53 protein-coding genes, 7 tRNA genes and 1 pseudogene (1 of these 61 running past the window's edge) are annotated in these 57,326 nt (G+C 64.6%); 36 read left to right on the top strand and 25 right to left on the bottom strand.

Annotation, left to right across the window (positions count from 1 at the left end; translation table 11 throughout):
• From cysD to BLQ73_RS15065, 8 genes are all read right to left on the bottom strand, one after another.
• Positions 1-290, bottom strand: partial view of a sulfate adenylyltransferase subunit CysD gene (cysD, locus tag BLQ73_RS15100; protein ID WP_093171077.1) — the 5' end (the start) only. Its footprint begins 625 nt before the window's first position; only the first 290 of its 915 coding nucleotides appear in the window; the start codon lies at positions 288-290; the stop codon falls past the left edge of the window.
• Between the two features lie 122 nt (positions 291-412).
• Positions 413-1,177 carry a 3'(2'),5'-bisphosphate nucleotidase CysQ gene (locus BLQ73_RS15095; protein ID WP_093171076.1) on the bottom strand — a complete coding sequence of 255 codons (765 nt, stop codon included), beginning with the start codon at positions 1,175-1,177 and terminating at the stop codon, positions 413-415.
• Positions 1,177-2,604: a sugar transferase gene (locus BLQ73_RS15090; RefSeq protein WP_093171075.1), complete on the bottom strand. Its 1,428-nt coding sequence runs from the start codon at positions 2,602-2,604 to the stop codon at positions 1,177-1,179. The genes BLQ73_RS15095 and BLQ73_RS15090 overlap by 1 nt, the downstream gene beginning before the upstream one ends.
• A 116-nt stretch (positions 2,605-2,720) precedes the next feature.
• The gene (gene pth / locus BLQ73_RS15085) at positions 2,721-3,317 is read right to left on the bottom strand and encodes an aminoacyl-tRNA hydrolase (RefSeq protein WP_093171074.1); all 597 of its coding nucleotides are present in this window, start codon (positions 3,315-3,317) and stop codon (positions 2,721-2,723) included.
• A 116-nt stretch (positions 3,318-3,433) separates the two neighbouring features.
• Positions 3,434-4,033 (bottom strand): 50S ribosomal protein L25/general stress protein Ctc, encoded by a 600-nt coding sequence (locus BLQ73_RS15080; RefSeq protein ID WP_093171073.1) that lies wholly within the window; start codon positions 4,031-4,033, stop codon positions 3,434-3,436.
• 98 nt (positions 4,034-4,131) lie between these two features.
• Positions 4,132-5,109, bottom strand: a complete 978-nt coding sequence (locus BLQ73_RS15075; RefSeq protein ID WP_093171072.1) for a ribose-phosphate diphosphokinase — start codon at positions 5,107-5,109, stop codon at positions 4,132-4,134.
• A gap of 11 nt (positions 5,110-5,120) precedes the next feature.
• Entirely contained in the window at positions 5,121-6,590 is a 1,470-nt protein-coding gene (gene glmU, locus BLQ73_RS15070) for a bifunctional UDP-N-acetylglucosamine diphosphorylase/glucosamine-1-phosphate N-acetyltransferase GlmU (protein ID WP_093171071.1), read from the bottom strand.
• 221 nt (positions 6,591-6,811) lie between these two features.
• Positions 6,812-6,883: transfer RNA gene (locus BLQ73_RS15065), tRNA-Gln, on the bottom strand.
• A 247-nt stretch (positions 6,884-7,130) separates the two neighbouring features.
• Here BLQ73_RS15065 and BLQ73_RS15060 point away from each other — a divergent pair.
• The 4 genes from BLQ73_RS15060 to BLQ73_RS15045 all read left to right on the top strand — a co-directional run bounded on the left by BLQ73_RS15060 (position 7,131) and on the right by BLQ73_RS15045 (position 12,334).
• Positions 7,131-8,075, top strand: a complete 945-nt coding sequence (locus BLQ73_RS15060; protein WP_093171070.1) for an acyl-CoA desaturase — start codon at positions 7,131-7,133, stop codon at positions 8,073-8,075.
• Between the two features lie 61 nt (positions 8,076-8,136).
• Positions 8,137-9,201: a TetR/AcrR family transcriptional regulator gene (locus BLQ73_RS15055; RefSeq protein ID WP_420820015.1), complete on the top strand. Its 1,065-nt coding sequence runs from the start codon at positions 8,137-8,139 to the stop codon at positions 9,199-9,201.
• Positions 9,202-9,339: 138 nt separating this feature from the next.
• A complete protein-coding gene (locus BLQ73_RS15050) occupies positions 9,340-11,430 on the top strand; it encodes an RNA degradosome polyphosphate kinase (RefSeq protein WP_093171068.1) in 2,091 nt (696 codons plus the stop codon).
• Entirely contained in the window at positions 11,420-12,334 is a 915-nt protein-coding gene (locus BLQ73_RS15045; protein WP_245691083.1) for an NUDIX hydrolase, read from the top strand. The genes BLQ73_RS15050 and BLQ73_RS15045 overlap by 11 nt, the downstream gene beginning before the upstream one ends.
• A 97-nt stretch (positions 12,335-12,431) precedes the next feature.
• Here the strand turns inward: BLQ73_RS15045 and BLQ73_RS15040 are convergent, their stop codons facing one another.
• Genes BLQ73_RS15040 through BLQ73_RS35020 form a run of 3 tightly spaced genes read right to left on the bottom strand, consistent with a single transcriptional unit; the run spans position 12,432 to position 14,496 of the window.
• The gene (locus BLQ73_RS15040; protein ID WP_093171067.1) at positions 12,432-13,952 is read right to left on the bottom strand and encodes a CYTH and CHAD domain-containing protein; all 1,521 of its coding nucleotides are present in this window, start codon (positions 13,950-13,952) and stop codon (positions 12,432-12,434) included.
• Positions 13,853-14,293 carry a class I SAM-dependent methyltransferase gene (locus tag BLQ73_RS35025; protein ID WP_420820014.1) on the bottom strand — a complete coding sequence of 147 codons (441 nt, stop codon included), beginning with the start codon at positions 14,291-14,293 and terminating at the stop codon, positions 13,853-13,855. Before BLQ73_RS35025 ends, BLQ73_RS15040 begins: the two co-directional genes overlap by 100 nt.
• Positions 14,290-14,496, bottom strand: coding sequence for a methyltransferase domain-containing protein (locus BLQ73_RS35020; protein WP_420820016.1), 207 nt, complete (start codon positions 14,494-14,496; stop codon positions 14,290-14,292). Before BLQ73_RS35020 ends, BLQ73_RS35025 begins: the two co-directional genes overlap by 4 nt.
• A 56-nt stretch (positions 14,497-14,552) precedes the next feature.
• On the opposite strand from BLQ73_RS35020, the gene BLQ73_RS15035 reads away from it, so the two are divergent.
• Together BLQ73_RS15035 and BLQ73_RS15030 are read left to right on the top strand one after the other, a co-directional pair.
• A complete protein-coding gene (locus tag BLQ73_RS15035) occupies positions 14,553-15,089 on the top strand; it encodes a MarR family winged helix-turn-helix transcriptional regulator (RefSeq protein WP_093171066.1) in 537 nt (178 codons plus the stop codon).
• Positions 15,090-15,429: 340 nt separating this feature from the next.
• Positions 15,430-15,909 (top strand): iron chaperone, encoded by a 480-nt coding sequence (locus tag BLQ73_RS15030; RefSeq protein WP_093171065.1) that lies wholly within the window; start codon positions 15,430-15,432, stop codon positions 15,907-15,909.
• A 377-nt stretch (positions 15,910-16,286) separates the two neighbouring features.
• Here BLQ73_RS15030 and BLQ73_RS15025 read toward each other — a convergent pair whose 3' ends face one another.
• Positions 16,287-18,095: an ABC-F family ATP-binding cassette domain-containing protein gene (locus BLQ73_RS15025; RefSeq protein ID WP_093171064.1), complete on the bottom strand. Its 1,809-nt coding sequence runs from the start codon at positions 18,093-18,095 to the stop codon at positions 16,287-16,289.
• Between the two features lie 196 nt (positions 18,096-18,291).
• Between BLQ73_RS15025 and BLQ73_RS34845 the strand changes: the two genes are divergently transcribed.
• A complete protein-coding gene (locus BLQ73_RS34845; RefSeq protein ID WP_338056630.1) occupies positions 18,292-18,798 on the top strand; it encodes a DUF3817 domain-containing protein in 507 nt (168 codons plus the stop codon).
• A gap of 98 nt (positions 18,799-18,896) precedes the next feature.
• On the opposite strand, the gene BLQ73_RS15015 is transcribed toward BLQ73_RS34845, so the two are convergent.
• The 9 genes from BLQ73_RS15015 to BLQ73_RS14975 form a co-directional block, all read right to left on the bottom strand.
• Entirely contained in the window at positions 18,897-19,799 is a 903-nt protein-coding gene (locus tag BLQ73_RS15015; protein WP_093171062.1) for a 4-(cytidine 5'-diphospho)-2-C-methyl-D-erythritol kinase, read from the bottom strand.
• 441 nt (positions 19,800-20,240) lie between these two features.
• On the bottom strand, positions 20,241-20,699 hold the full coding sequence (locus BLQ73_RS32430; protein WP_176955464.1) for a C40 family peptidase: 459 nt from the start codon (positions 20,697-20,699) through the stop codon (positions 20,241-20,243).
• A 1,625-nt stretch (positions 20,700-22,324) separates the two neighbouring features.
• Positions 22,325-22,633, bottom strand: a complete 309-nt coding sequence (locus BLQ73_RS15005; protein WP_218125864.1) for an NUDIX hydrolase — start codon at positions 22,631-22,633, stop codon at positions 22,325-22,327.
• A gap of 151 nt (positions 22,634-22,784) precedes the next feature.
• Positions 22,785-22,970, bottom strand: a complete 186-nt coding sequence (locus tag BLQ73_RS15000) for an HAD hydrolase-like protein (RefSeq protein ID WP_093171059.1) — start codon at positions 22,968-22,970, stop codon at positions 22,785-22,787.
• Between the two features lie 34 nt (positions 22,971-23,004).
• A complete protein-coding gene (locus tag BLQ73_RS14995; protein WP_218125863.1) occupies positions 23,005-23,415 on the bottom strand; it encodes a DUF7144 family membrane protein in 411 nt (136 codons plus the stop codon).
• A 149-nt stretch (positions 23,416-23,564) separates the two neighbouring features.
• Positions 23,565-24,410: a 16S rRNA (adenine(1518)-N(6)/adenine(1519)-N(6))-dimethyltransferase RsmA gene (gene rsmA / locus BLQ73_RS14990; protein ID WP_218125868.1), complete on the bottom strand. Its 846-nt coding sequence runs from the start codon at positions 24,408-24,410 to the stop codon at positions 23,565-23,567.
• A gap of 151 nt (positions 24,411-24,561) precedes the next feature.
• A complete protein-coding gene (locus tag BLQ73_RS14985) occupies positions 24,562-25,422 on the bottom strand; it encodes a TatD family hydrolase (RefSeq protein WP_093171056.1) in 861 nt (286 codons plus the stop codon).
• Positions 25,423-25,544: 122 nt separating this feature from the next.
• Positions 25,545-27,326 carry a methionine--tRNA ligase gene (metG, locus tag BLQ73_RS14980; protein ID WP_093171055.1) on the bottom strand — a complete coding sequence of 594 codons (1,782 nt, stop codon included), beginning with the start codon at positions 27,324-27,326 and terminating at the stop codon, positions 25,545-25,547.
• 27 nt (positions 27,327-27,353) lie between these two features.
• Entirely contained in the window at positions 27,354-28,616 is a 1,263-nt protein-coding gene (locus tag BLQ73_RS14975) for a glycosyltransferase (RefSeq protein WP_176955463.1), read from the bottom strand.
• A gap of 102 nt (positions 28,617-28,718) precedes the next feature.
• Here BLQ73_RS14975 and BLQ73_RS14970 point away from each other — a divergent pair, with 102 nt between their 5' ends.
• A complete protein-coding gene (locus BLQ73_RS14970; protein ID WP_176955462.1) occupies positions 28,719-30,269 on the top strand; it encodes a hypothetical protein in 1,551 nt (516 codons plus the stop codon).
• A 1-nt stretch (position 30,270) separates the two neighbouring features.
• Here BLQ73_RS14970 and rsmI read toward each other — a convergent pair whose 3' ends face one another.
• The gene (gene rsmI / locus BLQ73_RS14965) at positions 30,271-31,149 is read right to left on the bottom strand and encodes a 16S rRNA (cytidine(1402)-2'-O)-methyltransferase (RefSeq protein ID WP_093171054.1); all 879 of its coding nucleotides are present in this window, start codon (positions 31,147-31,149) and stop codon (positions 30,271-30,273) included.
• A gap of 223 nt (positions 31,150-31,372) precedes the next feature.
• On the opposite strand from rsmI, the gene BLQ73_RS14960 reads away from it, so the two are divergent.
• On the top strand, positions 31,373-32,890 hold the full coding sequence (locus BLQ73_RS14960) for a dolichyl-phosphate-mannose--protein mannosyltransferase (protein ID WP_093171133.1): 1,518 nt from the start codon (positions 31,373-31,375) through the stop codon (positions 32,888-32,890).
• A gap of 114 nt (positions 32,891-33,004) precedes the next feature.
• Positions 33,005-34,264: a hypothetical protein gene (locus BLQ73_RS14955; protein WP_093171053.1), complete on the top strand. Its 1,260-nt coding sequence runs from the start codon at positions 33,005-33,007 to the stop codon at positions 34,262-34,264.
• Between the two features lie 470 nt (positions 34,265-34,734).
• Here BLQ73_RS14955 and BLQ73_RS32425 read toward each other — a convergent pair whose 3' ends face one another.
• Entirely contained in the window at positions 34,735-34,887 is a 153-nt protein-coding gene (locus BLQ73_RS32425; protein WP_176955461.1) for a hypothetical protein, read from the bottom strand.
• Between BLQ73_RS32425 and BLQ73_RS14950 the strand changes: the two genes are divergently transcribed.
• The 18 genes and pseudogenes from BLQ73_RS14950 (at position 34,886) to BLQ73_RS14880 (ending at position 45,412) form a co-directional block, all read left to right on the top strand.
• Positions 34,886-35,362 (top strand): NAD(P)H-binding protein, encoded by a 477-nt coding sequence (locus tag BLQ73_RS14950; protein WP_093171052.1) that lies wholly within the window; start codon positions 34,886-34,888, stop codon positions 35,360-35,362. The two genes, BLQ73_RS32425 and BLQ73_RS14950, sit on opposite strands and share 2 nt — an antisense overlap.
• 112 nt (positions 35,363-35,474) lie before the next feature.
• Entirely contained in the window at positions 35,475-37,085 is a 1,611-nt protein-coding gene (locus BLQ73_RS14945; protein ID WP_176955460.1) for a recombinase family protein, read from the top strand.
• 859 nt (positions 37,086-37,944) lie between these two features.
• Positions 37,945-38,271 (top strand): HNH endonuclease, encoded by a 327-nt coding sequence (locus BLQ73_RS35015; RefSeq protein WP_420820013.1) that lies wholly within the window; start codon positions 37,945-37,947, stop codon positions 38,269-38,271.
• Positions 38,261-38,707, top strand: a complete 447-nt coding sequence (locus tag BLQ73_RS14935) for a phage terminase small subunit (protein WP_093171050.1) — start codon at positions 38,261-38,263, stop codon at positions 38,705-38,707. The genes BLQ73_RS35015 and BLQ73_RS14935 overlap by 11 nt, the downstream gene beginning before the upstream one ends.
• Positions 38,704-38,937: a hypothetical protein gene (locus tag BLQ73_RS14930; protein ID WP_093171049.1), complete on the top strand. Its 234-nt coding sequence runs from the start codon at positions 38,704-38,706 to the stop codon at positions 38,935-38,937. The genes BLQ73_RS14935 and BLQ73_RS14930 overlap by 4 nt, the downstream gene beginning before the upstream one ends.
• Before the next feature lie 28 nt (positions 38,938-38,965).
• Positions 38,966-39,145 (top strand): annotated as a pseudogene (locus BLQ73_RS35010) (Acb2/Tad1 domain-containing protein); the annotation flags it as partial.
• Positions 39,131-39,201 (top strand) — tRNA-Met (locus BLQ73_RS14920). The pseudogene BLQ73_RS35010 and the gene BLQ73_RS14920, both read left to right, overlap by 15 nt.
• Before the next feature lie 358 nt (positions 39,202-39,559).
• Positions 39,560-39,630, top strand: a tRNA-Pro gene (locus tag BLQ73_RS14915).
• 139 nt (positions 39,631-39,769) lie between these two features.
• Complete coding sequence (locus tag BLQ73_RS31360) at positions 39,770-40,102, top strand: hypothetical protein (RefSeq protein WP_143020281.1); 333 nt, start codon at positions 39,770-39,772, stop codon at positions 40,100-40,102.
• Between the two features lie 69 nt (positions 40,103-40,171).
• Positions 40,172-40,243: transfer RNA gene (locus BLQ73_RS14910), tRNA-Val, on the top strand.
• 1 nt (position 40,244) lies between these two features.
• Positions 40,245-40,318 (top strand) — tRNA-Arg (locus BLQ73_RS14905).
• Between the two features lie 5 nt (positions 40,319-40,323).
• Positions 40,324-40,396: transfer RNA gene (locus BLQ73_RS14900), tRNA-Asn, on the top strand.
• A gap of 70 nt (positions 40,397-40,466) precedes the next feature.
• Positions 40,467-40,751 (top strand): WDGH domain-containing protein, encoded by a 285-nt coding sequence (locus BLQ73_RS31355; protein WP_143020280.1) that lies wholly within the window; start codon positions 40,467-40,469, stop codon positions 40,749-40,751.
• A 36-nt stretch (positions 40,752-40,787) separates the two neighbouring features.
• Positions 40,788-40,858, top strand: a tRNA-Gln gene (locus tag BLQ73_RS32415).
• A 104-nt stretch (positions 40,859-40,962) separates the two neighbouring features.
• Positions 40,963-42,465, top strand: coding sequence for a terminase large subunit (locus BLQ73_RS14895; protein WP_218125862.1), 1,503 nt, complete (start codon positions 40,963-40,965; stop codon positions 42,463-42,465).
• Between the two features lie 54 nt (positions 42,466-42,519).
• Positions 42,520-43,896, top strand: a complete 1,377-nt coding sequence (locus BLQ73_RS14890; RefSeq protein WP_218125861.1) for a phage portal protein — start codon at positions 42,520-42,522, stop codon at positions 43,894-43,896.
• A 47-nt stretch (positions 43,897-43,943) separates the two neighbouring features.
• Positions 43,944-44,525 (top strand): hypothetical protein, encoded by a 582-nt coding sequence (locus tag BLQ73_RS14885; protein WP_093171047.1) that lies wholly within the window; start codon positions 43,944-43,946, stop codon positions 44,523-44,525.
• 92 nt (positions 44,526-44,617) lie between these two features.
• Positions 44,618-45,412 (top strand): phage major capsid protein, encoded by a 795-nt coding sequence (locus BLQ73_RS14880; RefSeq protein WP_093171046.1) that lies wholly within the window; start codon positions 44,618-44,620, stop codon positions 45,410-45,412.
• A 1,071-nt stretch (positions 45,413-46,483) separates the two neighbouring features.
• On the opposite strand, the gene BLQ73_RS34625 is transcribed toward BLQ73_RS14880, so the two are convergent.
• Complete coding sequence (locus tag BLQ73_RS34625) at positions 46,484-46,615, bottom strand: hypothetical protein (protein ID WP_275936290.1); 132 nt, start codon at positions 46,613-46,615, stop codon at positions 46,484-46,486.
• A 204-nt stretch (positions 46,616-46,819) separates the two neighbouring features.
• Here BLQ73_RS34625 and BLQ73_RS14875 point away from each other — a divergent pair, with 204 nt between their 5' ends.
• From BLQ73_RS14875 to BLQ73_RS14840, 8 genes are all read left to right on the top strand, one after another.
• Complete coding sequence (locus tag BLQ73_RS14875; protein WP_476712863.1) at positions 46,820-47,404, top strand: phage tail tube protein; 585 nt, start codon at positions 46,820-46,822, stop codon at positions 47,402-47,404.
• Between the two features lie 22 nt (positions 47,405-47,426).
• Positions 47,427-47,708, top strand: coding sequence for a hypothetical protein (locus BLQ73_RS31350; RefSeq protein WP_143020278.1), 282 nt, complete (start codon positions 47,427-47,429; stop codon positions 47,706-47,708).
• Between the two features lie 14 nt (positions 47,709-47,722).
• Positions 47,723-48,121, top strand: coding sequence for a hypothetical protein (locus tag BLQ73_RS14870; RefSeq protein WP_093171044.1), 399 nt, complete (start codon positions 47,723-47,725; stop codon positions 48,119-48,121).
• A gap of 6 nt (positions 48,122-48,127) precedes the next feature.
• Positions 48,128-51,886: a coiled-coil domain-containing protein gene (locus BLQ73_RS14865; protein WP_143020277.1), complete on the top strand. Its 3,759-nt coding sequence runs from the start codon at positions 48,128-48,130 to the stop codon at positions 51,884-51,886.
• Positions 51,887-52,212: 326 nt separating this feature from the next.
• Positions 52,213-52,821 (top strand): phage distal tail protein, encoded by a 609-nt coding sequence (locus BLQ73_RS14860; protein WP_338056629.1) that lies wholly within the window; start codon positions 52,213-52,215, stop codon positions 52,819-52,821.
• Positions 52,814-54,013, top strand: coding sequence for a siphovirus ReqiPepy6 Gp37-like family protein (locus BLQ73_RS14855; RefSeq protein ID WP_093171041.1), 1,200 nt, complete (start codon positions 52,814-52,816; stop codon positions 54,011-54,013). Before BLQ73_RS14860 ends, BLQ73_RS14855 begins: the two co-directional genes overlap by 8 nt.
• Positions 53,997-55,181 (top strand): hypothetical protein, encoded by a 1,185-nt coding sequence (locus BLQ73_RS14850; protein ID WP_143020276.1) that lies wholly within the window; start codon positions 53,997-53,999, stop codon positions 55,179-55,181. Before BLQ73_RS14855 ends, BLQ73_RS14850 begins: the two co-directional genes overlap by 17 nt.
• A gap of 1,227 nt (positions 55,182-56,408) precedes the next feature.
• Positions 56,409-57,092: a peptidoglycan-binding domain-containing protein gene (locus tag BLQ73_RS14840; protein ID WP_143020275.1), complete on the top strand. Its 684-nt coding sequence runs from the start codon at positions 56,409-56,411 to the stop codon at positions 57,090-57,092.
• Positions 57,093-57,094: 2 nt separating this feature from the next.
• On the opposite strand, the gene BLQ73_RS33440 is transcribed toward BLQ73_RS14840, so the two are convergent.
• Positions 57,095-57,326 (bottom strand): transposase (locus tag BLQ73_RS33440; RefSeq protein ID WP_218125860.1); only part of this gene is annotated, 232 nt, incomplete at its 5' end.

The raw sequence follows: 57,326 nt of genomic DNA, 5'->3' as shown, positions 1-57,326 counted from the left end.
GAGTCCTGGACGGAGGCGACGACCAGGCGCGCTCCGAGCTCGGCCGCGCGCCGGTCGCGGAAGTCGATGACCTCAGAGAAGTTGTGCCCGGTGTCCACGTGCATGAGAGGGAAGGGGATGGGCGCGGGCCAGAACGCCTTCTCCGCGATGCGGAGCATCACGATCGAGTCCTTACCCCCGGAGAACAGCAACACGGGGCGCTCGAACTCGGCGGCGACCTCACGCATGATGTGGATCGCCTCGGCCTCGAGAACGTCAAGTTGCGACGTGGTGTAGTCGCACTGGAGCATGGGCTTCTCCTGGGGTGTTCGGACGCTACTGCTCGGTCGACGGGTCCCGGGCGCCGAGGTCGTGCGGCGACCCCGTGGGGCGTTGCCGCCCGGTCAGACCCGCGTTTCGATAGGAGCGATCGCTATCGACGCTGGTCGCGGATTCCGGCGAGCAACGTTGGCGCCAGCTCCGGTAGGGAAACCAGGATATCCGGCAATGAGGGGTCCACCTTGTTGTAGGTGAGCGGCGACCCGTCGATGCGGCTCGCATAGGCCCCCGCGGCCTGGGCGACGGCGACGGGCGCGGCGCTGTCCCACTCGTACTGCCCGCCCGCGTGGACATACGCCTCGACCTCGCCGGTGAGCACCGCGGAGATCTTCGCCCCCGCCGAGCCGATCGGCACGAGGTCGGCCCCGACCAGGTAGGCGAGCCGCTGCACGAACTCCGGCGGCCGGGTGCGGCTGACCGCGATGCGGATGCGCTTGTCCGGGGCCTGGCGCAGGGGCGGCGGCGCCGCGGTGGTCAGCGTGCGGCCCTGCGCGGGCAGCGCCACGGCCCCGGCCACCAGGGAGCCGCGTTCCCACAGTGCCACGTGGACGGCCCAGTCGGCCCGGCCGTCCTCGGCGAACTCGCGCGTGCCGTCCAGCGGGTCGATGATCCAGACGCGCTCGGCCGTCTGCCTGCGCGGGTCGAGGCGCTCCTCGCGGGTGGCCTCCTCCGACAGGATGACGTCGCTCGGCCGTAGCCGGGCCAGCGACTCGGTGAGGAAGACGTGGGATCTGCGATCCCCTTCGCTACGAAGCACCGCGGGCTCGCTGAAACCCAGCTCTTTACGGATTTCCAGCAGTTTCTCGCCCGCCTGCGTCGCGAGATCTCCAGCCACAACGTGATCGTCGCGAATGGTCATCAATAAGCTCCTGCTCCCCGGGCGACGGCTGACCATGTCTTCCACAGGATCTGAAGATCCATCATGAGAGACCAATTCTCCACGTAACGCAGGTCCAACCGTACCGATTCCTCCCAAGACAGGTCAGACCGGCCGCTCACCTGCCACAGCCCCGTCATGCCCGGCCGTACGAGCAGGCGCCTGCGCACATCGTCACCGTAGCGCGCGACCTCCTCGGGTAGCGGAGGGCGTGGCCCCACAAGCGACATGTGACCGAGCAGCACATTGATCAACTGGGGCAATTCGTCGAGCGAATACCTGCGGAGGTAGGCCCCCAGGGGCGTCACCCGCGGATCGTCGCGGATCTTGAACAGCACCCCGCCCTCGTCGCTCATCAGGTCGACCCGCCGCTGCTCGGCGTCCTCCCACATCGTCCGGAACTTGTAGATCGTGAACAGCCGGCCGTCCCGGCCCACCCGGGTCTGCTGGAAGAGCACCGGGCCCGCCCCCGAAGCGCGTACGGCGACCGCCAGCCCGGCGAACAGCGGCGCGAGAAGCACGAGCAGCGCCCCGGCCACCAGGCGGTCGAAGATGTTCTTCGCGCACTGCCTGCCCCCGGCCAGCTCCGGATGCTCCACGTGCAGCAGCGGCAGCCCCGCGGCGGGGCGGATCGTGGTGCGGGGCCCCGCGACCTCCATCAGCGCCGGGGCCACGACCAGCTCGGTACGGGTCTTCTCCAGGCGCCACGCGAGCCGCCTGAGCGCCACGCCGTCGAGCTCGGGGCAGGCGAGCACGGCGACGGTGTCGGCGTGCAGGTGGGCGACGGCCAGGGGCACGTCGCTGAAGTCCCCCGCGACGGGTACGCCCTCGACCTCGTCGTGCCCGTGCTCGGGCAGGCACACGGCCACGATGTCCATGCCGTGGTAGCGCTCCCGCCGAAAGCGCTTGATCAGTTCAGCGGTGGCGGAGCGGTGGCCGATGGCGACGACCCTGCGCATGCACGCGCCGCGTGCGCGCTTGCGGTGGAGCGAACGGCGCAGCCAATAGCGCGTCAGGAGCGTCAGCAGTGTGGCGAGCGGCATCGCGAGGATCACATAGCCCCTGGCGATGTCGGTCTTGGTGACGTAGGCGGCGATCGCGGTGGCCGCGGTCAGCGTGACCCCGCACTGCAAGACCCTGCGGAACTCCTCGGAACCGGTCCCGATCAGCCTCGGCTCGTAGACCCTGTTCAACGCGATCGCGGACACCCACACGACGGGCAGCAACACACTGGACACCAGATAGGGGACGGCGTACGGCGTGACCGGCCCGAACCTCACGAACAAGGCCGAAAACCCGGCAATCAGGCCACAGAGAGCGTCAATCGACAGACTTTGCACCCGATAGCGACGCACCCAATCAGGCGAAATGGAACGTTCCACCCACGGCTGTACAGAGACGACCGTCATCCCCTCGCGACCGCTCAACACAACCCTCCGCGTAACCACCCGTAAACAGACAGTCATGGAATGGTAGCGACGTTAGCCTCACGGAGGGGGCCATTCCGCCCTTCCGGACAGTGGGCCTAGCGGGGAGGGCGCGCCACGGAGAGATCCACCGCGTGGAAGGAGTTCTGCGTCGCCTCAAGGCCGTTGCGGATCAGCGACTCGACGACGTCGGCCGCCCGGTCGACGAGGAACGGCAGGTCCTTGCGCTCGGCCGTGGCGAAGTCGCGCAGCACGAACGTCGCCGCGTCCATGCGCCCCGGCGGACGACCGATGCCGAACCGCACCCGCAGGTAGTCCTTGGTGGACAGGGCCGAGGTGATGGACTTGAGGCCGTTGTGGCCGTTGTCGCCGCCGCCCAGCTTGGCGCGCAGCGCGCCGTACGGCACATCCAGCTCGTCGTGGACCACGATCACGCGCGCGGGCGGCACCTTGTAGAAGTCGGCGAGCGCCTTGACCGGGCCGCCCGAGAGGTTCATGAAGGTGAGGGGCTTGGCCAGGACGGCGGGCGCGTCGGCGGCGCGCCCCTCCAGCACCTCGGCGCGGGCCTTGTGCACCTTGAACCGGCCGCCCGCCCGAGCGGCCAGTTCGTCGAGCACCATGAACCCGGCGTTGTGCCGATTGTCGGCATAGGTGGATCCCGGATTGCCCAGGCCGACGATCAACCAGCGGTCCATGGCTCCCTGCTCTCAAAAGGCACAGATGGCTCTTGCCGTACGCCCACGGGGGCACAACACCCAAAAGGGGCGACGGGCGGGCCGAAGCCTCACCTGCCGCCCCGCTGGGGAACAGACTATTCCGCGGACTCCGCCGGAGCCGCCTCGCCCTGCTCGGCGGCCTCGGCCTCCGGCTCGGCGGTCGGCTTGGCGAGGACGTGGAGCACGAGCGTGTCGGGCTCGGCCACCAGGGTGACGCCGCCCGGCAGCTTGAGGTCGCCAGCGGTGATCGCCGTGCCGATCTCAAGGCCCTCGACGTCGACCTCGATGCCCTGCGGGATGCGCGTGGCCTCGGCCTCGACGGCCACGGAGACGAGCTGCTGGTCCAGCAGGCCGTCGGCGATGACGTCACCGGAGACGGTGACGGGGATCTCGACCGTGACCTTCTCCCCGCGCTTCACGAGCAGGAGGTCGACGTGCTCGATGAAGCCCTTGAGCGGGTCGCGCTGCACGCCCTTGGGAAGGGCGAGCTCGTCGACGCCGTCGCCCTGGACGCGGATGAGCACGTTGGGCGTGCGCAGCGCGAGCAGCAGTTCGTGGCCGGGAAGCGTCAGGTGCCGCGGGTCGGTGCCGTGGCCGTAGAGCACGGCGGGCACCTTGTCGGTGCGGCGGATCTTGCGAGCGGCGCCCTTGCCGAACTCGGTGCGGAGCTCGGCGGCGATGCGAACCTCGGCCATGGGACATCTCCTAGGGATGCTTGACGGTGATAGCGCTCTCCCTCACCCGCCCTAGCGGAAGGCGTTATGAGCGCCGGCAACCCTCAGAGCCTACCGGACTAGGAGTCTCCCTCGAACAGGCTCGTCACCGACCCGTCGCTGAACACCTCGGTGATGGCCCGGGCGATCAGCGGCGCGATCGAGAGCACCGTGAGCTTGTCGAACTGCTTCTCCTCGGGGATCGGCAGGGTGTTGGTGACGATCACTTCGGAGATCTTGGAGTTCTTCAGCCGGTCGACGGCGGGGTCGGAGAACACGGCGTGGGTGGCCGCCACGATCACGTTGGTGGCACCGTGCTCGTAGAGGGCGTCGGCGGCCTTGCAGATGGAACCACCCGTGTCGATCATGTCGTCGATCAGCACACAGGTGCGTCCCCGCACCTTGCCGACGACCTCATGCACCTTGACCTGGTTGGCCACGTCAAGGTCCCGCCGCTTGTGTATGAAGGCGACCGGGGTGCCGAGGGTGTCGGCCCAGCGCTCGGCGAGCCGTACGCGGCCGGTGTCGGGTGACACCACGATGGCGTTGGAGGCGTCGATCTTGTCTTTGAGGTAGTTGATGAGCACCGGCATGGCGAACAGGTGGTCGACGGGGCCGTCGAAGAACCCCTGGATCTGCGAGGTGTGCAGGTCGATCGACATCAGCCTGTCGGCGCCCGCCTGCTTGAACAGGTCGGCGATGAGCCGGGCGGTGATGGGCTCGCGCCCCTTGCCCTTCTTGTCCTGTCGCGCGTAGCCGAAGAACGGCATCACGACGGTGATGCGGTCGGCGGAGGCGCGCTTGAGCGCGTCCACCATGATCAAGTGCTCCATGATCCACTTGTTGATCGGAGCGGTGTGGCTCTGGATCACGAAGGCGTCGCACCCGCGGACCGACTCAAGGTAGCGGGCGTAGATCTCGCCGTTGGCGAAGTCGTGCAGCTTGGTCGGCGTCATGTCGATGCCGAGATCGCGAGCCACCTCCTCCGCCAACTCTGGATATGCCCGACCGGAGAAGAACATCAGGTTCTTCTCGCCTGTCTTCTTCATGCCACTCACGCGGTGCTCCCCTAGTGCTCTTCGACCTGGTCGGCCTGCGCCTTCCGCGCGGCCTCGGCCGAGGCGGTGCCCGCACGCCTGCGGGTCACCCACCCTTCGATGTTGCGCTGCCGGCCTCGGGCCACCGCCATCGCCCCTGGCGGGACATCGCCGGTGATCGTCGAGCCCGCCGCCGTGAAGGCGCCGTCGCCGATCGTCACGGGTGCGACGAGCATGGTGTCGCACCCGACGAAGGCATGATCGCCCACAGTTGTGTGGTGCTTCTCGACCCCGTCGTAGTTGACGAAGATCGCCGAAGCCCCGATGTTGGCGCCGACGCCGATGGTCGCGTCGCCAACGTATGTCAGGTGGGGAACTTTGGATCCCTCTCCGACCTGCGCGTTCTTCATCTCAACATAAGCACCGGCCTTGGCCTTTCGGCCGAGCACCGTGCCGGGGCGCAGATATGTGTAGGGACCGACGGAGGCGTCGGGGCCGATGACGGCCCTCTCCGCGACCGTATTGCGCACGACCGCGCCCGAGCCGACCTCGGTGTCGGTGAGCGTGGTGGCAGGGCCGACCTCGGCGCCGGTGGCGACGGAGGTGCGGCCGTGAAGCTGGGTGCCCGGATGGATCACGACATCCGGTTCAAGGGTGACCGAGACGTCGACCCAGGTGCTGGCGGGGTCGACGACCGTGACCCCGGCGCGCATGTGCTGTTCGAGCAGCCGGGAGTTAAGGACCCCCCGGGCGAAGGCGAGCTGCACCCGGTCGTTCACGCCCTCGACCTCAACGTAGTCGTCGGCGACGCACGCCCCGACGCGATGGCCGTCGCCCCTCAGGATCGACAGCACGTCGGTGAGGTATTCCTCACCCTGGGCGTTGTTCGCGGAGACCCGCTTGACCCCGTCGGCGAGCAGGGCGCCGTCGAAGGCGTAGACGCCGGAGTTCATCTCCCTGATGGCCCGCTGGGCGGGCGTGGCGTCCTTCTCCTCGACGATCTCCAGCACCGCGCCGGCGCCGTCGCGGATGATCCTGCCGTATCCGGTCGGATCGGGGACCTCCGCCGTCAGCACCGTCACCGCGTTGCCGTCGGTCTCATGCACACGGATCAGCGCGGCGAGCGTCTCGGCGGTCAACAGCGGGGTGTCGCCGTACGTCACCAGGACCGTGCGGCCGATCCCCACGCCCCCTGCGGGCTGGACGAGCGGTCCGACCGCCTCCAACACGGTGCGTACGGCATGGCCTGTGCCCTTCTGCTCGTGCTGGATCACAGCCTGGGCGTCGGGGCTGGTGGAGCTCAGGTGGGTGCGCATGCGTTCGCGCTCGTGGCCGATGACCACGATGAGCCGGCCCGGATCGAGCACTCGGGCGGCGGAGAGCACATGATCGACCATGGTGCGCCCACAGAGTTCGTGGAGCACCTTGGGTGTGCGGGATTTCATCCGGGTGCCCTCGCCTGCGGCGAGGACGATGATGGCGGCCGGGCGCGGCACACTCACGGACGTCAGGCTCCCTCGGCGTCGCGGATGTGACATTGACTAGGGTCGGGATGCGCATGCGGCCACGGATTTGGCCCGCCTCGCAACCCTCCCGACATCGTGAGGATACCTGGACGCCTCCGGATGGAAACCACGGGCCGCCCTGGGCGTGAAAAGGCCCGGCGGGGCGGGGGCAACGCCCTGCGGACACCCCTACAGAACCTGCCCGACGTGGTGAAAAGCTCCCGGAAGAGGACTCGAACCCCTACAAACGGGACCAAAACCCGTTGTCCTGCCAATTAGACGATCCGGGATCGACGCCCGGAACCGCTCCCGAGCGCCGTCACCCCACACCTTACCGAGCCGCGATCGTCGCCGCGCCTTGATTGTTGTGCTTTAGCAGATCGCCTCGGCGTGCCGCAAGGCATGGAACCGCCACACGATGGATTGGGGAGCGTCATCTTCTCCACATTCGCGCCGCGCCGGTTCTGAACTTACGCTGACGTAAGTTACGGTTGCGTAGCCAGGACATTCATCACCATTCACGACGCGAGGTAGCCCATGACCGTCGCCATGGACCGCGAGGGCTCCGCCCCTCAGCCAAGGCCCGAAATCGAACCCGAGCCCAAGAGCAACTTCGAACGCGTCCTTCTGGTCGTCTTCGTCGTCGTGCCCTTCGCGGCTCTTCTCGCCGCCATCCCCATGGCCTGGGGAAGCTTCCTCGGCTGGTCGGATGTCATCATCGGCGGCATTTTCTACATCGTCTCCGGCCTTGGCGTGACGGTCGGTTTCCACCGCTACTTCACGCACGGCTCCTTCAAGGCGAACCGCCCGCTCAAGATCGTTCTTGCCATCGCGGGCAGTCTCTCCCTGGAGATGAGCGTCATCGACTGGGTGGCGACGCACCGCAGGCACCACAAGTACTCCGACAAGGAGGGCGACCCGCACTCGCCGTGGCGCTTCGGCAACGACTGGAAGGCTCTCACCAAGGGCCTGTTCTTCGCCCACGTGGGCTGGCTGTTCTCCAGCGAGCGCACCAACCGCACGCGCTACGCCCGCGACCTGGTCAACGACCCGGACATCGCCAAGATCCACAAGGCGTTCCCCCGGCTGGTCGCCGTCTCGCTCATCGCCCCCGCCGTCCTCGGCGGCCTGTTCACCCTGTCGTGGCAGGGCGCGCTCACCGCGTTCTTCTGGGGCAGCCTGGTCCGGATCGCGCTCCTGCACCACGTGACCTGGTCGATCAACTCCGTCTGCCACGTGTTCGGCGACGAGGCCTTCGAGGTGCGCGACAAGTCCCGCAACGTGTGGTGGCTGGCCATTCCGTCCTTCGGTGAGTCCTGGCACAACCTTCACCACTCCGACCCGACCTGCGCCCGGCACGGCGCGCTGAAGGGGCAGATCGACCCGAGCGCCCGCGTGATCCGCTGGTTCGAGCAAGCCGGCTGGGCCACCGACGTGCGGTGGCCGACGCCAGAACGCCTGGCGGCGAAGCGCATTGGGTAACCAAGGAGTTGTGAATGGAACGGTTCCCGCCCCCAAGGCGGGTACCGCCATTATGGGGAATGTGACCGAGCCCCGATCGCGCAAGCGCATGTCCGCGAAGGAGCGACGAGAGCAGCTCATTCAGGTGAGCCGCTCCCTCTTCGCGGAGAAGGGGTTCGACGGCACCTCGATCGAGGAGATCGCCGCTTCGGCGCTGGTTTCCAAGCCCGTGGTGTACGAGCATTTCGGGGGCAAGGAAGGCGTCTACGCGGTCGTGGTGGACCGCGAGATGCAGCGCCTGCTCGGCCTGATCACCGAGGCGCTGTCCGCCTCGCAGGCGCTGGTCAAGCTGGAGCGGGCGGCTCTGGCGCTTCTGCGCTACATCGAGGAGAACAGCGAGGGGTTCCGCATCCTGGTGCGCGACTCGCATACCGCCTCGGGCACCGGCACTTTCGCGAGCCTGCTCAGCGATATCGCGAGCCAGGTCGAGGATGTGCTGGCCGACGAGTTCGCGGGCCGCGGCTACGACCCGAAGCTCGCGCCCATGTACGCCCAGATGCTGGTCGGCATGGTCGCCCTCACGGGGCAGTGGTGGCTGGAGGTGCGCAAGCCCGGGCGCGAAGAGGTGGCCGCCCACCTGGTCAACCTGGCTTGGAACGGCCTCACCGGCCTGGACCCGGCTCCCGGGTTGACCCCGGCCGCCCTCGCCTCCGATCTCGATCTCGGCCTGGGATCGGCCGCGAGGCCCTCCGTTCCCCGGCAGTCGGACAAGGAGCTGCGGGAGCAGGAGAAGGCCCGTGAACGCCGGCTCCGCGAGCTGGAGAAGGCCCGCGAGCGGGAGCGCAAGGACCAGGAGCGCCAGCTCAAGGAGCAGGAGAAGGCGCGCGAGCGGGAGCTGCGCGAGCAGGAGAAGGCCCGTGAACGGGAGCTGCGCGAGCAGGAGAAGGCCCGTGAACGGGAGCTCAAGGAGCAGGGACGCCAGCTCAAGGAGCAGGAGAAGGCCCGTGAACGCGAGGAGAAGCTGCGTGCCCGCGAGGCGCGGCTGGCCGAACGGCAGGCCCGGCTGACTGAGCAGTCCGCGCCGAGGGCCGGGGCATCCGTGCCGAGGGCCGGGGCATCCGTGCCGAGGGCCGAGCCGTCAGAGTGACTCCGCCCGGCCTTCGCGCCGACGTGGTCTTGATTTTCCGGCTCAACGCTTCGAACACATGAAAAATAGTAGGTAAACAACGCTGATCATTGGGCCCCAGGTAGCGCTTCATTCCACCAAGGCGGGCATTCTGGTGATATGTCCGCCGAACTCGCGCAACCAGGGCACGGAGTCGATCTCCCACTCCCCCAAGATCGGTTTCTTAACCGCGAGGAGAGCTGGCTCAAGTTCAATCAACGGGTGCTGGAGCTGGCCGAAGACGCCTCGCTCCCCCTCCTGGAGCGTGTGCGCTTCCTCGCGATCTTCGCGAGTAACCTGGACGAGTTCTTCAGGGTCAGAGTCGCCGGACTGAAGCGGAGGATGGCCACCGGACTGCTCCTCCGCACCAAGAGCGGCCTCAAGCCGCGTGAGGAACTGACCCGGATCGCCGCCGTCGCCGACGCTCTCGCCCAACGGCACTCGGCCTGCTTCCACGAGCAGATCCTCCCCAAGCTCGCCGCGGAGGGCATCGAGATCGTCCGCTGGGAGGACCTTGAGAGGGACGAACGCACCGAACTCCGCAAGCTCTTCCGGCAGAGGATCCGCCCGGTCCTCACCCCCCTCGCGGTCGACCCGGCCCACCCGTTCCCCTACATCTCAGGACTCTCCCTCAACCTCGCGGTGCTGGTGCGCAATCCCACCACGTCCCACACCGTCTTCGCGCGGGTCAAGGTGCCCTCCCAGTTGCCCCGGTTCGTAACGGCCTCCAAGGAACGCTTTGTTCCGCTGGAGGATGTCATCGCGGCCCACCTGTCCCAGCTCTTCAAAGGCATGGAGATCGTCCAGCACCACGTCTTCCGGGTGACCCGCAACGAGGACCTGGAGGTGGACGAGGACGTCACCGAGAACCTCATGCAGGCCCTCGAACGCGAACTCCTCCGCCGCCGCTTCGGCCCTCCCGTCCGGCTTGAGGTCGAGGACACCATCACCCCCGAAGTGCTGAACCTGCTCGTCGAGGAACTCGGCGTGGCCCCCCACGAGATCTACCGGCTGCCCGGCCCCCTCGACCTCACCGGGCTGCATGCCATCGCGGACCTGGATCGCGGCGAACTGAGCTTCCGGCCGTACGTGCCCGCCGAGACGATCCACGCCGACGACGACGTCTTCTCCGTGCTGCGCGACCATGACGTGCTGGTCCACCACCCCTACGACTCGTTCGCGACCAGCGTGCAGAGGTTCATCGAGGAGGCCGCCGCCGACCCCTCCGTCCTCGCCATCAAGCAGACCCTCTACCGCACCAGCGGCGAATCCCCCATTGTGGACGCGCTCATCGACGCGGCCGAGGCGGGCAAGCAGGTGGTCGTGGTCGTCGAGATCAAGGCCCGGTTCGACGAGCACGCCAACATCACATGGGCTCGGAAATTGGAACGTGCCGGGTGCCACGTGGTCTACGGCATGGTGGGGCTGAAGACGCACTGCAAGCTCGCCCTGGTCGTACGGCAGGAGCCGTCCGGCGAGCTCCGCACGTATTGCCACATCGGCACCGGCAACTACAACCCCAAGACCGCCCGTATCTACGAGGACTTCGGCCTCCTCACCAGCGATCCCCTGGTGGGGGAGGACGTGACGGACCTGTTCATCCACCTGACGGGGTATTCCAACCACTCGGCCTACCGCCGGCTGCTCGTCGCGCCGCACTCCCTGCGGGAGGGCCTGATGGCCCGCATCCAGCGCGAGGTCAACCAGCAGCGGGCCGGCCGTACCGGTCGCATACGCATCAAGACGAACGCCTGCGTCGATGAGGAGATCATCGACGCGCTCTATCGGGCTTCGCAGGCCGGAGTACAGGTCGATCTCTGGGTGCGCGGAATCTGCACTCTTCGACCGGGCATACCGGATTTGTCGGAAAACATCAGGGTAAGAAGTGTGTTGGGAAGGTTCTTGGAACACTCCCGTATTTATGAGTTCGGCATCGGACGGCGGTCCGAAATCTGGATCGGCAGCGCCGACCTCATGCGCCGCAACCTCGATCGACGCGTCGAAGCGCTGGTCAAAGTGACCGACCCGAACCACCACGCCTACCTGACGGAACTGTTCGACCTCGCCATGGCGGACACCACGGCCACATGGCGGCTCGACTCCGAAGGCGACTGGATACGGCGGACCCAGCAGTCCGTCGACGAAAAACTCGTCAACCTGCAGAGCCATCTGATCAGCACCCGTCGATGGAGGACGATCGATGACGACTGACCGGGAGCCCCACGGGGCACCGGACCAGGTGTTACACGCGGCGGGAGCGGTCGTCTGGCGAGGCGATCCCCGCTCACCCGAGGTGGTCGTCGTCCACCGGCCGAGATACGACGACTGGACATTCCCCAAGGGCAAGGTCAAAAAGGGCGAACATGTGGTGTCCGCCGCGATGCGGGAGGTGGCCGAGGAGACGGGCCTTGCCGTACGGCTCGGAAGGCCCCTGCGGCCCGTGCACTACCTCAGGTGGGGGCGGCTGAAACGGGTCGACTACTGGGTCGCCCACCCCCTGGGCGACCCCTACGACCTGGACATCTTCGAGCCCGGCGACGAGGTGGACGATCTCGTATGGCTGCCGCTGCGAGAGGCCGCCAAGCGCCTCACCTACGAGTGGGATCCGGCGCTCCTGCACGAGCTGACCGCCCTGCCCCTGGCCACGAACCCGTTCGTGTTCCTGCGGCACGCCACGGCCGTGAGGCGGGGCGAATGGCCCCACGAGGACTCGCTGCGGCCCCCGGACGAGAACGGACGCCGACAGGCGGCGATCATCGCCGACGCCCTGACCGGTTTCTTCCCCCTCTCACTGGTCAGCTCCCCGACGGAGCGGTGCGTGCAGACGCTCGAACCGTACGCCACGCGGCACGGCCTGGAGATCCGCCTGGAGGGGTTCCTGCGGGAAGAGGCGTACGACCCCGTGCGCACGCTCGATCTCACGCTGGAGCTGTTCGACTCCCACGCGCCCACGGTCATCTGCGGCCACGGCAAAGTGCTGCCCGACCTCATCCGAGGGGTGAGCGAGCGGCGCCACGGCGACCCCGTCGAGGACGCGGAGCTGGACAAGGGGGCCTTCGCCGTACTGCACCAGAGCGACGGCGTGATCGTGAGCTTCGAGACGCACACGGTCTGACCGCCCGCATCCGGCGGTCAGACATCCGACCGGTCCGGCGCGCGGCATCCGGCGGTCGGCGGTTCGTCGGCCGGCGGTTCGGCGGCCGGCACGCGGCTCAGCCTACGGGGAGCAGCCCCCTCACCACGCTCACCGTCTCCTCCCAGACCCGCGGAAAGCCCTTGTGGGCCTGCTCCGCGACCTCGCGCTCGATGCCGATCAACACCCCGTAGGTGAACGCGTCCTCCCCGGCCTCCCGCGCCCGCTCGGCCTCGCGCTCCAGCACCTCCTGCGCCACCACGCCGTCCTGGTGCAACCCCAGGATGTCCTGTACGGCCTCGGCCCGCTTGCCCAGCTCCGCCAGCGTGCCGCCGAGCACGGGCGCGAGCGCCTCCGCCGTATACCTCGCGCGTTTGGCGGCCTTGCGCACATTGTGCATGGCGATCTCGCGCTCGTCGGCGTCTTCCATCGCCTGCGCCTCCTCGTACCTCCGCTCCACGCGCCGCCACCCGCGCGCCGCCACGGCGGTCAGCGTCGACTCCGCCGGGCTCGCGGCCTTCTTCGTCAGCGACGGCTTCGCCACCAGCAGGTCAAGGGAGTCGAGCAACGCGAAATAGCGTTCATCCGACAGAGTTTCGCGGATCACGTCGTATCCGGCTTTCTCCTGGGCTTCCAGGTCCGCGCCCAACCGCGCCTCCACCGGCCCCACGACCAGCTCCGGCGGCAGCCCCTCCAGACGCCCGGCGAACCTGGCCCGGATCACCTCAAGGTCGCGTACGTCACCGAGCACCAGGCCGAGCCAGCGCAACTCCTCCTGGATCTCGGGCGTCTCGCCCATCACCGACTTGAACGCCTTGAGTGCGCTGCGGAGCCTGCGGGCGGCGACCCGCATCTGGTGCACCGCGTCATCGCCGGCCCGCCGCACCTGGGGGTCCTGCGCCAGCAGCGCGTCGACCTGCGACGACACATAGTCGATAACGACCGCGCCCGCCGTGCCCGGCTCCCCGGCCCAGGGCCTCGGACGCTCCTGCAGCTTCTCCGCCGACGGGCTCGCGTCGATCAGCCGCCGCAGTTTGTTCGCCGCCCCGGCCTGCACGGCACCGGCCTTCCTCAGGGTTTTGCCCACCCTGCCGAGCAGCTTCTCGGTGCCGCCAGTGAGCTCGACCTCCACCTCGCGCCAGAGCTCGACATAGGGCACCTCGCCGAACACGGTGCCCTTCACCGAGTCGTCGGCCACCTCGGCCACGGACTCGCCGGCCTCGTCCTTCAGGACGATCACCGAACGGCGGGTCTTCAGCTCGGCCACAGGCACCAGCTCGCCGCCGCGCGTATACGCGGTGACCAGCTCGGCCAGCGGCGCCGGCACCACTTTCGCGCTCCGCGTGAGCCGATGCGTGATCTCCTGGCGCACCTTCTTGGCCTTCGGCAGCTTAAGGTGCCACCCCGCGTCGTCGCCGCCCCTGCGCCGCCGCAGGGTCACACCGCGCGCGGCCAGCCGCAGGTCGGGGGTGTCGAAGTAGATCGCCGTCAGTTCATGCGTCACCGGGCTCTCAACCTGCGCGCATCCGGAGATGCCCGACAGGTCGGGGACAGTGAAATCCGTGGGGACATCGAACTTGTCTTCGATCTCAATCGCCACCAGCGCCCCGCAATCCTGGGAAATGCCCGAATAATGGTTAAACAGAGGCCTTGAGCTACACGGTACCCAACCAGGTTTTCCTCACTCCGAATTATCGCGTCCGCGAGGGTCGCCCCCCAGCACGGGTGGCCCGACTCCAGCGGACACCCTCGCCGAGCACGGAGCCATCCTCCCGGCGCGAGCCCCGCCACCCATCCGGGCAGGAGGTCGAGGTGGTCGTCCACCCACTGGAGCACGGCGTTGGAGACCAGGACGTCCACAGGCGCGTCCGGGCGCCACGCCCGTAGATCGAGGACGTCGTACTCGACGCCGTTGCCGAGCCCACGCGCTTTGGCGATCATCGCGGGGACGAGTCGAACCCTTGAACCCGCGCATCGGGCCACCGCTCGGCCAGGGACGCGGTGAGCTCACCTGTCCCACAGCCAACGTCTACAACACGGCTAGGATTGTCTACACGTACTCGACTGATCAACTCGCGGAACGGCCGGGCACGCTGATCCCTGAACTGGTGATATGTCTGGGGATTCCACACATCTCTTGACATCAAGGTAAGCGCTATCGGCCAAAGTATCTCGATGTCAAGACAGTACACTTGGCGGGATGACGGTGCACGACGCTGACCAGCCGACACCTCGGCGAACCACCCATTCCGAGGACGAAGTCGACAGGCTCATCGCGTCCTGGAATACAGAACGCCCCGACCTCGACGTCGCTCCACTTCACGTTCTCAGCCGCGTCTCCCGCCTCGCCCGCCACCTCGACCGGGCCCGCCGCGCCGCCTTCGCCGAACACAACCTCGAACCCTGGGAATTCGACGTCCTCACAGCCCTGCGCAGATCCGGCAGCCCCTACGAGCTCAGCCCCGGCGCCCTCCTCCGCGCCACACTCGTCACCTCCGGCACCATGACCAACCGCATCGACCGCCTCACCGCCGCCGGCCTCGTGCGCAGACGCCCCGACCCCGAAGACCGCCGCGGCGTCCTGGTCTCCCTCACCGAACGCGGCTGCCGCCAAGTCGACGCCGCCTTCGCCGACCTCCTCCGCCGCGAACGCCAGATCCTCGCCGGCCTCGGCCCCGACGACCGCGAAACCCTCGCCAACCTCCTCCGCACCCTCCTCACCCCCTTCGACGCCTGACCCCGTACGGCGAAACGCGCACCCCACCACCTCCCCAAACGCCTCTCCCCTCCCCCGCCACCCCGCCGACCCTCGATCCGGCGAACGCCTTGCCGCAGCACATGCCACGAACGGCGTCCGGCGCCGACGGAGCCGCCCTCCAGACACCCCACCTGACTCGGCACGCGGTTTCGACTCGCACGGCCATCGCCTCACACGGCAGCGACTCGCACGGCAGCGACTCGCACGGCCACCGGCCGGGTGGCACGTTCCTGATCGGTCAGGAATCGAGAAGAGTCGATCCCTCATGACGTCTAGCGTGTGGGCATCTCACATAGCCACAAGCAGAGGAGCATCGGTGATGGGTACGGGATCGAAGTCCGAGGGGAAGGGCAAAGGCACGCCTTCGGCGGAGGGATTCTCCGAGCAGGAGCGCGCCTCTATCAAGGGCCGGGCCGCGGAGCTGAAGGCGGAGGCGCGGCGCGGTCGCGGCGCGGCCAAAGCGGCAGCCGACGGGGCGGACGTGCTGGCGAAGATCGCCCAGATGCCGGAGTCGGATCGCGCGCTGGCCGAGCGCGTGCACGCGATCGTGACGACCGCCGCCCCGGAATTGGCTCCGAAGCTGTACTACGGGCAGCCGGGTTACGCCAGGAAGGGGAAAGTTGTGTGCTTCTTCCGCAGCGGGCAAGGGGACAAGGAGCGCTACTCGACATTCGGATTCAGCACAGAGGCGAACCTCGACAACGCCGACGGCCTGTGGCCGACATCGTACGCGCTGACCGAACTGACCGACGACGCCTGGGAAAGGCTCACCGAACTGGTCAAACAGGCCGTGCGCTGACCGGCTCAGAGGCCGTGCCGCAGATCCGGATTCCACGGGCTGCGGCGGTATAGCCACATTCGAGGACTTGTCGCTTGACACTGTCACCCCGCCGACGCCGGCCGCCGGCACCGGCGAGGACACCGGGCCCTTCGACAGCATCCCCGCGGCCCGCCGAGCGAATACGGCCGCCCGGGATACTCCATCAGATTCTCCTGAGGGGACCGTCGCCTTCAGGCGGCGGGGGAATCGGGATCGGGGGGCCGCCAAGGCCCGCGAGCGTGCCCCGACCTGCCCGCTCCGCCGGGAAACTCATGAGCCGAGAGGGCGGCGTGGAGATGGCGCCCTGACGAGTGCCGAGCGCCGTCGCCTGCCGCCGGACCTTCGCCGACGCGGCCTTAGCCGCCGAGGCGTTCGGCGATCTCCAGCCACTCCAGCTCGACGAGTTCCTTGTCGGCCGCGATCTGCTTGAGCTCGGCGTCCAACGAGGCGAGCGCCGCGTAGTCGCTACCGGTCTCAGCCATTTTGGCGTGGATAGTTCCTTCCCGCTGGCCGAACTTGTCAAGCTGGCGTTCCAGCCGGGACAACTCCTTGCGGAGGTCGCGTTCTTCCTTGGCCGAAAGTCCCGACGCCTCGACCGGGGCGGCGGCCTGCTGTCCCGGTTCGGCCGTCTCCGTCGCTCCAGAGCCGGCACGAGCCGTCAATGCTGCCCCTTGTGAACGACGTTGGAGGTATTCGTCCACCCCACCGGGAAGAAACGCCAGCTTGCCATCGCCGAGCAGCGCGACACAGCGGTCGGCCACGCGCTCCAGGAAATAGCGGTCGTGGCTGACCACCAGGAGCGTGCCGGGCCACCCGTCGAGGAGGTCCTCAAGCTCGTTGAGCGTCTCGATGTCCAGGTCGTTGGTGGGCTCGTCAAGGAGCAGGACGTTGGGCTCGTCCATGATCAGGCGCAGGAACTGCAGGCGGCGCCGTTCGCCACCGGAGAGGTCACCGATGACCTTCCACTGCGCGTCGCCCTTGAAGCCGAGCCGTTCGAGAAGCTGCGACGCCGTCCACTCCCGCTTGCCGACCTTGACGTACTTCCTGACCTCTTCAACGACCTCCAGAACCCGCCGATTCTGATCGAGCTCCATCAGCTCCTGCGAAAGGTGGGCAAGCTTCACGGTCTTACCCTGGACCATTCGCCCGCTGTCGGGCGCAACGGAACTCGACAGCAGTCGGAGCACCGACGACTTGCCCGAACCGTTCACACCGATCAGGCCGATGCGGTCGCCGGGCCCGAACTGCCACGTGCACCGGTCCAGCACCAACGGCCCCTCGGCGGGCCCACCCGCGTGCAGCGTGACATCTTCGAGATCGAAAACCGTCTTCCCCAGCCGCGCCGAGGCGAACTTCACGAGTTCAACGGTGTCACGCGCCGGCGGCTCATTCGCGATGAGCGCCTGTGCCGCCTCGATGCGGAACTTGGGCTTGCTGGTCCTCGCGGGCGGTCCCCGCCGCAGCCAGGCGATCTCTTTGCGCATCAGGTTCTGGCGGCGCTCCTCCGTCACCGCCGCGATGCGCACCCTCTCCGCCTTGGCCAGCACATAGGCCGCGTAGCCGCCCTCATAGCGTTCGACCCGCCCGTCGACGACCTCCCACGTGCGCGTCGACACCGCGTCCAAGAACCAGCGGTCGTGCGTCACAACCAGCAGAGCCGACTTACGCGCCGACAGGTGATCCGCCAACCAGGCGATCGCCTCGATGTCCAGGTGGTTGGTCGGCTCGTCAAGGATGATCAGGTCGTGCTCGTCGATCAGCAGTTTGGCGAGCGCCGTACGCCGCCGCTCCCCACCCGAAAGCTCACCCGCCCGCGCGGACAGATCGATGTCACCGAGCAGATTCGCCAGAATCTCCCGAACCGCCTGATCGCCGGCCCACTCGTGCTCAGGGCGATCCCCCAGCACGATGTCCCGTACGGCGGCAGCCGGATCGAGCAGGTCCCTCTGCGCGAGGAACCCCACCCGAAGCCCCCTCGTGTGGGTGACCCGCCCGCTGTCAGGTTTGACCGCTCCCGCCACCAGCGAGATCAGCGTGGTCTTGCCCCCGCCGTTACGGCCCACGACCCCGATGCGCTCCCCCGCCAACACCCCGAGGGAAACCTCACTGAGCAGCGGCTTCGGACCATAGGCGTGGGAGACGGACTCCAGATTGACAAGGTTCATCGCCGGATCAGCCTACCGGCCTCCCGCACACGAAATCTCAGCCCAGATCCGCTTCTGCCCCAATCCACCTCCTCTCCTGGCACCTCCATCACATTCAGAAGTCCGCACCCCGCTCTCTCGGCGCTCGCTCAGCGCCACCCCACAAACCCGATCAAAGTGAATCTCACCCATCCGCCGAGACATCGCAGGTGGAGACATGCCAGCCGCAGGACAGGAGGAACCGGACCCTTTACCCCGTCGAATTCTCATATCGCTATCAAGACGTCGGACCTCGTCAGCCGGTGCAACGCCACCGCCGAAGCGGGGACCGGCGCATAGGCCCCATAGGGTGGGCTCGGCTCTCCTGTTCCCAGTGAAAGGTGTCCCTGTGCCTCCCGCCTTGCGTATGTTCCGTTATCTCGCGATTGCTGAAGCTTGCTCGTGGGCGGGCCTGCTCGTGGGCATGTTCTTCAAGTACGTCGTCGTCGGCAACGACATCGGCGTCAAGATCTTCGGCCCGATCCACGGGGCGCTGTTCGTGGCCTACGTGGTGGGCGTGTTCCTGGCGGCCAGGGTCGCGGGGTGGCGGCTGGGCACAATCGTGCTGGGTCTGGTGTGCGCGATTCCTCCGTTCACCTCCATCTGGTTCGAGCGGCGGGCGTTCAGGCGCTACGGCGCGGCTCAGACCACCGCGACCGAGGCCCCGGTCACCAGCCGAAGCTAGTTGACTCCCTCCCGGTCCTAAAGGCCGGGATTCCAGCGGGCACTCCCGCTCGGGCTAACCCCGGCCTGAAGGCCGGGGCCTGTGCCCCTCGAACTCGGTCACACCACCACCGCGCCGGGGACAGGGCCCTCGGCGGTTACCACCGCCCGGCAGACTCCGGCGGCTTTGAGGGAGACCGCCAGATCGGTCGCGTGCTCCTTCGACCCGGCGAGGAAGGCGCACGTCGGTCCCGAGCCGGAGACGATGGACCCCAACGCACCGTGTTCACGGCCGGCGTCGAGCGTGCGAACGAGGCGGCTGCGAAGCATCAGAGCGGCGGGCTGAAGATCATTGGAAAGCTCCGGCCCCAGAGCCTTCGGGTCGCCTATGCGGAGCGCCCGGAGGAGGTCTTCGTTGACGGCCGGCCAGCCGACCTTCTCGCCTGTGGCCTGCCGGATGCGATCACACTCGGCATAGACCTTGGCCGTCGACAGCCCACCGTCAGCCAAGGCGAACACCCAATGGAACGTCCCACCTGCCTCGACCTCGGTGAGCCGTTCGCCTCTGCCGGTGCCGACTGCTGTGCCGCCCAGCAGCGAGAACGGCACATCGCTGCCAAGCTCGGCCGCGAGCTCCATGAGGTCGGCCATGGGCAACCCCAGTTTCCACAGTTCGTTGCACGCCACCAGGGCACCGGCGGCGTCGGCGCTGCCGCCCGCCATCCCTCCGGCCACCGGGATGGTCTTGTGAATGCGCAAGGACACCCCGGGACTCCGGCCGGCGTGGCGCGCGAGCAGCCGCGCCGCCCGCACCGCCAGGTTGTCGTCGTTCACAGGAACCTGGTCGACAGTGTGGCCCTCCACCCTGATGGTGACGGAATCGGATTCCTCCGCGACGACCTCGTCAAAGATCGACACAGCGTGGAACACGTTGACCAGATCGTGGTAGCCGTCATCCCGAAGTGGTCCCACCGACAGTTGCACGTTGACCTTGGCCGGGACCCGCACCTTAACGGAAGTCATCCGCCCTCCACCGCTCCTCATCTGTTAATGGACCCTGTTGTTGAACTGGGTGCTGACTCACCATCAGACACCAGCCCTCCCGCCCTTCGGCGACCTGCCCCATCTCAAGGCCAGGCAGACCACATCTACCTCAGCTACCCATAATCCTCACCAATTCGACGTTGAGCCCGACGCACGCGTGTGATCACCGACGATTACGGCTCCCCCGCTTCCTTCTGCTTCCGACCTGCTTCCGGTCAGCTTCCGGTCGGCTTCCGAATCGCTCCGGCTGTGGCACGGACTCTGGCCGACGCCGCCATCACGCACACCCTCCTTGCGGGCTGTCCACCACGCGATCGTCGACGTGGTCGCCATAGCGCGCTCACCCGCCCCCGAGTCGGCACCGCCCCACGGCCCCATCGGCCGGGAATCACCGAAAGCCCACAGCCCACGATCCCTGGCTCACGGACGAACAGCGCCGCGATAGCGGGTCCGATAGTAGGGCGACTTCAGAAAGTCGGTCTTCTTCACCACGTCACCGGACTTCGGAGCATGAACCATCACCCCGTCGCCGAGATACAGCCCGACATGCGTGGGATCGTTGAAGCCTCCCCCGAAGAAGACGAGATCACCTGGGCGCAGCTCCGCCGTCGAGACGCGGCGCCCCTGTCGGAACTGGGTGCCGGTGTAGTGGCCGAGCCGTACGCCGGCTTTGGACCAGGCGTGAAGGACCAGCCCCGAGCAGTCGAAGCCCACCGTCTCCCTGCCCGAGCCGATGCCCTTGGTGGGGCCTTCGGGCGATCCTCCACCCCATGAGAAAGGCGTGCCGAGCCGCTGCAGGGCGGCGTTGACCGCGATCTGGCCGCGTTCGATCTCTGTGGCCGTCGTTCCACGGGGGCTTTCCTTTCCGCCTGCGTCCACGGTGTCTTTCGGGTCTGAGCTCTCCCTTGGCTCCGAGCTCTTGGACGGAGAAGACGGATCCGGCTTGGGCGTCGTCAATCCGGCATCAGCGCCCGGAGTCGGCTCTGTTGCTGACCTCCCTGTCCCCGACCTCTCAGTCGCTGCCCCCGCTGTTGTCGGGCTCCCCGTTGTCGGGCTCCCCGTTGGCGAAGCCCGTGGTGTGTCCCGGCTGCGCGAGCCTGGGTCGGCCGCCTCCGACGGTAGACCGTGGAAGCCCGATGTCCGCGGCTGAGCCAGGCCCGGCGGCGTTTGCCGCCGATCAAGATCGTGGCGACCCATCCAGCGTTCCTGCACTCGTGGCCCTCGCCACCAGCGATCAGACGGCAGTACAGAGAACCACCACTCTTCGGAGAAAGGCGTAACCTCGGACGACCTCCCTGCGCCTGTGCGTTCTTCCCCGAGGTCATGGGAATCGCCGAAGCGCTTCCACCACTCGGGTGGCCACCACCCTCCCCAAGGCTCGGAGCCCGCTGGAACGCCGCTCCGCACCCAGGACGACCCCACGCCGTAGGCCATGGAGCCCTTGTCACCGCCAGACCCCGACGACCCAGCGCCACGATCGGTCAACGGCCATGGAGCGGATCGATCGACGGTCGGCCGGGAAGACGGCTCCTCACGATCGGCCACCCGATCCGTCCGAAAGCCTCCTGCTTCACCGATGCCTACGGGGTCCGCCGCCGAGGAGGACGCTTTCTGGACCAGATCGATCCGATCCGATTGATCTTTTGACGAGGGATCGAGTTTCGCGCACGCCCATCCCGGTAGGGACAACACGACCCGGGCAGCAGATCGATCGTCCGGAACGTCTGGTCGTATTGCATCAAGGATTCGGTGTCTTCCATCGAAGCGAAATTCGCGTGCGGGGGTTCCTCCTCGTGCGATCTTCTTGAGCGCGGCCCAGGAGGCCTGAGGGAGCAGGATTTCGCGATGACACGAAACCGCCGCCGAGGCCGCCCTTCCGAGATCCAGGCCGCCATTAACGCTTCCCAGAGCCGCAAGCACGCCGCTCCCCACGGTGACCCACATCAGAGGTCACCCCAAATCAGGCAACGCATATGCGTGTTCACGAAAGCCTCCCACGTCGTTGTAGCGAAACGACGTCAGGATGCCTTCTAGAACACACGCCTCGTGTAGCCGAACCCCATTCTGTGGATAACTGAACTCCCCCGGCCCCACAGAGCTCCATCTGTGGATAACGAAGGCACCTCGAAGACCTGCACAAGGCGATAAGAACTCATATCGGCGTATCCGCAAAGCGCATCACTGAGGAGACTGGGCGTCGCCGTACGCATCAGGTACATGCGGCATGGCGATGATGTCCGAACTGCCTTCCTCCCTTAGGAGGCGAGACTCTCCGCCGCGAACAAAGCGGACCGCGGCCGTGCTCGACAGTCTGGTCGGCAGTCGTTGGCGAAGGGGGCGCAGAGCGGACGACGTCGCCCTCACAGCCGGCCAGAGCTCGCGTGCCTACCGCACCCCATGGTCATCGGGCTGAGGAAGCCGAGACAGGAACACGGAACCGCACCGAGGCGCAGGCGGGAGCCGTACCGGGGGCGTTCAGCTCCGCCTGCGGCGAGGCGGGCCGGTTACAGAGCGGGGAGCTTGGCGGCCAGCTTCGGTGTAGGCGCGTTGGCGAAGGACCGCCAGGCGTAGCCCTCGACTTCTTCGGCCTGGAGCACCACCTTGGGCTCGGCAACCCGGAACGCCCAGCGGATGTCGGCGTGCCAGTGCTCCGGCTCACCCTTGGCCGGATTGGCGGGGATGAGGTGAATGTCGATGTCAATGGGGGTGAGGTTCTGGCCGGGCGGGCTGACCGCGCCGTCCCAGGAGATGCCGGTCTCCTCCTCCAACTCCCGCAGGGCGGCGAGCATCAGCCCGTTGTCCTCGGGCTCCAAGCGCCCGCCCGGCAGCAGCCACCGCCCGAGGGCCTTGTGGTGGGTAAGGGCCTTTACGCCGTGCCAACTACTGCTTCCTTCCGCTCACCCCAACCCTAGTTGGGGAGCTGTCCGGAAGATCTAGGGCACCTCACCAGTGCCTGGGACCGCCTCAGGGGCCGCGCCGGATGAGCGCGGTGCGCATGCCCGCGGCTGCGACCGACCGGACGTCGTTGTCCAGGCGGTCTCTGACGTACAGGGTCTTCTCAGGTACGAAGGGCACGACCTCGGCGACTTTGAAGAACTCGGGGTCCGGCTTGGCCGTACAGGCGTCTCGGCTGGGAGGGGGCGGGACCATGACCGTGACGGTTCCGCCCGTCCTTGTGGCGGCGCTAGTAAACGTCTTGGCGTCTGATCGTGAGCAGCGCCCAGATGACGAAGATGTCCACGGCGATAAGAACAATGGACCACAACGGGTAGAACGGTATGAACAAGAAGTTCAATACCGCGCTGATGGCCGCCAGAATGACGCCCAAGACCCTGGCCCAGGTTTGTCCGAGGAATAGACAGATGCCGATGATGAACAGGAGGATGCCGAGGATCAGGTGGACCCATCCCCAGCCTGTCGTGCCGATGGAGTAGATGTAACCCGGCTGCACGACGAAGAAGTGGCCCTGGAAGATCGCCGCCAGGCCTTGCAAGAAACTCCAGATTCCCAGCACGACCAGGATGGTTGCCGCGAACATGGTGCCTCCGAGGGCCCACGCGGTGCGTGCTCCTCCGCCGCTGGTGTGCGTGCTCATGTGCCGGCCCCCCGGTGGCGCAATGCCGGTCTCCCCCACGCAGACCAGCCCTTATTTGGACATAATTCCCAAATCGCCCCATCGGAAACGCCGATCGCGGCGCCCGGGAAACGGATACCTTTTTTCAGTATTTTTCCGGGAAAACCCCGTTAAACACTTCGGCTTTCCGCGATCCTCGCGAAATCCTCAATGGCCAACTGCTCACCCCGGGCCCCCGGGTCGACGCCCGCTTTGCGGAGGGCTTCTTCGGCCAACACAGGACTGCCCGCCCACGTGGCGAGGGCGGCCCGCAGGGTTTTGCGCCGTTGAGCGAAAGCCGCATCGACGACGGCGAAGACCTCGTTGCGGGAGGCGGCCGTGGCGGGGGGCTCACGCCGTACGAGGGACACCAGGCCGGAGTCGACGTTGGGCACGGGCCAGAAGACGGTGCGCCCGACGGGGCCGGCTCGGCGGACGTCGGCATACCAGGCGGCCTTGGCCGAGGGGACGCCGTAGACCTTCGATCCCGGGCCGGCGGCGAGACGGTCGGCGACCTCGGACTGGACCATGACGAGGCCCCGTTGGAGGCTCGGGAGCACGTCGAGGAGGTGGAGGACGACGGGCACCGAGACGTTGTAGGGGAGGTTGGCGACGAGCGCCGTGGGCTGGGCCTCGGCGGGGAGGTCCGCGGAGGCGATGCGGAGGGCGTCGTCGTGGATGACGGTGAGCCGCTCGGCGTACGGCCCGGCGTGGTGGGCGACGGTCTCCGGGAGTTGGGCGGCGAGCACGGGGTCGATCTCGACGGCGATCACCCGCTGCACCTCGGGGAGGAGTGCGAGGGTGAGAGAGCCGAGCCCCGGGCCGATCTCGATGACGGTGTCGTGCGGGGTCACCTCCGCCACTCGAACGATGCGCCGGACGGTGCCGGCGTCGATCACGAAATTCTGCCCAAGCCGCTTAGTCGGCCGAAGATCAAGCTTTTGGGCGAGATTTCGGATCTCAGCTGGCCCGAGCATGCTCACAGTCGCTCTCCTCGTCGTCTTCCATCAGTGTCTCTCAACGTTTCTCAACGTTTCTCAACGTCTCTCAACGTCTCTCAGCGTCACCCGGCACCGGCCGCGACCGGGCGGCCACCGGCCCGCCACGCGCTCCCCGCAGTGGGCAGTGTCACCAGGCGCCGAAGGCGGTCTCTCCGTTGGCGCTGATGGCGCGGCACAGGTCGTCGGGGTCGAGCCCTTTGACCTCGGCGAGGCAGCGGAGCGTCAGCGGGATGAGGTAGGGCGCGTTGGGCTTGCCCCGGTGGGGAACGGGGGGCAGGTAGGGCGCGTCGGTCTCCACCAGGAGGAGTTCGACGGGCGCGACCTTGGCGGCCTCACGCAGGTAGCCGGCGTTCTTATACGTGACCGGACCCGAGAAGGACATGAAATATCCGGCTTCGGCGCACTGCTCGGCCATCGCCGCGTCTCCCGAGTAGCTGTGGAAGACCACGACGTCCGGCGCTCCCTCATCGGCCAGGACCTTGAGCACGTCGTCGTGGGCGTCCCTGTCGTGGATCACCAGCGCCTTGCCCGTGCGCTTGGCGATCTCGATGTGGGCCCGGAAGCTCGCGTGCTGGTCTTCCTTGGCGGCCCAGTCGCGGAAGTAGTCGAGCCCGGTCTCGCCCACCGCCCGCACCTGCGGGTCGCGGGCGAGCTCCTCGATCTCGGCGAGGACCTCGGGGGTCGCCGCGTGGGCCTCGTTGGGGTGGATCGCCACACCGGCGTAGATGTCGCGGTGGTGCGTCGCGGCGTCGACGCCCCAGCGGGAGGAGGCGAGGTCATAGCCGATGGTGAGCAGCCGGGTCACCCCGACCTCCCGCGCGTCGCGCAGGATGTCTTCCACGGTCGCGGTCGCGGCCTGGGCGGCGAGCGCGACGGGGTCGCCCGAGGACGCCTGACGGTTGCCGACCATGATGTCGAGGTGGCAGTGGCTGTCGAACACCTCGGCGGCGAGCGGGACGGGCCTGGTCGGCGGTTGTACGGGAGTCACCGAACCAACTTAGCGGCACCAGGTGAACGCCGCGACGAAGAAGAGGCCGGGGGGCGAGCGGCGAGGGCGTGCACCCCCGGGAGAAGGCCGCGGCGGCGCGGTGTCTCCGCGCCGCCCGCGGCTCAGCCGCCGAGGCGGTCGAGCTCCTCATCGACGATCTTGGGGTCGAGTTTGGTGAACAGCCGGGCCGGCGGAGCCAGCGGAATGCCGGCCTTGATCGGGCGGTGCTCCCAGCGGGCGTTGTCGCGGTAGTCACCGGTGATGACCGGGTAGGACGAGCCGCCTTCCTCGTCGACCTCCTGGATCTCGGGCATGCCCGACCAGACGCCCTCGCCGCCCAGCATGGAGTGGACCTTGTTGGAGGAGCCCGGCAGGAACGGCGTGAGCAGCGTCTTGGCGTCGTCGACGACCTGCAGGGCGACGTGCAGGATGGACCCCTGCCGCTCCGGGTCGTCCTTGATCTTCCAGGGCTCCTGCTCGGCGAGGTAGCGGTTGGCCTCCCGGACGACCTCGAACGCCTCGGTGACCGCGTTCTTGAAGCGGGACCGCTCAAGCTCGGCGCCGACGTTGGGGAAGGCGGCGCGGGAGCGCTCAAGCAGCGCCCGGTCGGCGTCGGTCAGGTCGCGGGCCTCGGGGACGCGGCCGAAGTTCTTGGCCGCCATGGAGATCGACCGGTTGACCAGGTTGCCCCAGGCGGCGACGAGCTCGCCGTTGTTACGGTTGAGGTATTCGGACCAGGTGAAGTCGGTGTCCTGCGTCTCCGGCCCGGCGACGGCGATGTAGTAGCGCAGGGAGTCGGCGTCGTAGCGCTCAAGGAAGTCACGAACGTAGATCACGACCTGGCGCGAGGAGGAGAACTTGCGCCCCTCCATAGTCAGGAACTCGCTGGACACGACCTCCGAGGGCAGCTCCAGCCTGCCGAGGGAGCCGGCTGTGCCGTTTCTCGCGCCCTCGCCGTTGTAGCCGAGCAGCATGGCCGGCCAGATCTCGGCGTGGAAGACGATGTTGTCCTTGCCCATGAAGTAGTAACCGCGGGCGTCGGGGTTCTGCCACCACTGGCGCCAGGCGTCGGGGTCGCCGGAACGGCGCGCCCACTCGATCGACGCCGACAGGTAGCCGATGACCGCGTCGAACCACACGTAGAGGCGCTTGTCGCCTCGGTCGCGCCACCCGTCGAGCGGGATCGGCACACCCCAGTCGAGGTCGCGGCTGATCGCGCGGGGCTGGATGTCGCCGAGGAGGTTGAGGGCGAACTTGAGCACATTGGGACGCCAGTCGCCCTGCTTGCCGCGCAGCCAGGTGGCCAGGACCTCGGAGAAGGCGGGCAGGTCGAGCATGAAGTGCTCGGTCTCGACGAAGATCGGCGTCTCGCCGTTGATGCGCGACACCGGGTTGATCAGGTCGATCGGGTCGAGCTGGTTGCCGCAGTTGTCGCACTGGTCGCCGCGGGCACCGTCGTAGCCGCAGATGGGGCAGGTGCCCTCGATGTAGCGGTCGGGCAGGGTGCGGGCGGTGGACGGGGAGATCGCCCCCATCGTGGTCTTGGGGAAGATGTAGCCGTTCTTGTAAAGGCCGAGGAAGATCTCCTGCGCGACCGCGTAGTGGTTGAGCGTGGTCGTGCGGGTGAAGAGGTCGTAGGAGAGGCCGAGGGCCGTGAGGTCCTCGGCGATCACCCGGTTGTAGCGGTCGGCGAGCTCCCGGGCGCTGAGGCCCTCTTTGTCGGCCTGCACCTGGATGGGCGTGCCATGCTCGTCGGTGCCGCTGATCATCAGCACCTTGTTGCCCGCCATCCGCTGGTAACGGCTGAAGATGTCGGACGGCACCCCGAATCCGGAGACGTGGCCGATGTGGCGCGGGCCGTTGGCATAGGGCCACGCGACGGCGGTCAAGATGTGCTGGGACATGGTGCAAGCCTAAGGGCCGCCGCGCACTTACCTCGACCGGATCGGGTCTTCCTCGGGCTCGGCCGCGGGGCGGGTCACCTCGGGGTCCTTGCTCACCGCCTCGGCGGCCTCCTCCGCCGCGGAGGCGGCGATGTCCACCGGGGTCTCGCGGGTGCGGCGGATGCCGAGGATGCTGATGAAGAGCGCCGCGAAAATCGTCTGGAAGCTCATGATCAACGCGGTGGCCGAGGGGACGACCAGACGCAGCGACTCACGCGGATTGAGCTCGCCGAAGCTGCGGACCTGCCAGTGGACCAGTGAGGCCACAAGGCCGATGAGGCCGGCGAGGGCCAGCAGGCCGCCGAGGACCAGCCCCTTCTCCAAGGTGATCACGTCGACGAGCCGCTTGATCCTGCGGTCGGGGGGCAGGAAGCCCTCCTCGGCCGCGTAGACCTTGGTGAAGAGCGCGAACAGCACGGCTTGGAAGCCGATCACCACCATGGCGGAGGCGCCGACGAGGGTGTCGACGTCGAACGCCAGCTCGCCGATCTCGACGGGTCCGAACGTCAGCGCGGCGCCCGCGATGAGGCCGAACAGCATGAGCGCGAGGCCGGGGATGAAGAACAGCCAGCGCGGGCTGTAGAGCAGCAGGAAGCGCAGGTGGCGCCATCCGTCACGCCAGGAGCGCAGGTGCGGCGGGCGAGTGCGGCCGTCGGGCGCGAGCGTGGTCGGGACCTCACGCACGTCGAGCCCTTGAAGCGTGGACTTGACGACCATCTCGCTCGCGAACTCCATGCCCCCGGTCTGGAGGCCCAGCTTCAAGATCGACTCGCGCCGGAAGCCGCGCAGACCGCAGTGGAAGTCACCGATCTTGGACGGGAAGAAGAGCCGCCCGACGAAGGACAGCACGGGGTTGCCGAGGTAGCGGTGGAGCGGGGGCATGGCCCCGGGCGCGATGCCGCCCTTGAAGCGGTTGCCCATCACGAGGTCGGCGCCGTCGCGGAGCTGCTCGACGAACGGCAGCAGCCCGGTGAAGTCGTAGGAGTCGTCGGCGTCACCCATGATCACGTAGCGTCCGCGCGCCGAGCGGATGCCGCCCATCAGGGCGTTGCCGTATCCCTTCTCGTCGACGTGCACCACCCTCGCGCCCGCATCGCGCGCGAGCTGCTGCGAGCCGTCGGTGCTGCCGTTGTCGGCGATGACCACCTCGCCGTCGATCCCGTGCTCTTCCATGCAGGCCAGGGCCTTGCGCACACAGGTCTCCACGGTCTCCGCCTCGTTGAGGCAGGGCATGACCACGGTCAGTTCCACGTCTCGACCCTTCACTCCAGCCGGCTATCAGCCCGACCCATCATGCCGAATGGCAGGCCGTGCTCGGGTCAAGACCACCAAACGCCTGGCATCCTGTTAACCATGGTTGGCGTTGCTGAACTCCCACGACTCGACGTGGCCGAACCAGCTAAAGGGGCGCGATTCAGGTCCTGGCTGGTACGGCACCGCGTGTTCGTGGCGGCCATGGTCGTCGGGTCCGCACTGCGCCTGATCACCATGCTCGGGTTCGGCCCGGCCCTGTGGTTCAACGACTCCTATGAATACGTCTCGGTGGCGCTCCACCCCGAGCGGCCGCACCCGATCCGCCCCAACGGCTACGGCTTTCTTCTGCTGATCTTGGAGCCATTTCACAGTTTTACCCTGATCGTTTTTCTTCAGCACGTGATGGGCTTGGCGACGGCCGTGCTCGTTTACGCACTGTTGGTCAAACGTTTCGACCTGCCGGGCTGGGGGGCGACGCTCGCGGCCGCGCCCGTGCTGTTCGACGCCTACCAGATCCAGCTTGAGCAGCTCGTCATGTCGGACACGATGTTCACGCTGCTCGTGGTGGGCGTCGTGACGCTCGCGCTCTGGAAGCGGCGCATGTCGTGGAAGGTCGGCGTCGTCGTCGGCCTCATGCTCGCGCTGACCGCGCTGACGCGCTCGATCGGCCTACCGATCCTGGCCCTGGTCGTGGCCTACCTCCTGCTGAAGCGGGCCGGGTGGCGGCCGGTGGTGGCGGTGCTGACGGCCACCGCGATCCCCGTCGTGGCGTACATGATGTGGTTCAACAGCGCCTACGGCAAGTTCGCGATGACCAACAGCGACGGCCTCATCCTCTATATGCGCACCTCGGTCTTCGCCGACTGCAAGAAGATGGAGCTGGAGCCGGACACGATCCCGCTGTGCGTGCAGGAGCCCGCGGCGCAGCGCAAGCCGTACTCCCAGTGGTATCTGTGGGGCTACGGGTGGGGCGAGGTGCTCCACCGGTTCGGCCCGGGCAAGTTCAGGGAGCTCAACAACGAGGCCGGCAACAAGTTCGCGCGGGAGGCGATCATGTCGCAGCCTCTCGACTACCTTGGCGTGGTGGCGCGCGACTTCATGCGCTCCTTCCACTGGGGGCGTCCCGTCTTCCCCGATCCGAACACCTTCAACCTCTACGAGTTCCCGGCCCCCGACGCCCAGGACCGCGTGCGCGTCGTGCCGCTGAAGAACTGGCCGACCTACAAGGGGTGGGCCGACACCGACGCCTTCGCCTACGAGCAGGGGCCGCCGGCCACGCGCGTCACCAAGCCCTGGGCCGACATCATGCGCTTCTACCAGGACGTGTTCTACCTGCGCGGCATCATGCTCGGCGCGATCCTGCTCATCGGGCTGTACGGCGTGGCGGCGCGTTGGCGTGGTCTCGGCGGCCCGGTGCTCCTCCCCTGGCTCGCGGCGGTGGGCCTTCTCCTGGCTCCGGCGGCGACGGCCGAGTTCGACTACCGCTATCTACTGCCCGCCATACCGCTGGCCTGCATTGCCGCGGCCGTGACGCTGCGGCACGGGGGCCGCATGCCCTGGCCGCTCCGCCTGTGGCGGACGCGGGCCGCCAAGCACGCCAAGAGCGTCAAGGGCCCCCGAGAGAACCGACAGGCCGCCAAGTCCGCATAAATCAGGTCTTGTGCCCGTCGGTACTGTGCCCAGCGCTTCTGTGCCCAGCACCTCTGTGCACCACGTCGTACAACTCCCGCTTCGGCACCCCGGCGGCCTTGGCCACCTCCACGATGGCCTGCTTGCGCGGCACGCCCGCCTCCTCGCGCCGCGCCACCTCGGCGGCCAGGCCGTCGAGGTCGGCGGCCAGAGCCTCGGCCACGTGGCCCGCCACCACCACCGTGATCTCGCCCTTGACCCCGGGCTCGGCCCAGGCGGCCAGCTCCGCGAGCGGCCCCCTGCGTATCTCCTCGTAGGTCTTGGTCAACTCCCGGCACACCGCGGCGCGCCGGTCGGCGCCGAAGGCGGCGGCCATCGCGGCCAGTGAGGCCGCGAGCCGGTGCGGCGCCTCGAAGAACACCATCGTGCGCTCCTCGTCCGCGAGGGCGGCGAGCCTGCGGGCGCGGTCGCCGGTCTTGCGCGGCGGGAAGCCCTCGAAGCAGAAGCGGTCGCTCGGCAGGCCGGACACTGCCAGCGCCGTCGTGACCGCGGAAGGCCCCGGCAGCGCGGTGACCGGGATGCCCGCCTCGACGGCGAGGTGCGTCAGGCGGTAGCCGGGGTCGGAGACACCGGGCATGCCCGCGTCCGTAATGACGAGGACGGTGTCCCCCTCCTGGAGCGCGGCGAGAAGCTCGGCCGCCCGCCCCGCCTCGTTGGCATCGTAATAGGACACAACACGGCCGTTCACCACCGCGCCGATGTCGACGGCCAGCCTGCGGAGGCGGCGCGTGTCCTCGGCGGCGATCACATCGGCGCTCTCCAACGCCTCACGCAGCCGGGGCGAGGCGTCACCCACCTGTCCAATGGGCGCACCGGCCAGCACCAATCTGCCTTCTGTCACGTCCCCATCTTTCCGTACACCGACTTTGACAAGCGCATGGCCGTGGCCAGGGTAGGGGCGGGGAACTCTCCCATTTGCCGTGTTTTCCAGGGCCGCTTTCCTAGCTGGCCCGTACGATGTCCGGGTGGCCGTGACCGATTCCAAAAACCAGGCCCCCAGCCGACCGGAACCGCTGAAGGAGCCCACATCCTTGGGTTCCCTGCGCGACCGGCTGGTCCCGCCCATGCCCAGGGGCGCGCTGTGGGGATGGCTGGGACCGTTGCTGGTCGCCGCCTTCGGCGCGTTTCTCAGATTTGACCGCCTGGGCAAACCCCATGCGGTCATGTTCGACGAGACGTATTACGCCAAGGACGCCCTCTCGTTGATCACCTTCGGCGTCGAGAAAGTCTCGATCAAAGACGCCGACAAGCTGCTCATCAATGGCGACACCTCGATCTGGCAGCAGTGCGCCGCGACGGAGCTGGACAGGTGCGCCTCCTACGTGGTCCACCCGCCGCTCGGCAAATGGCTGATCGGCGCGGGTGAGTTGATCTTCGGTGCCACCCCCTTCGGCTGGCGCTTCTTCGCCGCGCTCCTGGGCGCGCTGTCGATCCTCATCCTGGCGCGGGTGGCCCGCAGGATGACCCGTTCGACGCTTCTGGGCTGCCTCGCCGGGCTTCTGCTGGCTCTGGACGGGCTCCACTTCGTGCTGTCGCGCACCGCGCTGCTGGACATCTTCCTGATGTTCTTCGTGCTCGCCGGGTTCGCGTGCCTGGTCGTCGACCGGGACAAGTCCCGGAGCCGTCTGGCCGGCTGGTATGACACGTCGCCGCTCAGCGACACCGGCCCGTGGCTCGGGCTGCGGCCCTGGCGGCTCGCCGCCGGCGCCTTCCTCGGCGCGGCGGTGGCCGTCAAGTGGAGCGGCATCTTCTTCCTCGTCGCCTTCGCGGTGATGTCGCTCATGTGGGACGCGGGGGCGCGGCGCGCGGTCGGCCTGCGCAAGCCGTACGGCGGGGTGTTCGAAAAGGACCTGCCCACCTGGCTGGGCGCGATGGCGGCGCTGCCCGCCCTCGTCTACGTGGCGAGCTGGGCCGGATGGTTCGTCAACGAAGGCGGATACGGGCGCAATTGGGGTCAGGCGACGTCGGCCGGCCCCGCCTACTTCGTCTTCGACTCGCTGCGGTCGTGGTGGAGTTACCAGTGGCAGGTGCTGACCTTCCACACGGGGCTGGAGGCGCCCCACAACTACGAGTCGGAGCCGTGGACCTGGCCGCTGCTGCTGCGGCCGGTGGCGTTCTTCTACGAGTCCAAGCCCAGCGGGTGCGGCCCGAGGGGCTGCTCGGAGGCGGTGCTCGGGGTGGGGACGCCCGTGATCTGGTATGCGGGCGCCGCGGCGCTGGTGGCGATGATCGCGTGGTATGTCGCGACCAGGGACTGGCGGGCCGGCGCGGTGCTGCTGGCGTACGGCGTGGGCTGGCTGCCGTGGTTCTACTTCGCGATCGCCGACAACCGGACGATGTTCCTGTTCTACATGATCCCCGTCGTGCCGTTCATGATCCTCGCGCTGGTGCTCGCGGCCGGCTTGATCATCGGCCCGTCGGCGGCGCCCCCCAGACGCCGGGTCCTGGGCGCAGCGGCCGTCGGCGCGCTGGCATTGCTCGCTTTGATCAACTTCTGGTATCTCCACCCCGTGCTCACAGCGGAAACCATTGCCTATGACGAGTGGTATGCGCGCATGCTGCTCAAGGGCAACTGGATCTGAGACCGGGATACACCCCCATAGACGTTGATTCGTAGGGTAGACACCGTGGACAAGCCCATAGATGCGGCTTTCGGTCATCGTCAGACCCGGGTTCCGTACGGCAGACTGCGGGGCATGCCTGCACCGGACGTCGCCGCGCTGCTCATCGAGCTGGAGCGCTCCGATCCTGACGCCGTCGACGACGCCACCACCGCCGTCGAGTGGCTCACCGGCGGAGAGCCGCTGGAGACGATCACTCAGCTCGACGTGTGCGAGTTCCTCTGGTACACGCTGCCCCTCAAGGTCGGCGGAGACCACACCGCCGTCGCCGGGGCGCTCGGGCTGCTGTTCACGCTCGGCGGCATGGACAGATACGCGGCGCTCTGCCACGCGCCGACCACGGCACGCATCCTGCGCACCTACGCCAAGGACGGCGAGGAGGCCGGTGCCGCCGCCTACCACGTGGCTCTCGACGCCACGGGCGTCCTCCCCCCGGACACCCCCGCCCTGCAGTGGAGTTCGATCATGGGCCCGGAGGAGCACGGCGCCCACGTCGCCTGCTCCGCCGCTCTCGAACTCGCCATCGTCTCAGGAGAGCTCCGGCCCGGCTCCCCCGCCTGGAAAGAACACCGCGAAGCCCTCACCCACCGCTGGCTCACCGCCGCGCGCGCCGAACTCGGCGGCGACAACTGGCTGCACCGCGTCCACGGGGAGCGCCTCAACCGCTGGGTCCTCGGCCGGGGCGCGGCACGCCGCGAGCTGGCCCAGCCGTTCGAGGTACGGCTCCACGCCCCCATCCCGGTTCCCGGCGGCGATGTCCTCGCTCCCCTCGCGTGGCTGCTCGACCGCGCCCGCGCGGGCGGCCTGCCGCTGACCCGGGAGCAGCGCCTCGCCCGCGCCGTCGTCTCCGAGGCGGCCCAGGCCCTCGGTTCGCCTCCGGATCTCGACACCCTTGTCGATGTCGCCGTGAACGGCCTGCAAGCGCTCAAACGTGCACGACGCCGACTGGAGATCACTCCGGAGGGGCTGGGTCTCCTCTCCGACCACGGACTGCTCTGGGAGGCCGCCACCGCCGGCCTCCTTTCGCAGGGGGCTCCCGACCTGGAGCTCGCCGCCGGGGAGGCCGCGCTTCTCCTTCTCGCCGAAGGCGGCGCCTTCACCGCCGACGGCCTGCGCGCCGAGGTGGCCGCCGTCATCGGCGCGGACGAGTGGCCGGCGACCCCTTCACGTGACATCACCGGCGCCCTCACCCGCCTGTCCCGACGTCTCGACGCCTTCGGCATGCGCGTCACCGACGACGGCCTGACCCGGCTCACGGACATCGGCCGCAGCGCCGCCCTCACCGCGCTGCGGACCCACGCCCTGCGCCCGCGGCAATACGTCAGCCTGAGCTAGTCGCGGAGAATGTCTCCTCTCCCGAGAAAACGACATCGGTAATTTCGCCTAGGCATACACGGATGGTTATTTCCGCAGGTCATAACGATTGCGCGGCGTCACCGGCGTGTCCGTGACTCGAAGCGGCCGCGTGTGTTCAAATCAGATTCCCGCTGGGAGCATCTCGCGATGCGGATATCCAAGCCGCGCTGCCACGTCCTGGCGAGGGGGACGTGGCGGCGCCCCGCCCCCACGAACCCCCCGACATCACACCAGCTCAGACGGCCGGCCCCGCACCGATCCCGATGCGAAACGCGGGCACGCCTCACCAATCCGCATTCACATCTGAGAAACGTGCGACGTGGATGCCTGTCCGCCGAGACCTGCGGTGACCTTTAAGAGCCTTTTGAAGCCTGAATGCCGGTGAGGAGATAGCCGGGGCTGATCGGGAATGTGCCGTCCCAGTCGTCGGGTGTTCAGCTGTCGGGAGTTCAAGCGAGGCGTTTCTCCCGCTCAAGCGCCTCGTCGAGATCGGCCGCCTTGGTGATCGTGAACCCGCCGCCGTACCGGCGGCCGACACCCGGGCCGACACGGCGGCCGAGGTGCGGGGCCTTGGGGCTGTGCCGTACGAAGATGGGGGGCATGACGGTCCGATGCCTGGTCACGGGGGCGACGGGATACATCGGCGGACGGCTGGTGCCCGAACTGCTGAAGGCGGGCCACACGGTGCGGTGCGCGGCGCGGTCGGAGGGGCGGCTGCGGGGGCAGCCGTGGGTGTCGGAGGTGGACGTCGTGCAGGCCGACGCCATGCACTGCGACTCGATGCTGCGGGCGCTCACGGGCATGGACGTCGCCTACTACCTCATTCACACCATGGGCGCGGGCGGGAACTTCGCCGACCAGGACCGCAGGGCCGCGACGGTGTTCGGAGCGGCGGCCCATGCGGCGGGGATACGGAGGATCGTCTACTTGGGCGGGCTCACCCCGGAAGACGACCTGTCGCCGCATCTGCGGTCGCGGGCCGAGGTGGGGGACATCCTCCTCGCCTCCGGGGTGCCGACGGCGGTGCTGCGCGCGGGCGTCATCATCGGGTCGGGGTCGTCCAACCATCCACATTGACAACAAGATCAGACCTTCACGAACATGCCCATAGCAGTACAGGGCAGGACACAAGGGATGATCTAGACAGATGTCAACTACAGCGGCTCTATCAGCGCGCACGCCCCTGAGGGTGGTCGGGCTTATCCGCCTGTCCAACCTCACCGACACCAGCAGCAGCCCCGAGCGTCAGCGACTCAAGGTCGACCAGTGGGCGGACCTCAAGGACGCGGTGGTCGTCGGCTACGCCGAAGACTTGGACGTCTCCGCTATCCACACCTCTCCCTGGGACAGGCCGCAGCTTGCAGAGTGGCTCAACCGGCCCCAGGACTACGACGTCATCGTCGCCTGGAAGCTAGACCGGATCGCCCGCAAGGCGATCGACTTTCTTTACATCCTCGAATGGGCCGACCGCCACAACATCAGAATCGTAACCATCGATGATGGCATCGATCTGAGTACAGAAATTGGCCGCATGGTCGCTACCATCCTGGCCGTCTTCGCGGAGTTTGAAGGCCGAACAATGCGCTTCCGCGCAAAGCAGGCTTACGACCACAACGCCAAAATGGGGAAGTGGACCGGCGGCACTACCCCATACGGATACATGCCGTTCAAAACCGAAAACGGATGGAAGCTGATTCCGGACCCCGTCGCCTCTGCCGTGCTATGGGAAATCATCGAACGTGTTCTCAAAGGCGAATCCGTTCGTTCCATAACCATTGACCTCAACCGCAGGGCAACCTTGGCTCCAAGAAATCACTTCCGCGCCAGCCGAGGGCTTCCGATCAAGGACAGCGGATGGTCTACAGCGAATGTTCTTGAAATGCTCAGAAGCAAAATTCTGCTCGGCTTCCGACACATCGCCGGGTCGAGTGCGCGTGTCTTGAAAGGCGACGATGGGCTGCCCGTCGCAAGAGCCGAACCTCTGATCTCACTTAGCAAATGGAAGCAAATCCAAGCAGCACTCGACGAGAGGAAGCGGGCGAAGAAAGGGCCACGCAGCAACGGGTCAAAGCTCTTGCAAGTACTATACTGCCCTATTTGCCGTAGCGTCATGTACAAACTCAAGTCTCGCGGGAACCACCGATACTACAGGTGTTCGGCAATTAACAATGACCCGCCGTGCATACTACGCGGGATACCCGCCGCACCCGTAGAGTCGCACGTAGAAGAATCACTACTCGCATGGGCAGGTGATATTAAGCGGCTAGAACCTGTCCACTTCGAGGGGGTCGACTATTCCGAGGAGATTCAACAGGTAGAGGATTCCATCAAGGAGCTTGAGGAGGATAGATACTTGTATGGTCTCTATTCGGGACCGGAGGGGGCGGCCAGGTATCGCGAAATATACGCCAGGTTGGAACAAATCCATGCGGAACTGACAGCTAGGCCAACTTCACCCGCCCGCACAGATTGGGTCGACACCGGAGAGACCTATGCGAGCTACTGGAATTCCCTGAGCGAGCAGCAGCAGGCCGCAGAACTGCGAGCTATGGGCGTGAAAGTTTACGCTTTGGTATGGCACGACCTGAGAGATCCCGATGAATGGCCGGATCTGCCCAGGGCGACACTCGGATCCAAGACGTGGGCCCTCGGCGGCGAGGGTCGCCGCAAGCGCAATGTAGCCCCCATCATTCACGTGGATTGGGGGGACTTGAAGGCTATGGCACTCAGAGCGCAGGGCACGCCTGACGACCCCGAGGCAATTGCGTGGGGAAGGATTCGCCCGAAGGAAATAGAATAGAAGCATGAGGGGAGCCCCCAGGATCGATCCTGGGGGCTCTTCGCCGCTTACGCGGCCTGCTGTTCCAGTGCCTTAATCCAGGCCCTGAGAGAGCCGCTACGAGCCCTCAAATATTTACCTACTTTAAAAGTAGGGATCTTATAGAGTGGTCCAACTCTGGTGATCCATCGTTCGTCCACTCGGAGAATGTGTGCTATCTCCTCTGGAGTGAGGAGTCTCTCATCATTGAGGCAATCTCGGAGGGCGTGGACCTCCTTCCACAGAAGGTCTTCCCTCTCCTCCTGAGCGAGCCCTGAGAGCTGAAGTTCAGTGAGCAATCCCGTAACCCATCTATGTCATAGGCGGCTCACGCCGCACCGTGCGATCACATCCACCGGAAGTAAGCCCCGGTGAACGCAAGCTTTGCGGCGTAGCCGGTCTATTGATAGGGCGTAACCGCCCCTGGTTGGCGTGTCCATGGGGAGCACGGTACTACTGTGGCACTTCCGTAACAAGCACCCATCCACCCCTCTAGTGATCTTGGGACAGATGGCGTGACATCCATCCTGGGTGAGGAGGTAGGGGGCACACCTTTATAGAGGGGGCGAAGCCCCCGATCCGCGCTGTAGCGCGGGCAGCCCGTCAGGGCTGCACTAACCATTACTGCGCCTCCGGCGCACTGACTGACTAGTGGGGCCTCCGGCCCCTACTAACTAACTTAGTAGCGGCCTTCGGCCGCACTACTACTAGTAGTAACGCGCGCTTGCGCGCACGCCGGAGAAAAAGATTTGTTGATCCGGCGATTTGTGGGCGCGTCCGCGCCCGGAACTTAATTCATCTGTCCGTCGCTAAGGGGGTCGCGACGCCGAGAGCACGCGCAGTGTGCGCGACCAGTGGATGCGCTAGACCGGCCAGCCCTCAGGGCGCTACAGGCCATTGTGGGGCTCACAGGCGGCGGCCGTGGGCCGACAGCCCGAGGAACACTGCTAGGCCGTCAGATTGGTCCACAACGCGCCTCAAGGCGCGTCTGCGGGACGGCTACAGGTGCCGTCTGTGTGGTGCGGCGGATAGCCGCATTGTGGACCATGTCATCCCCGTAGCGCGGGGTGGGTCATGGGACCTGACGAACCTGCGGGTGTTGTGCGAGTCATGTCATAGCGAGAAGACGACCAAGGAGAGCAGGGAGGGGAGGAATCGTGGCCGGTAAGGGAGCGCCGCCGAGGGCGACGCATCAGCGGGCGCGCGACACCAGGGCGCGCATCGACGCCAAAGCAATCAAGGTGCCTGACAAGCCCTTCGACGGCCCAACGCCCGATCTGCCGGAGGGGGACTGGCACCCTCAGACTCTCCGATGGTGGGAGACATGGGCTACGAGCCCTCAGGCTCACATGTTCACGTCCACCGATTGGGCGTTCCTCAGCGAGACTGCATATCTCGCTGACGCCTACTACCGGGGGAACCTGACGGTCGCGTCCGAGCTACGGCTACGGGTCGCCAAGTGGGGTGCGACCCCCGAGGACAGGGCGCGTCTGCGCCTCCAGCTCGTTCCAGAGGACGAGGAGAGTCCTTCGCTGGCCGTTGTCACTCCGATGCCCCGTAGGGGCGCTGTGAGGGATCTGAGCGACCTGAGCGAGGTCTCATGACCGCCGACGTCGTGGCCGATGTGGTGACCGTGCATCACCTGGACGGCCGGTGGCGCGTCTATATCGACGATGATCCCGTGCGCGCGGCCGTCGCGGCGGTCGACATCGACACAGAGGCCGACACGGTCACGATCACAGTGCCCGCGCGGCGTATCGAGTACATCAAGCAGGCCGCCGACCGCGCGGCCGAGTATGGAAGGTTTACCGCTTCTGCCCCTGACTCAGGATGAGTTGTCGCGGTGACTTGACTATCACGCGCCTGATGAGGCGCGGCGAGCGAAACATGAAACGGTTCGCGCCGAGTGCCGGCGTCTATTCGCAACGTTGAATGATCTGTTGCCGGATAGCCGCGAAACGAGTCTGGCTCTGACGCATCTTGAGCATGTGATGTTTTGGGGTAATGCCGCGCTGGCGCGGGATCGTAGCGGGATGGTGTAACGGTAACATGCGAGTTTCATAGGCTCGCGCTTCGGGTTCGATTCCCGATCCCGCCACTCATTCGCCGGGTAGGCAGTACAGCCCATCGGAGTGGGCTGTACTGTGATATCCCGCTTGACCGCGAAAAAGAATCGATTACCTAGTTCTACCCTGCTTTAGTCGTCATTCCCGTCACGATCGAGAGCTTTGCTAGAAGCAGTTTTGAGCGCTTCCAGCACATTCCGTGGGGAATGTTCGCAGTATCTCCGTAAGGCGTACACCCGTATCGTCAAAGTGCGCCTCTAGTCCTTTGACACCGCGCGTTACAGCTTTCAACAATTCTGCGAGCTGATCAACGTTCTCCATGCCGTCGGCCATGTGGTCATTCTTCACCATGTCGCGGTAGTTGTCCAGCCGTCGCGATGCGGAAGCAATGTGGAATTGGTGAAGAGGCATCACGGTCGCTTTGGATGCGAGCGTCAGAGGTTCGATTCCTCTATTCCGCACTCGCTAGCTGTTTGGAGGCGTTATAGCGAGAATGTTGAGCGCTGCTGCTCTCCAGGGTCACTACGAAGATTGGTGTTACCGCAATACCGGGTGGAAACGTATGGTGAAGCGCATCCAGCGGAAGGCCAAGAAGCGCCTATGGGTTCGGGATTGAAAGCTTCCAAAATGATTGTTTTCAGTGCTGCGGGAGCGCTCTCGGCCGCCCTCCTTGCCGCATGCGGCCAGAACCTCGCGGCCGACTGCGTCGCCTCACAGCCGTTGCCGAACGGTTCCTACCAGATTGTAGATGACCGGCATTGCGGCAACAGAAGCGCGGACTATGTCTGGTATTACGGCGGCTCTAACAGCGGTGGGCATGTAAGCGGCGGCAGCACGGTGAAGCCGAAGAACGCGAACATCACGAGCCGTAGCGGGCAGGTGATATCGCGTGGCGGTTTCGGTGGCCGTGGTGGTTCTTCAGGCAGCGGCTGAACCTGTTGTATCCGGCGGCCGGAATCGTTCCGGTCACAGGGTTCCGCCGGAGGCAGAAAGGCTTCTTTTGCCGCTCTAGCTCATTGGTAGAGCACCTATTTTACACACAGGTGGCGCGGGGTTCGATTCCTCGGAGCGGTACGCGGTTCTGGCTCAATTGGTTAGAGCAGCCGACTTCTAATCGGCGGGTTCCGGGTTCGAGTCCCGGGGACCGTACTCATTGGCGTGTAGCTCAATTGGTGGAGCGGCGCACTGTTAATGCGCGGGTTGCTGGTTCGAGTCCAGCCACGCCAGCGAGGAAGATCGAGATATCGGCGATACCACTTAGAAAGAGGCATGGGTGGAGGCTATTACGGGATTGCGCGTGCTTGACATCTATAGTGAGCGTTCCGCGCTGGTAGCTCATCTAGCTGCACTACACCCCTCATTGATTTCCTACAACGACCCAGAAGAACCTGAATGGCCTTTGGTGTACATCGACACACCTGAAGGCCAATTGTCGTGGCATATCGCGCCAAGCGACCTCTATCTATTCGCTCACGTGCCTATTGTCGGCAACGATGTGGCGGTGTGGGACGGGCACGATACACCTGAAAAGTACCGCAGGTTGAGGGCACTTACCGCGCGCAACCTCACAGAGCGTGCGTAACCTTCGCCGCACTTTTCTTGGAGCGGCATCTGTCTATCCCCGGTCGTCTAGTGGCAGGATGCACGGCTTTGGACTGTGCGGGTGGAGTTCGAATCTCTAACGGGGAGCAGGATAACTTTGGAGCCTATTGCCCTATCTGTCTGACGGCTCGTGGACGCCACCAAAACACTCTCTCGGATGGGATCTCTGTCTATGGATTGAGGAGTGGTGTGTGCATGGCCCTGGCGACGTCCAGGGGCAGCCCGTTCACCTCCTGACGCCCGACGAGACAGGTTGGCGTGATGTCGAGTTCGCTCGTTTCATCATCGATTGCTACGAGGTAGATTCCGTTGGGCGCCGGCGTGTAAACCAGGCTTTCATCAGCCGTTCGAAAGGGCGCGCGAAATCCGAGCTTGGCGGTTTCATCGGATGCGCCGAAGCGCTTGGGCCGGTCCGGTTCTCCCACCGGGATAAAGAGGGTAATCCTGTAGGCCGCCCTGTCATGGTGCCCTATATCCGCATCATGGCCACCGAGGAGAACCAGGCCGGAAACGTCTACGACGTGATCAAATACAATTTCGATCACGGGCCTCTGGCCGAGGTTTCCGGGGTTGATTCGGGTTTGACTCGGATCATTCTCCCGGATGGTGGGGAAATCACGCCGAGTACGGCTAACGCCGCTTCTAAGGACGGCGGAAAAGAGACGTGGGTTTGTTACGACGAAACCCACCTGTGGACGACCCCTGAACTGAGGCGCACATATTCGACCGTGCGCCGGAACCTGGTGAAGCGGAAACTTGCCGAGCCGTGGTCGCTCGAAACCAGCACCATGTACGCCCCAGGTGAAAACTCGGTAGCGGAAGCAACTCACGAGTACTTCCAGAAAGTTTCCGAGGGCCTTATCAAAGACCAGGGCGTTTTGATGGATCACCGGGAAGCGCCCGAGGTTGACATCAACAACACTGAGGCGCTTCTAGAGGCACTGGTTTACGTGTATGGTTCTTTCGCTTCGGTGATCGATTTGGATCGGATTGTTGCCGAGATCCGGAATCCGGCGACCGAGGAAGAAGACGCCCGCCGCTATTTTTTGAATCAGGTGGTTGCCGGTTCGGATCAGTGGATGGATCGTGCGTCGTGGCAGGCTCGCAGGGACGATACCGACCCCATTCGATTGGGTGATCAGATCGCTATCGGTTTCGATGGTTCAATCCGAAACGACTCCACAGCGCTTATCGGTTGTCGCCTCCGTGACGGCAAACTGTTTGTTCTGGGTGTGTGGGAGAAACCCGACACGGACGACGATTGGGAAGTCGATTTCCTTGCCGTTGACGCGGCCATGGCCGCCGCCGAGAAAACGTATCGGGTCGAGTGGGCATATTGCGATCCCGCGTATTGGCAGGACATTGTGGGCCGGTGGTCGATCGAGTTCGGAACGAAGAAGATTTTCGAGTTCTGGACGAACAAAGACGGCCGCATGGTGCAGGCTCTTGAGCGTTTCCACACTGCGGTTATCACAGGTCAGCTCGCGCATGATGGCGACGCGACTTTGACGCGCCACATTTTGAATGCCAGGAAACGAAACATACGCGCCGGCACTCTCATTCGAAAAGAAACCCCGCGTTCAAAGAAGAAGATCGATGCCGCTGTTGCGGCCGTGCTGGCTTATGAGGCTCGCGGGGATGCGATTGCCGATGGCCGTTTGAAGAAAGCGAAGCGCCGTGTACGCGGCTTCTAGCATTTGGGAGGCTATCTGGCTCTAGGGAAACCCCCTGAGACCCCGTTGGAATGGGTGGCGTACCTAGATTCCAAGCTGAGCGGTCAAAAGGGCAAGGCGAAGAAGTACGCCGACTACTACGACTCCAAGAACACGAATCTCCAGTACGCCCAGGTGCGTTTCCAAGAAGCCTTTGGTGCGATGTTTCAAGGCTGGCAAGTGAATTTTTGCGGCCTGATCATTGACTCGATTAGTGAGCGTATCCGCGTCGAGGGTTTCAGGATGTCGTCTGATCCTTCTGCGGATCGGAATGCTTGGCAGATTTGGCAGCGCAACAGTATGGACGCGGATGGTAACGCGTGCCATATCGATGCGCTTGCGCTCGGTTCGGCTTATGCGACGGTGTGGGCTGATGCAGATGGCCAGCCGACTATCACGCCGGAATCGGCGTCAGAGGTATACGTCCAATACCAGCCCGGGTCACGCCGTAAAGTGATGTCAGCGCTCAAGCGGTATCGGGATGACTGGGGTACTGAGTACGCCACCCTGTGGACACCTCAGAAGGTTTATACGTCGACGGCCCTGTCCCGTACGGGAAATATTGGCGCCACTCGTCTGCGGTGGTCTGAGGCCGATGCGGCTCCTAATCCCCTGGGTGTGGTTCCGGTGGTGCCGCTGTATAACCGGACGCGGCTAAGGCCGGACCCGTTCAGCGAGCTTGAGCCGATCGTTCCACTCGCTGACGCGATCTCTAAGATCGCCGCTGATGCTCTTATCGCTTCTGAGTTTGCGGCATTCCCGCAGCGTTATATTGCTGGTTTGGAGATCGAAGAAGACGACCAGGGCAACCCCAAATCGCCTTTCAAGATCGCGATCGATCGTCTGTTGATGGCCGAGGACGCGAACACGGTTTTCGGGCAGTTCGAAGCCGCGGACTTGGGTAACTATGTCCGTCTGATCGACGCGTATATCGCTTCCCTCGCCGCGATCTCCCGTATCCCGTTTCACTATTTCCTGATCGGCCGTGGCGGTCAACCGCCCTCCGGTGAGGCGATCACGAGCGCTGAGGCCGGTCTCGTCGCTAAAGCCCGTGAACGCATGCTTCACTTCGGCGAAAGCTGGGAGACGGTTATGCGGCTCTGTTTCAAGGTGTTGGGCGATAAGCGGGCGGATGCTCACGACGCCGAAATAATTTGGGGCGATCCGCAATACCGTAACCAGGCCGCGCTTATCGACTCTGCTGTGAAACTTGCGAATGGGCTTGACGTTCCCCGCCTTCAGCTCTACTCGGATGTGGGCTACTCGCCGCAGCAGATTGAGCGTTTCGATGAGTTGCGTGAGATGGATTTCGAGCTTGCCCGGCGCCGCGCCGAGTTGGCTCGCGAGAACGCCGAGAAGCTTCAGGTTGACAATTCTGAACCTGGCCAACAAGGACTTTCTAATGCTGCTTAGGCCGACACGGCTGAATGCGGCTCCGACATGGACAGGAAAGATGATTTATGCCGGATGACGGCAACCCGAACCCGCCGACCGACACGGTAACGGTGGAATCTCTACAGGCCCAAATCGCCTCTCTGACTGCGGACAGAGACAACCTGACTACGGATAGGGACAAGTGGAAGGGCCTTAGCAGGAAACACGAGGGCGAGCGCAACGACGCTCTTAAGCAGGTATCGACGCTTGAGAGTGAGACTGCGTCTGCGGTGGATGCTGCCCGCGAGGAAGGCCGACAGGCCGCGCTCGCCGACACCGCGCACACGCGTGTTGAGGCTGCGCTGTACCGGCAGGCTGCCGCGTCCGGTGTGCAGCTCCCCGACAGCATCGCGGCCGTGGTGGACCTGGGGAGGCTCGCAGCCGACGACGGCACCCCCGACACGGACGCCATCGCCGGACTGCTCGCCGCGTTCACGCCGCGGCCCGACGCGCCCAAGTACGCGCCGCCTGACTCTCTCGGTATCGGCCAGAGGCAACCATCCACGGACCAGCTCACTCGTGCCGACCTACAGACCCTCACCCCCGCCGAGATCAACCAGGCCCGCCTAGACGGCCGCCTAGACAACCTGCTCAACGGCGAAACGTAACCCCTTAGGAGTTTTTACTACTGCCGACGATTTTTAATGCTGCCCAGAGGGCAGCGCGTTTTGTTCCCGAGATTTGGACCTCGGGCATTTTCATGGCCCTTGAGGCCGAACTCGTTATCGGTTCTAGCCTCGTAGTCAACCGCGACTACGAAGGCGATATCACCGGCATGGGCGACACAGTTCGTATCCCGACCGTACTTGACCCGACGACCGAGGACTATAGCCCGATCACGGGTTTCGCGGGTGATCCCGCGGAGAACACTGGCGACAGTCTCACGTTTGAGATTGAGCGCGCACGGGCTTTCCGCTTCCGCGTTGAGGACATCACGCAAGTACAGTCTCAAATCGGTGGCCAGTACATGACGCATGGCGTTACTCGCGCCGGCCGGAAACTGGCCGAGGTCGCGGATGCCTATGTAGCGGCCAAGATCGTTGCTGCGGTGCCTGCTGGAAATCGGCGGGTTACCGTTAACCTGGCTGGCACTGTCGACGCGCTTTATAAGCAAATCGTGCAACTCAAGGTCGAGCTGGATAAGACGAATACGCCTCAGGGTGGCCGTTTCTTGGTTATCACTCCTGATGTTTATGGTCTACTGCTTCAGGACTCGCGTTTCGTGGACGCGTCCCAGTTCGGCAGCAATGAGCCGATCAGGAATGGTGTCGTAGGCAAGACCCTCGGCTTCTTGGTGGTTTCGTGCAATGTGATGCCTGCGAACACGCACGTTATCGCTGGCCACAATATCGCGACCACGTACGCGGAACAGCTTGTTGAGGTCGAGTATTACCGGCCGGAGAAGTTTTTCGCTGACGCCGTCAGGGGTTTGCACGTTTACGGTGCGAAAGTGATGCGGCCGGAACATCTGGCGCTTGGTATCACGACTCCGTAATGCCCTCTAGGAGGTTCTGAGATCGCCCTAGGGGGTCTATTTGTTTGCGTCCCTTGAGGATGTGCAGACGCGGCTAGGGCGCTCTCTGGAGGCCGAGGAAGCCGCTAAAGTGACGGCCCTGATTGAGGACGTGACGGCGTTGATTCGGGATCAGTACCGGGATTTCAGTCCGGTGCCGGCCGCAGTTCGGGCAGTCACTTGTTCCGAGGTTATCCGGTTGATGAACTCGAATCCGGGCATTCTGTCGGAAGAAATCGGCGAGATCAGTACACGGTATGCGGTGTACCGGTCTGGCCTGTCAGCGGATGCACGCGCCGTCTTGCGCAAATATCGAGCGAGGGCGGCCAGCGTGCATGCTGGGGGGCCGGTTGCAGTTTAACGATATTGTGGACGTGTACCGGGCAAACGTGGTCGAAACTGATTTCGGTTCCCGCCGCGATTGGGTCAACCCGCGCCGGATCGTATCTACTTCCGCGATCGTACTACCGTCGCTCACGACGGAAACAAGTGATCCTGACCACGAAAACCACGAGGTCAGGATCACAATCTACTCGCGGCCCGTGGCCGTGCGCCCTACCGATCGCGTCCGTTTCGCCGGTAAATGGTATGAGGTTCGCGGCGAACCTATTGTTTGGCGAGGCCGTACAGCCTCATATATGCGTATCTCGGCGAGACGTATCGATGGCTAACCGAGCGACGTTGAAACTGCCTGCCGTTAGGCGTCTCGGCACTCATTCTCAGGTCACCGCGTTTCTGCTTTCGCAGAGGGCGAACAGTATCCGCGATACCGCGCACATGCTTGCGCCTTCCACCCGTGGAAGCTATCGCGGCCAATACAAGAAGAACCTGGAAGTTGATCTACGCTTGAATCGACGGCATGGATTCAGGTCGTTTGTGCTCGCAAGGCGTCACGCGATCGTTCAGGAGTTCGGGTGGACTGAATGGCGCGACGGCATCAAACACAGGGGCCGCTACATCCTCACTAGGGCTCTCAGAGCACACGAGGAGGAATAGACGCGCCTTAACCCGATCCCGTTTCTTGTAGCCAGGCTTCGAACGCTTCCGGTCCTGTCAGATGTGCATGTCGGTGCTGACCTTATCGGCCGAATCCCTGGCGATGCCGCCGTTGAGGTTGTTTTGGAACCCGGCGGCCGGCGTGTGGTCCGGCACCGAATGGACGCCCACCATATCACCCTCAACCATTACGGTTCCTCAAAGGAAACCGTTTCGAATCAAGCTTTCGTTGTTCGCGAGTATCTCCTTGAGACCTTGCCCGGCACTTCTCACGGCCTTGTTGCCGTAGCCGACGTGCACGAGATTTCCAGTCCTTGGGACGCGCAGGAACTTGAAACTTCCGAGCAGCGATTCATGCACCGCGTAACCCTGTTCCTGTATGAATCATGAGGTATCAATCTGGGCGCTAATACCGTCAACTCTATTCGTTTCGCTCCGAATGGCGGCATTTTCACTGGCGCTGTCGGCACGGCCGCCCCATTCGACGTGACAACGGCGCTCGCGGCCACGTGGAAACCGCTCGGTTATGTGAATGAATCCGGTGTGGTTCTGACGCCGAGTATGGAAACTAACCCGGTGCGGGCGTGGCAGTCCGCAACTCCGGTCAAGTATGTCGTGATTACTGCCGAGTATTCGCTCCAGTTCACGCTTCAGCAGTTCGATAAAGAAAGCGTGGAGCTGTATTTCGGAGCTAGTTTCGTTCCTGCGATGGACGGTGCCACCCCTCCGGTCGCGGTTCCCGGGGTTTTCCGGCTCGATCTTGATTCGACTCCGGAACTCACGGAGACGGCGCTGATCGTCGAATGGTCCGACGCCACGGCTCGAAACCGGCTGATTGTTCCCCGCGCGTCTGTTAGCGGTCGCGAGGGCCTGACGCTGGTTCGTAACGAGCCGACCGCGCTCGGTGTGACGCTGAACGCTCTGGATCAGGGCGGCATTCTCGGCTACCTGCTCACTAACGCCGCAGTCGGCACCTGACAGACGATAGAAAGGTCTCTTATTGAGTAAGGCGAGCACCGTCAAGACCGAGGCTGAAGACAGCCCATCCACGGTGGATGTGCCGTTCAAGGGCGTTGTTTTCACTGTCCCCACTAATCCACTGGATTGGGGTATGGAGACTATGGAGGCGCTGGACGGTAACAAGATCTCGCTTGCGCTGGCCGGGATGCTGGGCCCACGCCAGTACGCGAACCTGAAGAAGCTTAATCCTTCGCTTCAGGACGCTGTAGATCTCCTGTCGGCTATTTCGGCAGCGTCCGGCACTGGCAGCACGGGAAACTAGCTCTCGTCGCCACAGTGCTTGTCAAGCACAGTGACGACCTAGAAACCGATCTCCTGATGTTCTTCCCCACTGTAGACCTCACCGGTTTCTACAGTGGGACCGTTTCTCTCCGCCGGCTTTGGCTCTGCATCAAACGGCTCCTGAGTATGCGCGGCGATTCTGCTCTAGCAGTCGCCCTACTCGGCGAAAAAGCCGCGTGGTCCGACAGGGACCACATGATAGCGGATCTCATCGAGCGGCTTGATTTCGCGAACTGGCTGACCGCGAACATCAACCGCGGCAAGTCAGCCACCCAGACGCCGTTCCCGGAGCGGTATCCGCGCCCAGGCTATTCGAAACAGGATGCGCCGCCGGCCTCCGAGTTCGCGACTCCGGCTGAAATCTCTCGTGTCCTCGCAGCACTGCATAACTAACTGGGGGTGAATTCTCTACTGGCTGACGGTACCAAGGTCGGCAGCGGCTATATCGAAATCCGGCCTGAGATCGTCGGCGTCACCAACGCGCTCACCCGGGAACTCAACGAGCGTCTACGTGGTATCGCAGCCGGAAAGATCCGGGTTGCGCCTCAGATCACCGGTATCACGAAACGGTGGCAGGGCGAAGTACAACAGGTCCTGAACAGAGCGATTACCGGACTCACCATCAAAGTCAAACCGGTCATCGACGCATCTAAGCTTCAGGGCGCCGCTGCGAGGGTTTCGCGGACGGTGGCGGGTGAGAGCCGCCGTGCGTCTGAGGCGCTGACAGATGATTTTAGTCAGGCTGAGGACGATATCCGACGCAGTATGCGCGAGATCGATATCAGTATCCGGACCGGTCTCAAGGCCGCTTCTGAGGCTGACGTGTCGGCCGGGATTTCTCGCGTCGAGGCCGAGTATAAGCGGCTAGCTGAGGCGACTGAAGATCTGACGAACCGGCAGGTCGGCGCGCTGCGGAGCGGCGTCCGCGAGATGAGTGCCCTGCAAAACTCGGTCTCTCGAACTATCGAGTCCGAGGCGCGTGATGTGCAGCGCGCAAACGAGCTGCTTGAGTCCGAGATCCAGCGGACTATCAGCGAGACCGATGAGATGGTTGAGCGGTCTCGCGAGTCTATGCGCCGCTACAGCGAAAGCCTTTCCAGCGGATGGATGGGGCTAGGGAACTCTCTCTCCTCGATCTCTCAGCAGCGGAAAAAGATCTCCGATAGCATTTCGAGCGCTTTCCAGGACGCTGAGGGTATCGCGAGTCGGGCTGGCCGCAACATCGGCGACTCGCTATCGACTGCCGTCGGGGTGACGTTCAGGTTCGGCCTAGCGCGTCTTTTCGTCAACGTGCCGGTGATTCTGGGCGCTGTCGCTCTCGCCGCAGCACCTCTTGCAGCGGCCATATCTACGCTCGCGGCTGGTCTCACTGCGGTGGCGTCTCAGGCTGCCGCCGCTGGTGGGGCGCTTCTGGCTCTACCCGCAGTGCTGGGCGCTGTCATGCAGGGGACGACCGTCCTCTCTCTCGCTTTCGCCGGGATTGAGGATGCCCTCTCTGCTCTCCAGGCCGAGGAGGACGCGGCGGGACGCTCGTCGGCCGCTCTAGCTCAGGCGATGCAGGCAGCCTCTGAGCGTGTCGAGGACGCCAAGCGTCGCGTCGCCGACGTGGTGGAGTCCAGTCGGGATCGTGTTGCGGCTTCCGAGACCCGCCTAGCCGAGGTGGTGGAGGAGTCGGCGCGCCGCATCTCGGATTCCGAGGCGGCTCTAGCCGATGCGGTAGCGCAGGCCGGGGACCGGATCGAGTCAGCACGGTCCCGACTGGTCGATGCCGTCGAGGACAGCGCCCGCCTCGTCGAGGACGCGCAAGCGCGAGTAACTCGGGCACATGAGCAATCCGCGGAACGGGTTCTCGCGGCCGAGGACGCTCTACGCGATTCCAAAGCCCGGCTTATCGCGGCGGAAACCGAACTGGCCGATGCCCGCGAGGCTGCTCAACGCCGACTTGAGAATTTGGCTCTCGATATCGAGGGCGGGATTCTTGATGAGGAGTCGGCGCGGATTGCGCTTGAAAAGGCGAAAGCGCGTTTCGAGAACTTCACATCAGAGGATTCTTGGGCCAGCGAACTTGAGCGCCGTGACGCGGAATCAGCCTACGAGCAGGCGCGGCTCCGGCTACGCGAAATCGAGCTGAGAAATAGGCGCCTCCGTGAGGAACAGGAACGCGCGAACGAGGAAGGCATTGAAGGTTCTCGCGAGGTCACCGACGCAAAACAGGCGATTCTCGACGCGCAGGAATCCCAGATCAAGGCTGAGAAAGCTCTAGCTGAGGCTCGGCGGGAATCCGCAGCTGATATAGCTGAAGCGGAGAAGGCTCTAGCTCGTGCTCGCGATGAATCAGCGCGCCGCATCTCGGATTCCGAGGCGGCTCTAGCCGATGCCTATACTGATGCGGCTCGTAGTATAGCGCGTGCTGAACGCGATTTGCAGGACGCCCGGAAACAGGGCAGCTCCGATATCGCCGCCGCCGAGAAAGCTCTAGCCGATGCTAGGTCTGACGGGGCGAGGCAGATCGAGGACGCTCAGCGTGATCTAGCGCGAGCTATCCGGGACAGCGCACAGGCCACAGCCAAACAGTCGGAGGAATCCGCCAGAGCTGAGGAAGCTCTTAAGAAGCTTTCCCCCGCCGGCCGCGAATTCGTTCGTTTCCTCGATTCAACTCTTCTGCCTCGCCTGCAAGAAGTCCAATGGGCTATCCAGGATGCGTTTCTGCCGCCGCTGCAAGCGGCGTTGGCCGGATCAATGGGCATACTCGGTTTGATCGAGGATGAGCTCGCCGAGACGGCCGGTATTTTCGGCGGTTTCGCCGGGCGAGTCATCGTCTGGTTGAGCACCGGTGAGTCTCAGAACCGCATCGGCCGCATCCTCGACACGAACAACAGGCTGTTCGAGAAACTCGGCGATTCTGCTCTCAGCGTGCTGGACAGCGTCCTCATCCTCACTGACACGGCGGGCCCGCTACTGCTGCGTCTCGCGGACGCAGCCAATGAAGTTCTCACCAGGATCAACGAAATCATTTCCTCAGGCGAGCGCTCGGGTCGGCTTGTTGAGTTCTGGGACCGGGTCGGCGACTCGATTCAGCGGATTGTGGATATCGGGGTCACTGTCGCTAGCACTATCGCGGCGGTCTTCGAGATCGCCTACCCCTACGGTGAGCGGCTCCTGAAACTCGTCTCGGACACGTTCACCGAGTTTCAGGAATGGGTGAACAGCATTGAGGGCCAGAACGAGCTCCGCGAGTGGTTTCAGCGCGGCGAAGAAGTCATGCGGGAGCTTTGGCTACTCCTCATTGATGTGGGCAAGGCTTTGTTCGATATCGGCCGCGAATTCGATTTCGCGGAACTGATCCGGGTTGTTCGTGAAGATATCCTTCCCGCGTTCTTGCGGTTTGTGGCGGTGCTGACCGGCGACGGCGAAGGTCTAGCGTGGGCGCTGGCACGGGTGGCCGACCTGTTCGTCATCCTTGAGGGTGCCATTCTGGCGGTGAAAGCCGTGTGGCAGCTCATCACGCTAGACGTCGAGGCTTTCAAGAAGACTCTTACGGAACTATCGGAATACTTCTTCAGCTCTTTCCGACACTTCTTCCAGAAGGACTTCGTCGTAGTTCTCGCCGAGATAGTGGTCCAATGGCAGAAGACAACCCAGGCCATGGCCATATGGTGGCACGGATTTGTAAACGCCGTGAAAAACGGTTTGGTCGAGATCGGCAAGTTCTACATGGAGACCATCAAGCCGTTCCTTGACAGCTTGAACCCTTCTGCGCTTCTCCAACCTTTCCCATTCTTCCGATTCGCTGACGGCGGAGTGGTGCCAGGGTTCCAGCCTGGGAGAGATATCGTGCCGGCGCTGCTGTCCCCCGGTGAGGGAATTCTTAGGCCGGAGGCGGTGCGGTTTATCGGCCCTGACACTGTGTTGGCTTTGAACGCCGCCGCCAAGCGCGGACTGTTGAAGGGATTCTCCGACGGTGGTATCGCCGGGTATCGAGCCGCGGCGTTGCAAGCGTTCAGGCGGCAGACACAGACAGCCCCGCGAAACCAAACCGTCGAACTAGGCGACCGCACAGGAACGGTTTACAACCTGACGTTGAACGCGGCTCCCACGGTGCCGACTGAACGCCAAATGTTGAATGTGCTCGCTTATGCGGACGCCCTCTACGGGTGACGGATGAAAGAAGTTTTGGAGGCTAGCTGGCTGATCGTACTCGCCTGGTGTGGCAGCCAGGCCGCGCAGGCGCTCCCCCGGTGGTTCTCGCCGCCGGGGACGGCAGCCCCCCTGTAGGGATTATCGTCCAGCCGGGCGTGAGGGGGCTTCATGCGCCCACATACACGCATGTCTATACGGAGACGCCGGGTTTGGACGGCGCCCATTTGGCGCAGACGAGGGTTTCGCCGCGAGAAGTATTCATCCCCGTTTTCATCGAGGGTGGGACACGGGCTGAAGCGGTGGCACGCCGCCGGACCCTGGTATCGGCTCTGAATCCTGCCGGTGTGAACACCGGTCGGCTCACTGTGAACGAGACCGGGCAAGAAGGCCGGTACATCGACCTGGTTTATATGGACGGCGCCGAGGGCGACGAGGGGCAAGACGCGGCCGGTAACTACTGGTGCAACTACGGTCTGCGGTTCCTCGCTCTCGACCCGTTTTTCTATTCGTCAACGGCGGTCACGCATCTTTTCCGCAGCGACGCCGCAGGACGTACCCCGTTCTTCTCTATGCCCTTTCTCGGCCTGCACCTGAACCGCGATCTGGCGTTCAACGGCAACATTATCGTATCGACTGTTGGCGAGGTGGATACGTGGCCTGTGTGGGTGCTGGATGGCCCTCTTTCCGGAGTGACGTTCAAAAGCGTGACCCTCAACAGAGAGTTCACTTTCACCTATCAGCTTGGCGCCGGGCAGAGGGTGACTATCGATACACGGCCTGGCCGTAAAAGCGTCATCGGCCCTTTGGGTGTGAACCTGTGGGAGCACATCGGCAGTAATCCGCAGTTTTGGGCTATCGGCCCGTCTGAGAACCAGATCCAGCTAGCGGTTGCCGGTATGACTGCCGACACCCTGATCACTCTGGAGTACCGGCCGAGGTATCTAGGTGCGTAGATTCACTATCGAGGTGCGAAACGCACAATACCGCCCTGTCGGCGTCCTAGAGCGGTACACGAGTCTTGAGGCTATCGCAAGGTTTTGCGGGGTCGGCACGTGGACTATCTCTGTGGATGCAGGCGGTTCCGATCCGGTTCTTGAACCGGGCTACGGTGTGATCATTTGGGCTGAAGGCGTTCCGGAACCTATCCTGTCCGGTCCCGTGAAAACTATTAACCGCACCTGGAACGCGGAAAGCCCTTCGGGCGTATACACGTATACCGGTGTTTCGGATGAGCAGTGGCTACACGAGCGTGTCATTTTTCCGTTGCCGACGTCTCCTATCGGGGATCAGACTCTCGATCGGGAGTCGGGTTCGATTTCTGCGGCCGGCGGCCTTAGATATCTCGCGAATGTGAATATCGGGCCCGGTGCGCTTGTCGAGCGTCGGCACCCTTACCTCGTTATCGATGACGTCAGTTTCGGGTCTACGATTTCGTTGTCTGCCAGGTTCGATGTTTTGGGCGAGTACATGGCGCGGATTGCTGAACTGTCGGGTTTGGGGTTCCGGGTTGTCCAGTCCGGCGAGGGTATCCGGTTGCGGATTTTCCAGCCGGTGAACCGAGCCACTACAGCGATTCTCAGCCCGGACATGGGGAACATCGCGAGCTACGAGTATTCGATCACCGCACCGGAGTACACGTGGGCTGCCGTGGGTTGTCAGGGCGAGGGCCGACAAAGGTATTTGAAGGGTTTCGAGGACGCTCCGGGAGCGCTCGATTGGAACAGTTTGCGCCCTGAGCGTTTCATTGACCGCCGCGATATCCCTATCAAACGTGGCGTGACCGGTAACCCGATCGACCCCGAGGATAACTCGGCCGTTGCCCCGGCAGTTATCGCCGAACTAAACCAGGCTGGGGCTGAGGCGCTTTTGGAGGGCGCTGCTAAAGCCAGCCTTTCGGTCACTCCGTTGGACACTGATGGTTTGCGGTTCGGCCGCGACTACGCATTGGGCGACATTGTCACTGTGAAGATCGGCAGCGAAAGCATCGCGAACGTTCTGCGGGAAGTGAAGTTGACGGACACCGTGGAAAGCGGCGCGAGGATTGAGCCGGTGGTGGGGACGCCTGCGAGCGATTCAGCGCCAAGGCTGTACCGCACAATGAAACAACTGCAAGCCGCCCTGAAAAAGCTTGAATCCAGGAGATGATATAGCCGAGTTCTATTATCCCTTTGAGGCCGGCGCGGGGGCAGCGATCACTGAAGAGCAGTGGTCGCGCATGGCGGCCACATGGCAGGACGACGGCGTCATCGCCGACGGCCCTCACGAAACCGATCTTCGTATCACGACGGTCGGATCACAGGGCCAGGTTTTGGTTTCTGCTGGGCGCGCGCAGATCGCAGGCTTCCATTTCCATCTGGACGCTGGGAGGCCACTCGCTTTCCTGGAGAATTCGGCGGCGGAACCGCGGATTGATCTGGTTGTCCTTCGGTTGGACCGGATCGGCAACTCGATCGGCTTCGCGATAGTTCAGGGTTTTCCGGGAACGCCTCCGATTCCGCCTCCCCCTACCAGGGCATGGGCTACCAGGGAAATCCCCCTCGGTACTTTCCAAATCAATCCTGGCACGTCTTCCGCTGTGAACTTGACGGATGCTCGCGAGTTTGTTGGGAAACGGATCAAAACCGTTATCGCGGATGGCTCTGGTCTGCCGGATGGGGCGATCGGCTACCGGCCGTCAGATGGCGCATTCATTTTCCGGTCGTCGGGTGCTGACAGGCTTTTGCCGTCCGGATCTTCGGCCGGCGGGGTCACCGTGTGCACGTTTTCGACCAGGCCCGCAGCCCCGGTCACGGGGCAGCAGATCTACGAGACCGACACCTACAGGACGCTGGTGTGGACAGGTTCCGCATGGGTCGCGACATCCATTGCCCCGCAAATGTCCCGCAGAACCAGAGCGTCTCAAACCATCACCGCCTCAACGACGGCTTTCTTCTACTTTATCGATGTCACGACGGCGTCTTTCCAAACCGGCCCTGGCTGGGGCGGCCATCAGGCAGGCAAGTTGACTTTGCCGGTTCTGCCCATCACGACCTATTGGCAGGTTACAGGGACCGCGAAGTTGACCCCGGTTCAAAGTTCCAGTTTCCTTCTGGGGCTTCACCACTCGTCTTCTGATTGGTTCGCCTATGACGGCTCTATCGGCGACGACACGACGGGTGTGACTGGCCAGCAGATCGCCTTGAACGCGTCTGGGGTTTGCCAGGCGCCTTTGAACACCCCAGTATCGCTTTCCTTGGGGATTTCCCGGCAAGGAGGAACCGCGGATACCGTCGTAGTGGCCGAGGCCGCATTGTCGGCTATCAGGATTGGATGAAATCTGGCAGAGCAGAGCTACCCGTTTGACGCGGGACCTGGTTCCGGTATCACTGAAGAGCAGTGGTCGCGCATGGCAGATATTTGGCAAGACTCGGGTGTCGTCGCGCCCAGTCGGGCCGAAAACGATTTGAAGATCCATTCTTCTGGCGAGGCGGGGATTATCCATGTGTGGCCTGGGCGGGCGCATATCGCGGGCCACCACTACTATCTAGATTCTGCGACAACGCTACCGGTGGCCGCTAACACGTCTGGTGCGCCACGAACCGACCTCGTTGTTTTGCGTCTGGATCGTGCCGCGAATAGCATTTCGCTTGCGGTTAGGCAGGGGACGCCGGGTAACCCTCCGGCTAAGCCGCAGCCTGACCGGGGATGGAACAGCCCGGAGATCGTGCTGGGGTATGCGACGGTCCCTAACGGCACCAACTCGGTACCGGCGGGCAGCGTGGAGGATGCTCGGGACCTGATCGGGCAGCGCATTCGGGTCGGTGAGACGCCGACTGATTTCCCGCCTGGCGCTCTCGTATATAAACCATCGACGCAGAGTTGGCATGGAAGCCGGTCTGCGACTGCGGTGAAGCTCGCGACCGAGTCAGAGGGCGACGTCCGATGGGCTGCTAGGAGCCACAGTCACGGCGCGCCGTTCTCCTGGGGCGGGCTCACCATGCTGCGGAGTTTCGACATGGGGACGAATTTTTGGATGCGGAACGGGCCCGTGGTCACTGTTGCTCTGGGCGCTGGTTTTCTTGGTACTGGTACTCCGGTTCCGGCTGACACCGTGCTGGCCTCGATTCCAGCGGCTATCAGACCGTTTTGGAGTGTGCCGGCCGCAGGCTATTTGAGGAGTTACAGCAGCGGCGAATCGCATGGCGCCGCCCTGGCCGAGGTGACGTCAGACGGATACGTGAAATTCGTAGATGCTTCGACTCAGTTCGGGTCGTGGCGGTATCTGTGGTTTAGCTGCACCTACGTAATCGTCGCGTGAGGTGAAATTCTTTTGTCTGATCACGGCGTAGTTGTGACGCTGAAAGACATGTATGACGAGCTGAGGGCCCTAGTCGGCGAAGTCCGGCAACTCACACAGGAGCTGAGGGAGTCTCGGGCTACTGATGAGGATCACGAGCGTCGTATTAGGGCGCTTGAGGCGTGGCGGTATGCGCTGCCCGCGTCTGCGTTGATGGCTGCCGTGTCGATCGTTTTGACTGTTCTGAAAATTTGATGGGGTTGTATGGGCACCGCTGAACGTATGATTAAAGTCGCTACTGGCGAGGTCGGCTATAAGGAGAAAGGTTCGAACTGGTCTAAATATGCCGACCAGGTCCAGGAGCTTAGTTGGGCTCAGAATCAGCCTTGGTGTGTGACGTTTCTTACCTGGGTCGCTGGTAAGGCTGACTGCCGGGATATCGTCCCTATCACCGCGTCGTGCCTGACTGCGGTGGCGTGGTTTAGGCGGCAAGGCCGCTGGTCTTATGCCCCGCGTCCGGGCTCGTGGGTGTTCTATGGCCCCTTGGGCTCGACGCATGTCGAGCTGGTTGTACAGGTGGCCGAGGATCGAATCAAGACGATCGGTGGCAACACGACGGGCGATATCGGGGACGGCAACTATGCGAATGGTGACGCTGTCGCTTCGAAATGGGTCGACAGGGGTAGCCCTAGGATCTACGGCTATGGGCATCCGGACTACGATTCGCCGCCGGCGCCTGCATTCAAATCGAATCTGAAGGCTGGTTCGAAGGGTAATGCTGTGAAGGTTTGGCAGGGCCGTATGAGGGATCGCGGCTGGACTATTCGCGTTGATGGCGTGTACGGCCCTGCTAGTGCGGACGTATGTAAGAAGTTTCAGGCCGAGAAGCGGATACCAGTTTCGGGCGTGGTTGACGAAACCACCTGGCTAGAGAGGTTTAAAGGCTGAGGTTAGGGCGGCTGGAAGTCCAGCCCCGTCTTGGCGATGAACCCGGCGATGAGGTCAGGCCTGCGCTGCACACGCCTGAGCCGACCGCGCACCACCGAAACCAGCTCCTCCACGGTGCGCACCGGCAGGTTGGCCATGCTCTTCTTCATGTGAGCCCATACCGCCTCGACCGGGTTCAGCTCCGGCGCATACGGCGGAAGCCGGAACACCGTCAGCCACGGCCGGGCCTCGATC

Origin of the sequence: Sinosporangium album, from assembly GCF_900100605.1 — a bacterium.
Lineage (GTDB): Bacteria > Actinomycetota > Actinomycetes > Streptosporangiales > Streptosporangiaceae > Sinosporangium > Sinosporangium album.
The sequence above is the reverse complement of the archived record's forward strand: the minus strand, read 5'-3'. Positions and strand labels throughout refer to the sequence as shown.

Bases quoted from the DNA above. Each gene is read 5' to 3' on its own strand.
- BLQ73_RS15095 (WP_093171076.1), bottom strand. From the start codon at position 1,177: ATGACCATTCGCGACGATCACGTTGTGGCTGGAGATCTCGCGACGCAG.
- BLQ73_RS15090 (WP_093171075.1), bottom strand. From the start codon at position 2,604: ATGACGGTCGTCTCTGTACAGCCGTGGGTGGAACGTTCCATTTCGCCT.
- pth (WP_093171074.1), bottom strand. From the start codon at position 3,317: ATGGACCGCTGGTTGATCGTCGGCCTGGGCAATCCGGGATCCACCTAT.
- BLQ73_RS15080 (WP_093171073.1), bottom strand. From the start codon at position 4,033: ATGGCCGAGGTTCGCATCGCCGCCGAGCTCCGCACCGAGTTCGGCAAG.
- BLQ73_RS15060 (WP_093171070.1), top strand. From the start codon at position 7,131: ATGACCGTCGCCATGGACCGCGAGGGCTCCGCCCCTCAGCCAAGGCCC.
- BLQ73_RS15050 (WP_093171068.1), top strand. From the start codon at position 9,340: ATGTCCGCCGAACTCGCGCAACCAGGGCACGGAGTCGATCTCCCACTC.
- BLQ73_RS15045 (WP_245691083.1), top strand. From the start codon at position 11,420: ATGACGACTGACCGGGAGCCCCACGGGGCACCGGACCAGGTGTTACAC.
- BLQ73_RS35025 (WP_420820014.1), bottom strand. From the start codon at position 14,293: ATGATCGCCAAAGCGCGTGGGCTCGGCAACGGCGTCGAGTACGACGTC.
- BLQ73_RS35020 (WP_420820016.1), bottom strand. From the start codon at position 14,496: ATGTCAAGAGATGTGTGGAATCCCCAGACATATCACCAGTTCAGGGAT.
- BLQ73_RS15035 (WP_093171066.1), top strand. From the start codon at position 14,553: ATGACGGTGCACGACGCTGACCAGCCGACACCTCGGCGAACCACCCAT.
- BLQ73_RS15030 (WP_093171065.1), top strand. From the start codon at position 15,430: ATGGGTACGGGATCGAAGTCCGAGGGGAAGGGCAAAGGCACGCCTTCG.
- BLQ73_RS15025 (WP_093171064.1), bottom strand. From the start codon at position 18,095: ATGAACCTTGTCAATCTGGAGTCCGTCTCCCACGCCTATGGTCCGAAG.
- BLQ73_RS34845 (WP_338056630.1), top strand. From the start codon at position 18,292: ATGCCAGCCGCAGGACAGGAGGAACCGGACCCTTTACCCCGTCGAATT.
- BLQ73_RS15015 (WP_093171062.1), bottom strand. From the start codon at position 19,799: ATGACTTCCGTTAAGGTGCGGGTCCCGGCCAAGGTCAACGTGCAACTG.
- BLQ73_RS15000 (WP_093171059.1), bottom strand. From the start codon at position 22,970: ATGGTCCCGCCCCCTCCCAGCCGAGACGCCTGTACGGCCAAGCCGGAC.
- BLQ73_RS14995 (WP_218125863.1), bottom strand. From the start codon at position 23,415: ATGAGCACGCACACCAGCGGCGGAGGAGCACGCACCGCGTGGGCCCTC.
- rsmA (WP_218125868.1), bottom strand. From the start codon at position 24,410: ATGCTCGGGCCAGCTGAGATCCGAAATCTCGCCCAAAAGCTTGATCTT.
- metG (WP_093171055.1), bottom strand. From the start codon at position 27,326: ATGTCCCAGCACATCTTGACCGCCGTCGCGTGGCCCTATGCCAACGGC.
- BLQ73_RS14970 (WP_176955462.1), top strand. From the start codon at position 28,719: ATGGTTGGCGTTGCTGAACTCCCACGACTCGACGTGGCCGAACCAGCT.
- BLQ73_RS14960 (WP_093171133.1), top strand. From the start codon at position 31,373: ATGCCCAGGGGCGCGCTGTGGGGATGGCTGGGACCGTTGCTGGTCGCC.
- BLQ73_RS14955 (WP_093171053.1), top strand. From the start codon at position 33,005: ATGCCTGCACCGGACGTCGCCGCGCTGCTCATCGAGCTGGAGCGCTCC.
- BLQ73_RS14950 (WP_093171052.1), top strand. From the start codon at position 34,886: ATGACGGTCCGATGCCTGGTCACGGGGGCGACGGGATACATCGGCGGA.
- BLQ73_RS32425 (WP_176955461.1), bottom strand. From the start codon at position 34,887: ATGCCCCCCATCTTCGTACGGCACAGCCCCAAGGCCCCGCACCTCGGC.
- BLQ73_RS14930 (WP_093171049.1), top strand. From the start codon at position 38,704: ATGACCGCCGACGTCGTGGCCGATGTGGTGACCGTGCATCACCTGGAC.
- BLQ73_RS31360 (WP_143020281.1), top strand. From the start codon at position 39,770: ATGGGTTCGGGATTGAAAGCTTCCAAAATGATTGTTTTCAGTGCTGCG.
- BLQ73_RS14885 (WP_093171047.1), top strand. From the start codon at position 43,944: ATGCCGGATGACGGCAACCCGAACCCGCCGACCGACACGGTAACGGTG.
- BLQ73_RS14880 (WP_093171046.1), top strand. From the start codon at position 44,618: ATGGCCCTTGAGGCCGAACTCGTTATCGGTTCTAGCCTCGTAGTCAAC.
- BLQ73_RS34625 (WP_275936290.1), bottom strand. From the start codon at position 46,615: ATGGTTGAGGGTGATATGGTGGGCGTCCATTCGGTGCCGGACCACACG.
- BLQ73_RS14840 (WP_143020275.1), top strand. From the start codon at position 56,409: ATGGGCACCGCTGAACGTATGATTAAAGTCGCTACTGGCGAGGTCGGC.